At 71.8% G+C, this 44,633-nt stretch carries 41 protein-coding genes and 2 pseudogenes; 22 read left to right on the top strand and 21 right to left on the bottom strand.

Annotated features, from left to right (window positions below; all coding sequences use genetic code 11):
* Positions 1 to 59: 59 nt before the first annotated feature.
* The 5 genes from ACFULQ_RS33495 to ACFULQ_RS33475 form a co-directional block, all read right to left on the bottom strand.
* Entirely contained in the window at positions 60 to 1,295 is a 1,236-nt protein-coding gene (locus ACFULQ_RS33495) for a hypothetical protein (RefSeq protein WP_383551231.1), read from the bottom strand.
* A gap of 1 nt (position 1,296) precedes the next feature.
* Complete coding sequence (locus tag ACFULQ_RS33490; protein ID WP_383551229.1) at positions 1,297 to 2,052, bottom strand: hypothetical protein; 756 nt, start codon at positions 2,050 to 2,052, stop codon at positions 1,297 to 1,299.
* Between the two features lie 13 nt (positions 2,053 to 2,065).
* Positions 2,066 to 2,380 carry a hypothetical protein gene (locus tag ACFULQ_RS33485; RefSeq protein ID WP_383551227.1) on the bottom strand — a complete coding sequence of 105 codons (315 nt, stop codon included), beginning with the start codon at positions 2,378 to 2,380 and terminating at the stop codon, positions 2,066 to 2,068.
* Positions 2,381 to 2,460: 80 nt separating this feature from the next.
* A complete protein-coding gene (locus ACFULQ_RS33480; protein WP_383551225.1) occupies positions 2,461 to 2,745 on the bottom strand; it encodes a hypothetical protein in 285 nt (94 codons plus the stop codon).
* A complete protein-coding gene (locus ACFULQ_RS33475) occupies positions 2,742 to 3,158 on the bottom strand; it encodes a hypothetical protein (RefSeq protein WP_383551223.1) in 417 nt (138 codons plus the stop codon). Before ACFULQ_RS33475 ends, ACFULQ_RS33480 begins: the two co-directional genes overlap by 4 nt.
* A 492-nt stretch (positions 3,159 to 3,650) precedes the next feature.
* Between ACFULQ_RS33475 and ACFULQ_RS33470 the strand changes: the two genes are divergently transcribed.
* From ACFULQ_RS33470 to ACFULQ_RS33460, 3 genes are all read left to right on the top strand, one after another.
* Entirely contained in the window at positions 3,651 to 4,481 is an 831-nt protein-coding gene (locus ACFULQ_RS33470; protein ID WP_383551221.1) for a lytic transglycosylase domain-containing protein, read from the top strand.
* Between the two features lie 44 nt (positions 4,482 to 4,525).
* On the top strand, positions 4,526 to 5,452 hold the full coding sequence (locus ACFULQ_RS33465; protein WP_383551219.1) for a hypothetical protein: 927 nt from the start codon (positions 4,526 to 4,528) through the stop codon (positions 5,450 to 5,452).
* Positions 5,453 to 5,629: 177 nt separating this feature from the next.
* Positions 5,630 to 6,220: a sigma-70 family RNA polymerase sigma factor gene (locus ACFULQ_RS33460; RefSeq protein ID WP_383551217.1), complete on the top strand. Its 591-nt coding sequence runs from the start codon at positions 5,630 to 5,632 to the stop codon at positions 6,218 to 6,220.
* Positions 6,221 to 6,246: 26 nt separating this feature from the next.
* Here the strand turns inward: ACFULQ_RS33460 and ACFULQ_RS33455 are convergent, their stop codons facing one another.
* Entirely contained in the window at positions 6,247 to 9,180 is a 2,934-nt protein-coding gene (locus tag ACFULQ_RS33455; RefSeq protein ID WP_383551215.1) for a BTAD domain-containing putative transcriptional regulator, read from the bottom strand.
* A gap of 232 nt (positions 9,181 to 9,412) precedes the next feature.
* Positions 9,413 to 10,792, bottom strand: coding sequence for a glycoside hydrolase family 43 protein (locus ACFULQ_RS33450; RefSeq protein ID WP_383551213.1), 1,380 nt, complete (start codon positions 10,790 to 10,792; stop codon positions 9,413 to 9,415).
* A gap of 225 nt (positions 10,793 to 11,017) precedes the next feature.
* Here ACFULQ_RS33450 and ACFULQ_RS33445 point away from each other — a divergent pair, with 225 nt between their 5' ends.
* The 5 genes and pseudogenes from ACFULQ_RS33445 (at position 11,018) to ACFULQ_RS33425 (ending at position 15,006) form a co-directional block, all read left to right on the top strand.
* Positions 11,018 to 12,451, top strand: a complete 1,434-nt coding sequence (locus tag ACFULQ_RS33445) for an amidase (protein WP_383551211.1) — start codon at positions 11,018 to 11,020, stop codon at positions 12,449 to 12,451.
* Positions 12,445 to 12,582 (top strand): annotated as a pseudogene (locus tag ACFULQ_RS33440) (SAV2148 family HEPN domain-containing protein); the annotation flags it as partial. The gene ACFULQ_RS33445 and the pseudogene ACFULQ_RS33440, both read left to right, overlap by 7 nt.
* Positions 12,583 to 12,605: 23 nt before the next feature.
* Positions 12,606 to 12,824: a hypothetical protein gene (locus ACFULQ_RS33435; RefSeq protein ID WP_253266726.1), complete on the top strand. Its 219-nt coding sequence runs from the start codon at positions 12,606 to 12,608 to the stop codon at positions 12,822 to 12,824.
* A 132-nt stretch (positions 12,825 to 12,956) separates the two neighbouring features.
* Positions 12,957 to 14,432 (top strand): SPFH domain-containing protein, encoded by a 1,476-nt coding sequence (locus tag ACFULQ_RS33430; protein ID WP_383551209.1) that lies wholly within the window; start codon positions 12,957 to 12,959, stop codon positions 14,430 to 14,432.
* A 127-nt stretch (positions 14,433 to 14,559) separates the two neighbouring features.
* Positions 14,560 to 15,006, top strand: coding sequence for a type II toxin-antitoxin system PemK/MazF family toxin (locus tag ACFULQ_RS33425; protein WP_330262842.1), 447 nt, complete (start codon positions 14,560 to 14,562; stop codon positions 15,004 to 15,006).
* A 263-nt stretch (positions 15,007 to 15,269) separates the two neighbouring features.
* Here the strand turns inward: ACFULQ_RS33425 and ACFULQ_RS33420 are convergent, their stop codons facing one another.
* Complete coding sequence (locus tag ACFULQ_RS33420; protein ID WP_383551206.1) at positions 15,270 to 16,097, bottom strand: TIGR02452 family protein; 828 nt, start codon at positions 16,095 to 16,097, stop codon at positions 15,270 to 15,272.
* A 290-nt stretch (positions 16,098 to 16,387) separates the two neighbouring features.
* Here ACFULQ_RS33420 and egtA point away from each other — a divergent pair, with 290 nt between their 5' ends.
* The 4 genes from egtA to egtD are packed head-to-tail and all read left to right on the top strand — an operon-like array spanning position 16,388 to position 20,737.
* On the top strand, positions 16,388 to 17,677 hold the full coding sequence (gene egtA / locus ACFULQ_RS33415; RefSeq protein ID WP_383551204.1) for an ergothioneine biosynthesis glutamate--cysteine ligase EgtA: 1,290 nt from the start codon (positions 16,388 to 16,390) through the stop codon (positions 17,675 to 17,677).
* Positions 17,674 to 19,005 carry an ergothioneine biosynthesis protein EgtB gene (gene egtB, locus ACFULQ_RS33410; RefSeq protein WP_383551202.1) on the top strand — a complete coding sequence of 444 codons (1,332 nt, stop codon included), beginning with the start codon at positions 17,674 to 17,676 and terminating at the stop codon, positions 19,003 to 19,005. The genes egtA and egtB overlap by 4 nt, the downstream gene beginning before the upstream one ends.
* On the top strand, positions 19,005 to 19,778 hold the full coding sequence (gene egtC / locus ACFULQ_RS33405) for an ergothioneine biosynthesis protein EgtC (RefSeq protein ID WP_383551200.1): 774 nt from the start codon (positions 19,005 to 19,007) through the stop codon (positions 19,776 to 19,778). Before egtB ends, egtC begins: the two co-directional genes overlap by 1 nt.
* Positions 19,775 to 20,737 (top strand): L-histidine N(alpha)-methyltransferase, encoded by a 963-nt coding sequence (egtD, locus tag ACFULQ_RS33400; protein ID WP_383551198.1) that lies wholly within the window; start codon positions 19,775 to 19,777, stop codon positions 20,735 to 20,737. Before egtC ends, egtD begins: the two co-directional genes overlap by 4 nt.
* Positions 20,738 to 20,799: 62 nt before the next feature.
* On the opposite strand, the pseudogene ACFULQ_RS33395 reads toward egtD, so the two are convergent.
* A pseudogene (locus ACFULQ_RS33395) lies at positions 20,800 to 21,681 on the bottom strand (MalY/PatB family protein).
* 279 nt (positions 21,682 to 21,960) lie between these two features.
* On the opposite strand from ACFULQ_RS33395, the gene ACFULQ_RS33390 reads away from it, so the two are divergent.
* Positions 21,961 to 22,176 carry a dodecin gene (locus ACFULQ_RS33390; protein WP_383551196.1) on the top strand — a complete coding sequence of 72 codons (216 nt, stop codon included), beginning with the start codon at positions 21,961 to 21,963 and terminating at the stop codon, positions 22,174 to 22,176.
* Between the two features lie 6 nt (positions 22,177 to 22,182).
* On the opposite strand, the gene ACFULQ_RS33385 is transcribed toward ACFULQ_RS33390, so the two are convergent.
* A complete protein-coding gene (locus ACFULQ_RS33385; RefSeq protein ID WP_383551194.1) occupies positions 22,183 to 22,674 on the bottom strand; it encodes a hypothetical protein in 492 nt (163 codons plus the stop codon).
* A gap of 92 nt (positions 22,675 to 22,766) precedes the next feature.
* Between ACFULQ_RS33385 and ACFULQ_RS33380 the strand changes: the two genes are divergently transcribed.
* From ACFULQ_RS33380 to ACFULQ_RS33370, 3 genes are all read left to right on the top strand, one after another.
* Positions 22,767 to 23,177, top strand: a complete 411-nt coding sequence (locus ACFULQ_RS33380) for a (2Fe-2S) ferredoxin domain-containing protein (protein ID WP_383551192.1) — start codon at positions 22,767 to 22,769, stop codon at positions 23,175 to 23,177.
* 67 nt (positions 23,178 to 23,244) lie between these two features.
* Positions 23,245 to 23,415, top strand: coding sequence for a 50S ribosomal protein L32 (gene rpmF, locus ACFULQ_RS33375; RefSeq protein ID WP_383551190.1), 171 nt, complete (start codon positions 23,245 to 23,247; stop codon positions 23,413 to 23,415).
* A gap of 12 nt (positions 23,416 to 23,427) precedes the next feature.
* Positions 23,428 to 24,612: a GTP-binding protein gene (locus ACFULQ_RS33370; protein ID WP_383551188.1), complete on the top strand. Its 1,185-nt coding sequence runs from the start codon at positions 23,428 to 23,430 to the stop codon at positions 24,610 to 24,612.
* Here ACFULQ_RS33370 and ACFULQ_RS33365 read toward each other — a convergent pair.
* Entirely contained in the window at positions 24,594 to 25,301 is a 708-nt protein-coding gene (locus tag ACFULQ_RS33365) for a DNA polymerase beta superfamily protein (RefSeq protein ID WP_383551186.1), read from the bottom strand. The two genes, ACFULQ_RS33370 and ACFULQ_RS33365, sit on opposite strands and share 19 nt — an antisense overlap.
* Positions 25,302 to 25,359: 58 nt before the next feature.
* Here ACFULQ_RS33365 and ACFULQ_RS33360 point away from each other — a divergent pair, with 58 nt between their 5' ends.
* Positions 25,360 to 26,376, top strand: a complete 1,017-nt coding sequence (locus tag ACFULQ_RS33360) for an LLM class flavin-dependent oxidoreductase (protein WP_383551185.1) — start codon at positions 25,360 to 25,362, stop codon at positions 26,374 to 26,376.
* 18 nt (positions 26,377 to 26,394) lie between these two features.
* On the opposite strand, the gene ACFULQ_RS33355 is transcribed toward ACFULQ_RS33360, so the two are convergent.
* Entirely contained in the window at positions 26,395 to 26,793 is a 399-nt protein-coding gene (locus tag ACFULQ_RS33355) for a hypothetical protein (protein WP_383551183.1), read from the bottom strand.
* Positions 26,790 to 28,310, bottom strand: coding sequence for a hypothetical protein (locus ACFULQ_RS33350; protein WP_383551181.1), 1,521 nt, complete (start codon positions 28,308 to 28,310; stop codon positions 26,790 to 26,792). Before ACFULQ_RS33350 ends, ACFULQ_RS33355 begins: the two co-directional genes overlap by 4 nt.
* 809 nt (positions 28,311 to 29,119) lie before the next feature.
* Between ACFULQ_RS33350 and ACFULQ_RS33345 the strand changes: the two genes are divergently transcribed.
* Both ACFULQ_RS33345 and ACFULQ_RS33340 read left to right on the top strand, forming a co-directional pair.
* Complete coding sequence (locus tag ACFULQ_RS33345; RefSeq protein WP_383551179.1) at positions 29,120 to 29,662, top strand: SUKH-4 family immunity protein; 543 nt, start codon at positions 29,120 to 29,122, stop codon at positions 29,660 to 29,662.
* A 163-nt stretch (positions 29,663 to 29,825) separates the two neighbouring features.
* Positions 29,826 to 32,165: an ATP-binding cassette domain-containing protein gene (locus ACFULQ_RS33340; RefSeq protein ID WP_383551177.1), complete on the top strand. Its 2,340-nt coding sequence runs from the start codon at positions 29,826 to 29,828 to the stop codon at positions 32,163 to 32,165.
* Here the strand turns inward: ACFULQ_RS33340 and ACFULQ_RS33335 are convergent.
* Both ACFULQ_RS33335 and ACFULQ_RS33330 read right to left on the bottom strand, forming a co-directional pair.
* Positions 32,132 to 33,058 (bottom strand): lysophospholipid acyltransferase family protein, encoded by a 927-nt coding sequence (locus ACFULQ_RS33335; RefSeq protein ID WP_383551175.1) that lies wholly within the window; start codon positions 33,056 to 33,058, stop codon positions 32,132 to 32,134. The two genes, ACFULQ_RS33340 and ACFULQ_RS33335, sit on opposite strands and share 34 nt — an antisense overlap.
* Positions 33,058 to 33,828 carry a GNAT family N-acetyltransferase gene (locus tag ACFULQ_RS33330; protein ID WP_383551173.1) on the bottom strand — a complete coding sequence of 257 codons (771 nt, stop codon included), beginning with the start codon at positions 33,826 to 33,828 and terminating at the stop codon, positions 33,058 to 33,060. The genes ACFULQ_RS33335 and ACFULQ_RS33330 overlap by 1 nt, the downstream gene beginning before the upstream one ends.
* Before the next feature lie 70 nt (positions 33,829 to 33,898).
* Between ACFULQ_RS33330 and ACFULQ_RS33325 the strand changes: the two genes are divergently transcribed.
* Entirely contained in the window at positions 33,899 to 34,024 is a 126-nt protein-coding gene (locus ACFULQ_RS33325; protein ID WP_383551171.1) for a hypothetical protein, read from the top strand.
* 62 nt (positions 34,025 to 34,086) lie between these two features.
* Here ACFULQ_RS33325 and ACFULQ_RS33320 read toward each other — a convergent pair whose 3' ends face one another.
* From ACFULQ_RS33320 to ACFULQ_RS33310, 3 genes are read right to left on the bottom strand one after another with little or no spacing between them, the layout of a single operon-like run.
* On the bottom strand, positions 34,087 to 34,836 hold the full coding sequence (locus ACFULQ_RS33320) for a succinate dehydrogenase/fumarate reductase iron-sulfur subunit (RefSeq protein WP_362672877.1): 750 nt from the start codon (positions 34,834 to 34,836) through the stop codon (positions 34,087 to 34,089).
* On the bottom strand, positions 34,833 to 36,779 hold the full coding sequence (locus ACFULQ_RS33315) for a fumarate reductase/succinate dehydrogenase flavoprotein subunit (protein WP_383551169.1): 1,947 nt from the start codon (positions 36,777 to 36,779) through the stop codon (positions 34,833 to 34,835). The genes ACFULQ_RS33320 and ACFULQ_RS33315 overlap by 4 nt, the downstream gene beginning before the upstream one ends.
* 2 nt (positions 36,780 to 36,781) lie before the next feature.
* Positions 36,782 to 37,453, bottom strand: coding sequence for a succinate dehydrogenase (locus ACFULQ_RS33310; RefSeq protein ID WP_383551167.1), 672 nt, complete (start codon positions 37,451 to 37,453; stop codon positions 36,782 to 36,784).
* A 120-nt stretch (positions 37,454 to 37,573) separates the two neighbouring features.
* On the opposite strand from ACFULQ_RS33310, the gene ACFULQ_RS33305 reads away from it, so the two are divergent.
* Positions 37,574 to 38,461, top strand: coding sequence for a LysR family transcriptional regulator (locus ACFULQ_RS33305; protein ID WP_383551165.1), 888 nt, complete (start codon positions 37,574 to 37,576; stop codon positions 38,459 to 38,461).
* Between the two features lie 40 nt (positions 38,462 to 38,501).
* The gene (locus ACFULQ_RS33300; protein WP_383551163.1) at positions 38,502 to 39,731 is read left to right on the top strand and encodes a PQQ-binding-like beta-propeller repeat protein; all 1,230 of its coding nucleotides are present in this window, start codon (positions 38,502 to 38,504) and stop codon (positions 39,729 to 39,731) included.
* 13 nt (positions 39,732 to 39,744) lie between these two features.
* On the opposite strand, the gene ACFULQ_RS33295 is transcribed toward ACFULQ_RS33300, so the two are convergent.
* The 3 genes from ACFULQ_RS33295 to ACFULQ_RS33285 form a co-directional block, all read right to left on the bottom strand.
* Positions 39,745 to 41,889 (bottom strand): putative bifunctional diguanylate cyclase/phosphodiesterase, encoded by a 2,145-nt coding sequence (locus tag ACFULQ_RS33295; RefSeq protein ID WP_383551161.1) that lies wholly within the window; start codon positions 41,887 to 41,889, stop codon positions 39,745 to 39,747.
* Positions 41,886 to 42,707: an SAM-dependent methyltransferase gene (locus ACFULQ_RS33290; RefSeq protein ID WP_383551159.1), complete on the bottom strand. Its 822-nt coding sequence runs from the start codon at positions 42,705 to 42,707 to the stop codon at positions 41,886 to 41,888. The genes ACFULQ_RS33295 and ACFULQ_RS33290 overlap by 4 nt, the downstream gene beginning before the upstream one ends.
* Before the next feature lie 284 nt (positions 42,708 to 42,991).
* Positions 42,992 to 43,963, bottom strand: a complete 972-nt coding sequence (locus tag ACFULQ_RS33285; protein WP_383551157.1) for an SCO0930 family lipoprotein — start codon at positions 43,961 to 43,963, stop codon at positions 42,992 to 42,994.
* Positions 43,964 to 44,633 lie beyond the last annotated feature (670 nt).

Here is a 44,633-nt window from a genome sequence, read left to right as displayed (position 1 = left end):
GGGGAGGCGGTGCCGGGCCGTACGGGCGTACGGCCCGGATGTCGTGGACTCCCCCGGGCTCACTTGTTGTTGCCGAGGTCTCCGTCGCCGCCCTCGACGGCACCGGAGACGGTCGCACCCGCGGTCTGGGCCGCGGCCACGGCCGCGAGGACAGCGATACCGGCGGGGCCGCCCAGCGCCGCTCCGGCCTCCTTGCCGGCACCGCCCGCGGCCTTGCCCGCGCCGCCACCGCCCTTGCTCGCCCCGCTCGGACCGCCCGGGCCGGACGCGCCGCCCGCACCGCTGCCGCCGGACGCCCCGTCCGCACCGGCGCCGCCGGCCGCCCCACCGGTGCCGCTCGCTCCGCTCGGGCCCTTCTGTCCGCTCTCTCCGCCGGCTCCGCCGGACCCGCCGCTCATGGCGCCGACCTGCACGGCACCGGTCGCCAGCTGGTTGCCCGCCTGGCCCATGGCGGCCATCGGGTCACCGGTGCCCATGGCGGCGGTGGCGGGTACGACGAGCTTCAGCAGCGCGGGGAGCGCGATCGCGGACAGCAGCATCACGCCGATGCCGGCGATACGGGTGTTGACGTTGGGGTTCGTACCGGTCTTGCCCTGGCTGATCATCGTCATGCCGGCGTTCAGCACGAGCGCGACCGCGGGCTTGTAGAGCAGCCAGGAGATCATCCAGCCGATGTGCTTGCGCCACCAGCCGGCGCCCCAGTCCGTCATCGAGGCCGCGGCGGCGATCGGGAGGGTACCGAGCATGATCATCATGACGCCGAGCCGGATGTACATCAGGATCGTGTGCAGGATGCCCGCGAGCAGCAGCAGGAAGGCGAGGATCAGCAGCAGGAAGGACTGGATGTCGCTGTTGTCCCCGCAGGCGCCGATGTTGTCGAGCGCGTTCTGCACGGAGTCGTTGAACAGGTAGGTGGAGTAACTGTCCGCGATCCTTGCCGCGGCCAGGCACACGGTGGTGGCCGCGCCTGCGACGAGGACGACGCGCAGGATGCCCTTCAGCGCGGTGACACCGGCGGTGCCCCTGCGCTCGAGGGCCATCTTGCCGGCCGCGAACAGCAGTGAACCGACGGCCAGATAGACCACGATCCACGAGGTCTTGTCACTGAGGTCGTTCGAGGTGGTCGTGTCGTCCAGGGTCGGGACGCTGTCGGCCAGCCCCGCGAACACCGCGATCGCGGCGGCGAGGATCGACTTCGCGATCAGACCGATGACCGTCCCGACCGGGTCGCCGAGAAAGCTGAAGAACCCGGTGATCGCGTCCGCGAGCGGATTCCCGTTGCTGCAGGCCGCCACGTCAGGCCCCCCAGAGTGTGTAGCCGACGGCGCTCTGCTCGGTGGCCAACTGCGAGTACAGGCCTCCGCTTCCGTCGGGCTGGATCTTCCAGTCGCCACCGCTCCAGCGCACGGAGACGCTGGTGGCGGCATAGCCCTGCGCGTTCCTGATCAGCAGCCTGACGGTCGCCGCCTCACGGGTGTACGAGGTCACCTTGAACCCGGCGTAGGACGACGTGGCCGGGGCGCTGTTCGAACCCTCCGTGTCCGGCACGGCGGTGCGCTGGAACACGAACAGGTCGCGTCCCTGCCCGGCGACCACCTGCTGGTCGGTGACAGTGCGCCACTGCGTTCCGCTCATCTGGGTGGGGATGCCGGTGGCGGCCAGCGCGGCACCCATGGGTGTGTGCGCGAAGCACCACCACACGGCGCCCTCGATCCTGGTCGGCCCCGCCGAGGCGGAGACCGGCACCTGCCCGATGCTGACCGGGTGCCAACTGATGTCCTTCGGCACGGACGTGGGGATCGTGTCGCCCGCGCTGTCGTCGGTACGGCAGCCACCGGGACGGCCGTCCTTCCTGGTGGCGGTGCCGGACAGCGGGCCCTTGGACACCGGCGCCTGTGCATGGCCGCCGGAGCCCGAGCCCGAGGTCAGCGTGGTGATCACGCCCAGGACCACGACCAGCGCGAGGAACCCCGCCGATGCCTGCCAACTGCGCTGCTTCCAGTACGGCCCGGACTCCTCGGACCTTTGTCCTCCGCGCTTGAAGATGCCCACTGTCCCGCGCCCTCTAGTTGAAGACGAACTGGACGAGCGGGCCGGCCGTGGCCACCAGGACACAGCCGCCGAGCACCATGCCGAGGCGGCTCATGTGCTCCGAGCTCTCACCCCGCTTGACGGAGATGGCCATCATCGCGCCGGTGACCAGCACGCCGCAGACACCGGCCGCAGTGCCGGCCCAGGCCAGGATGCCGAGGACGAGGTTGACCTTGGAGGTCAGTGGGCCGGGGGCGTTGCTGGTCGGCTGCGGGACGTTGGCGCCGCCCGACGGTGCGGGCACGACGGCGGCAAGGTACTGGGAGGCTTCGTGGAGCATTGCGGACATGAGGATTCTCCGAGGAGTCGGCGCCCGGCCCGAATGGCGGGCGGGGCGGTGAACTGGCGGTACTGGAAGGTCTGTCGGCCTCAGGGGCCTTGAATGGTCAGGTCGCCGAGGAAGGTGACGAGCGGGCCGGCCGTGGTGGCGATCACGCAGCCCAGGACGACGAAGAAGACACCGCGGAAGTGCTCACCGCCCTCGCCCGGGTCGCCCCGGCGCAGCTGGAGCGCCATCTGCATACCGACGATGATCAGTCCGGCGACGCCACAGGCCGAGGCGCACCAGGAGAGCGTGTTGAGGATCAGGTGACCGTCGTCGCCCGGGTCGTACCCGTCGGCCAAGTACTGCGTGGCGGAGGGGAGTTGGATCACGACCGGGCTCCCTCGCCGTAGACGTCGCTGCCCACCAGCCGGGAGAGCGTGACGAGTTGCCTGGGGACGTACTTCATCGGGCTGTCCGTGCGCCACGCCGGGATCCACGGCACACGGTGCACGCGGGCGACGGAGCGCAGGACCCGGATGCGGCGCAGCAGACCGATCGGCAGCCGCCCGGGGGCGTCGGCGACCAGCACCACGGCCAGCAGTTCGAGCCCCTGCGGGGCGTTGCCGTCCTTGAGCGCGCCGAGTGCCCGGGACACGGCCCGCAGTCCGCGCGCGCTGGTCCGGCCGACCAGGACGATCCGGTACGGCTCGCCCCGCGCGGGCTCGGGCCAGCGGTCGCCCACGTCCACGCCGCCGAGGGCCTCGACCAGCGAGGTCGCGCCGGAGCCGCCATGAGCCTTCACCCACCCGACGTCCTCGCGCGACCTGCCGCCCGCCGCTCTCCCGGGTCGCTTCGGCCGGGCCCGGCCCTGTTCCGCCGGGCGGCCCGAAAAGGCTTTGGGAGCCGGGGAGTCGAGCGAGGGCGCGGCTTGCCGTACGGCGGGTGCCCTGGGGGCGGTGGCCTGCCGCACGGCGGGTGCCGGGGGCCGGGAAACGGCTGCCTCCTGCCGCGCAGGGGCGGCCGTGCCGCCGTCCGTCTCGGGCTGTGCCGACTGCGTGGACCTGGGTCCCCGTACCCATGACTGCGGGATCGGTTGTGGTGCCGAAGGAGTGCCCACGATGTTCTTCCCGCCCCCCTCCTGGCTCGTGCTTCCGCTGCTCTGACTCATCCGGTTTCCGCTGTTCTGAACCTTTTTGCCACGGGCCCCGTTTCGGTCTACCGGGTCCGTCGGACAGCACAACGGGCCGTGTGGCCACAGCGGTTCAAGACGAGTCGAAGAAGGCGGAGGACGCGGATGGGTGCCGAAGAGGGCGAGGGTGGCGCAGGCTCGAACGCCGTCATGTACGGCGTGGCCGGCGCCGGCGTGGGCGGCTGCGTGATGATCCCGCTCGCCGTGGCGGGCGCCGTGCCCCTGATCATCATCTTCGGGGGGCTCGGGGTCCTGCTCGCCCCGCTCATCGCACTGATCCTGCTCTTCGGAGGAGGCGGCGGCAGCGCCGACGACTACAGCAGCGACAACGACACCGCGAACCAGATGGTGGCCGTCCTCCAGGGCGACGGGAAGGGCGAGCTGGACACCACCACCGTCCCGTCGGACCTGGTGGACCCCATCCAGAAGGCCGGCGAGGAGTGCGACGCGATCGGCCCGATCGTCATCGCCTCCCAGCTGGAGAAGGCGTCCGGCTTCAACTCGACCCTGGTCGGCCCGCACGGCGAGACGGGCATCTCGCAGCTGACGCCGGACATCTTCAGCAAGTTCGGCAAGGACGACGACGACAACGGCAAGACGCAGGCGACGGACAACAAGGACTCGATCATGGCCCTGGGTCGCTACATGTGCGATCTGGCGGGCCAGGGACAGACGTTGCTCGACAACGGCACGGTCGTGAAGACCACCGACAAGGACGGCAACACCACCAACAGCGTCCTGGACCTCGCCCTGGCCGGCCACGCCGTCGGGATGGACGCCGTGAAGGCGGCCAAGGGCGTCCCGCAGTCGAACGACGCCCTGAGCTACGTCCTCGCCGTCCGCGCCCAGTTCGCCAAGTACCAGGGCATCGCCGCCCCGCCCTCGGGCGCCACCCCCGGGGTCACACCGACCTCGACGCCGACCGGCACGAACTGACACTCCCCCCACCTGACCGGACCCACCGTACGAGGAAGACAGCCATGGACCTGGACCACTTCAAGGTGTACGTCTCCGACGAAGGCCTCGCCGAGATCAACGGCGACCCGCTCGTCCCCGCTCCCGGTCAGTCCGTGCACGAGGCCGTGCTCGACGCGTTGCACCGGTACGCCGAGGAGTCCGGCGCGGCCGTGGACGCCACGGTCGGCGACGGCCCCGGCACGGCCCATTTCGTCCTCCGGGTGCTGCCGGACGGCTCCAGCCACGTCCTCGCGTCCGGATCCGGGGACGCACCGGAACCCGAACCGCGGTCGGCCTCCGAGCCGGAATCCGAGCCCGCCTCCGAGCCGCCCGCCGACGCCCCGTCCCCGCCCACCGTCACCGCGCCCGTCACCCTCAACTCCGCTGCCACCTCCACCTCCGCCATCGCCGGCGCGATCGCCCGCGCCCGCGCCACCGCCGTCACCGCCGTCACCGCCGTCACCGGTCCGACCGTGCGGGAACCCGTCCCCGGGGTCGACACGCCCCCCGCCGCGCTCTCCGAACAGGTCGGCCGCATCAACGAGTTGGGGGTCGCCGGCCGGCTCGACGAGGCGTTCGCCAGGGCGACCGCGCTGCGTGAGCGCCTGACCGGGTCGGTGGGCGCCGAGCATCCGCACGCGCTGGAGGCGCGGGCCCTGGAGGCATACCTCGCGTACCTGCGCGGCGACCACCGCGAGGCCGTCGTACTGGCACTGGCTGTGGCCCGGATCCGGTGCAGGGCCCGCGACGAGAGGGCCCCGATGGACGTGGCGCGGGCGGCGGCGGCCTGGCAGCAACTCGACGACTCCCGGGCCGCCGTCACCCATGGGCGCGAACTGCTGCACATGTGGGACATGTTGAGCCTTCAGGGTCCGCTGCCGCCCGGCCACACCGAAATCGCCGAGATGGTCCACAGGCACGTGCAGACGCTGGAGGGGGCGTACGTCTGACCCCTTGTACGCGACCACGCGCACTCCGGCGCACTCCCCCTGACCGGCTCGTCAATCGACTCGTACACCAGGCGTCAAACAGACGTGGACCGCCCCTCGAAACACTCCGTTCCCCAAGAGCACCGTCCCGGCCCGCAGTCGGCCGGGGCGGTCGACCCGAGGAGCAGGAGCACTTCCATGAACGTGACGGCCATCGGATCGGCCAGCGCGGTCTCGCCCGAGGAACGGGCGCTGCGCGACCTCTATCTGGAACACGGGCCGGCCCTGTACTCGTACGTACTGCGCATGCTGGACTGGGACTCCCACCGTGCGGAGGACATCCTCCAGGAGACGCTGCTGCGCTGCTGGAACACCGGGAACCTGACCGACGCCGAGGGAATGGCCGTCCGCCCCTGGATGTTCCGGGTCGCCCGCAACCTCGTCATCGACGCGCACCGGACCCGGATGGCCCGCCCGCTGGAGATCAGCGGCACCACCTGGTTAGGCGACATGCACTCCGAGGTGGACGACATAGAACGGATGCTGTCGTCCATGGTGCTGCACAAGGCCCTGGAGACGCTCACACCCGCGCACCGTGAGGTGCTCCAGGCGACGTTCTTCGCGGACCGCACCACCCAGCAGGCCGCGCAGGACCTGGGCATTCCGCGCGGCACCGTGAAGTCCCGCGTGTACTACGCCCTGCGCAGCCTGCGCCTCGCCCTGCGGGAACACGGAGTCGTGGTCGAGGAGGCATGGCAGGAGCAGGCGGAGACGGACATGGCCTGCTGAGCGAGCGGCCGGAGCCCATGAAGGCGTCAACGGCCTGACTGTGCCTCCGGCTCGTCGGTGTCCAGTTCGCGCAGGGCCGAGCGGACCTCCTCGGCGTCCGGATGGCCCATCTCCTCCAGCAGCGCGAGAGCCGACCGCAGCGCCTCGCGGGCCGCGTCCCGGTCGCCGGTGGCACGGCGGGCGTCGCCGAGGTGACGCAGGACGTCGGCTTCGAGATAGTGGTCGCCGATCGCGGCGAACAGGCTCACCGACCGCTCGAAATGCTCGATGGCGTCCGCGTACCGGCCGAGGTGGTGGTAGGCGTAGCCGAGGGTGTCCTGTGTCGAGGCCGCTCCGTAAGGGTCGTCCATCTCCTCGTGGAGGGTCAGACCCTCCCGGCAGCAGTCGAGGGCCTTCGTGTGGTCGCCGATCAGGATGTACGTCCAGGCGACCTCGTTGAGCACACCGGCCTCGCCGTTGCGGTCGCCCTCGGCCCGCAGCAGCGCGCGGGCCTGTGCGTAGTGGTCGAGGGCGGCCGGGCGCCGGTCCGTCCGGTTGGCCAGATAGGCGAGGGCACGATGGACGCGGGCCTGACCGAACGGGTCGCCGGCGTCATGGAACAGGTCCAGCGAGCGTTCGAGGCACCTGGACGCGGCCTCCGCGTGGTGGAGCTGTGCGTGGGCCACGCCCAGACCGCACAGGGAGTACGCCTGACCGAGGGGATCGCCGAGCTTCTGTGCCGCCTCCAGCGCCACGCTGTTGATCTTCAGGAGGTCGTGCCAGAACCCGAGCCGGTTGAAGTAGACGTCCAGGGCCGCCGCGGTGCGCCAGGCGTGTTCGTCGTAGCCGTGGGCGGCGGCGTGCTCGACGATCGCGCTCAGGACGTACCGCTCCGTGCGCAGCCAAGTGGTCGCCTGGGCCCGGTCGTTGAACCGAAGGGGCTCGCTGCCCGTTGTGCTCGGCGGCAGGGCGACGGGCTCGCGGAACGGACCGAGGACCGAGGAGGCGTTGTGGGCGGTCCGCAGGAAGTGGTCGTGCATGCGCAGCAGAGCCGCGTCGCGGGTGCTCTCGTCGTCCTCGGCCTCGGCGAGTTCACCGGCGTAGGCGCGCAGCAGGTCGTGGAAGACGAACCGGCCCGGAGCGTGTTCGTTGAGCAGGCTCGCCCCGGTGAGTTCGGTCAGCAGGGCGCGGACTTCACGCGGTGGTGCGCCGGTCAGTGCGGTGGCCGCGACGGTGGTGATGTCGGGGCCCGGATGCAGGGCGAGCCGGCGGAAGAGTGCGGCCGCCGCGGGCGACAGGGCCTGGTACGACCAGGAGAACACGGCTCGGGCGTCGGTGCCGGCGTCGTCGCCGACGAACGCGTCGAGGCTGCCGTGGTGGTCCCGGAGTTCCTGGGCGACGTCGGCGAGCCGGAAGCCGGGACGGTGGGCCGTGCGGGCCGCCACGATGGCCAGGGCGAGCGGCAGCCGGGCGCACAGCTCGGTGATCGCGGCGACGGCCTCCGGTTCGGCGTCCACGCGGGCGCCGCCCAGCCGCCGGGACAGCAGCTCATGCGATTCCTCGGTGCTCAACAGGCCCGTGGTGAGCGGACGGGCACCGTGCCCGGCGACGAGACCGCCGAGCCGCCGGCGACTGGTGACGATGACGAGGCTGCCGGGTGTGCCGGGCAGCAGCGGCCGTACCTGCTCGGCGTCACGGGCGTTGTCCAGCACGATCAGGAAGCGCCGGTCGGCGAGGATGCTGCGGTAGAGGGCGGCCTGCGCGTCGAGTCCCTCCGGGACGGCCTGGGGGGTCATGCCGAGCGCCACGAGGAACATCTCGATCGCGGAGCCCGGAAGCATCCGGGAGCCGTGCGGGTCGTAGCCGCGGAGGTTGACGTAGAGGCTGCCGTCGGGGAAGCGGTGGGCGACCCGGTGGGCCCAGTGCACGGCGAGGGTGGTCTTGCCGGTCCCCGCCATTCCGTCGATGACGCCGATGACCGCGGTGCCGGGCGGGCCGTCTCCCTCGGGCAGCAGGGCGGCGAGGGAGTCGAGCTCGGCGCGGCGACCGGTGAACAAGGGGAGATCGGCGGGGAGTTGGGAGGGACTCACGGCACCGGCGCGGCGGCTGGGCAAGGCGGCGTCCGACTCCGGAGGTGGCACGGGAGCGGGGCTGTGCGGGGCGTGGGTGTCGGCACCCGGTGCGCTGAGCGTCGGCCGGGCAAGCGCGGGGTCTCCGGCGAGAAGCCGTGCGTGCAGGGCACGCAAGGACGGCCCCGGCTCGATGCCCAGTTCCTCGACCAGCACGCGGCGCGTGCTCGCGTAGGCCTCCAGCGCCTCGGCCTGCCGGCCGCACCGGTACAGGGCGGTCAGCAGCAGCTCGACCACCGCCTCTCGCAGCGGATGCGCAGCGCGCAGCGCCAGCAGTGCCGGCACCACCGCCTCGTGCCGGCCCAGCTCCAGCTCCATGGACAGCCGCAACTCCAGGGCGCCCAGCAGGCGTTCAGCCAGTTCGGTCCGCGCGGACTCGGCGTACGGACCGGGCACACCGGCCAGTACCGCACCGCCCCCGGCCGTCGGCACGGCACGCAGCAACCGGACCGCGCCGGTCGTGTCACCGACGGCCCGACGGCGCTCGGCCTGCGTCAACGCCTCCTCGAACTCGGCCAGATCACTGGAGATCCGGTCGTTGCGCAGGGCGTATCCGTCCCCGAGGGAGACCAGCAGCCCGGACGGCCGCCCTGGCGTCCGCTCGGGCTCGAGCAGCTTGCGGAGCCGTGAGACGTAGGTACGCACCATCGCGACAGCACCCGGAGACGGCCGCGCGCCCCAGACGCCGTCCACGAGTTCGGCCACCCCGATCGGGCGCCCCCGGCTGAGCAGCAGCGCCGCGAGCACCGCACGCTGCTGAGGGGACCCAAGCGCCAGTTCGACGGGTCCCCTCCAGGCACGCAGCGGGCCGAACAGGGCGAACCGGAGGCTGTGCGGTCCGTTTTCCTCCACGGTCCAGCACCGTAGCGGCCAGGACGCCGAGGCGATTTGATTCCGGCCACACGTTCGCACGGACGACACACCCCGGGAATCCGCACATGTCCCACCACTGGGGCAGCCTGTGCGGACTCCACCGGGCATCCGGCACCCGTCCGGCCCGGTGCCGACGAGCACGAGCCCGACAAGGGGTCCGGGCTCGACGGAGTCCGAAACACCACGCAACAGCGGCCAGGAGCCGTGCGGCTCAAGCCCAGGCAGTCACCGGCACGAATGAACTGTCCGCACGGAACAGATCCGTCCCATCCGTTCGGGCCACTCGGAGTTGGTAGTTGTAGTGGCGCAGGTAGTAGCCGGGGTAGTTGTACGACTCCCAGCGGATCGAGTCCGACGACGTGCCCGTGCGGGCGATGAACGTCGCGTCCTTGGTGAAGGTCGATGTGCCGTCGTCGGCGTCGAAGCGGGCGCGGAAGTCCCAGTGGCGCAGGTAGTTGCCGGAGGAGTCGCGGAAGGAGAAGCCGGTCGAGTCGGCGAGGCCCGCGACCACCGTGAAGGTCGACGCCGTTTTCTCGGCCGATGTGCTGGAGCCGGTCACCACCGGGAGGTTGAGCAGCGCGGACTGGTTCTGCCAGTACCGCGTGGAGTAGTTGACCGACCGGAAGGAGCGCGTCACGTTCTTCGCGAGCGAAGGGCCGCCGGACACCGTCTCCTTGATGACCGTGAAGTGGCGTGCCGTGCCCGAGACCACCGGCAGCGCCGCCGGGGCCGACCAGGTCGCGAAGGTGTCGTAGCTGTCGCTGTAGTAGTAGGTGCCGTCACCGTAGCCGTCGAAGAAGATCCGCCAGCCGCCGTTGTCGAGCTGGATCACGGACGGGCCCTCGCGGTAGCTGCCCCAGCCCGCCCAGTCGCCCGTCCTGGAGATCGTGTAGGGGCCCGTCAGGGAGGACGCCGTCGCGTACTCGATGTACTTCGTCGTCTCGTTCTTCGTGAACGCGTGGTAGGTGGAGCCGGACTTCACGAGGTACGTGTCGATGTGGTTCGCGCCGATGCCGGACAGGGCCATCGGTGAACTCCACGCCGTCAGCGCCGAGTTCGTCGCCCGCAGCCGGTACGGGGTGAAGATCCACTCGTCGCTGGTGAGCGAGCAGGACACGATGACGTTCACGCTGCCGTCGCTGTCGACGAACCACTCCGGCGCCCACGCGCGGGACAGGTCGGCGATCGGGACCGTGTAGTCGTACAGGAAGGTCCAGTTGGCCCGGTCGGAGCTGCGGGCGAAGCCGATGGTGGTGCTGACGTCCTGCCAGGTGTGGGTGGTGTAGGTGAGGTAGTAGAAGCCGTCGGTGTGCCGGAAGACGCTCGCGTCGCGGATCCTGTTGCTCGGCGGCGTGTAGGCGGAGGACTTGAGCAGCCGGAAGTCCGTGGCGTCGTCGGACTGGTAGACGTTCACCGTGCCGTCGTCGCTGTTGAGGAACGGCACGATCGTGCAGCGGGTGGCGGAGCCGCTGGGCGGGGCGGCGGCCAGGGCCGTGCCGGGCAGCTCGCCGAGCAGTGCGGCCGAGGCGGGCAGGACCGCCAGCGCGCGGAGCAGGGTGCGGCGGGACGGCGTGGGGGGTCGTGTGGTCACGTGCACGTGCGGCTCTCCCTCGAACAAGTGCAGGACGCGGCTCACGTCCGAGACGTCCGACATGCCGAACAAGGTTCGGAAAGTCGGTCAGACCGTAGAGTGGTGACCGGAACACGTCAATCCCTCGCGCACAACCCTCTTGCGCTCAACCGGGTCAACCCGCGTTCCCCCGAAGCGCTTTCCGACGTTACCGTTCAGTAGACGGCGTCGGTCCGCAGCACGGAGGTGTCCCGTATGACGTACGACCGTTCCGCAGGGCTGGTGGAGACCGCGCGGGCGCTGGCCGACGGCGAGATCACCTCCCTGGCCCTCGTCGAGCAGGCCCTGGCGCGGATCGAGGGCGCCCAGGACACGCTCAACGCCTTCCGGATCGTACGGACCGAGGCCGCCCTCGCCGAGGCGGCGGCCGCGGACGCCCGGCTCGCCGCCGGGGAACGCGCGCCGCTGCTCGGGGTACCCGTCGCCGTCAAGGACGACATGGACGTGGCCGGTGAGCCCACCGCGTTCGGCTGCCAGGGCGAGTTCCCCGCGGTCGCCCGGGACGGTGAGGCGGTACGGCGGCTGCGCGCGGCCGGGGCCGTGATCGTCGGCAAGACCAACACCTGTGAGCTCGGGCAGTGGCCGTTCACCGAGGGCCCCGCCTTCGGGGCGACCCGCAACCCGTGGAGCCCGGAGCACACCCCGGGCGGCTCCTCCGGCGGGTCCGCCGCGGCCGTGGCCGCCGGTCTCGTGCCCGCGGCGCTCGGCTCGGACGGGGCCGGTTCGGTGCGGATCCCCGCCTCCTGGACGCACCTCGTCGGCATCAAGCCGCAGCGCGGCCGGATCTCCACCTGGCCGCGCGGCGAGTCCTTCCAGGGCATCACCGTCAACGGCACGCTCGCCCGCACGGTCGCCGACGCGGCCCTGCTGCTCGACGCGGCGAGCGGCAACCACGACCTGGACCCCCATCGCCCGCCCGCCGTCGACGCCTCCGCGGCCGTCGGCCGCGACCCCGGCCGGCTGCGCATCGCGCTCGCCCTCAAGCCGCCGTTCACCGCGCTGCCGGCCCGGCTCCAGCCGGAGGTGCGGGCCCGGGTCGTCGAACTCGCCGAGAAGCTGGGCGCGTTGGGGCACACCGTCGAGGAGGCCGATCCGCCGTACGGCCAGATCGGGCTCACCTTCATCCCGCGCGCCACCGCCGGGCTCGCCGAGCGGGTCCGCGAGGCGCCCTTCCCCGCGCTCCTCGATCGCCGCACCCGGGACGCGGCCCGGCTCGGCGGACTGCTCGGCGGGGTACCGCTCCGGGCGGCGCGGCGCGCGGAGGCGGTCCTGCACCGCCGTATCGGAGGGTTCTTCTCGTCGTACGACGTCGTCCTCGCCCCCACCACGGCCGCTCCCCCGCCGCGCATCGGGGCCATGCTGAAGCTGGGCGGACTGGCCACCGACCGCGCGATGATCGCGGCCTGCCCCTACGCCTGGCCGTGGAACGTGCTGGGGTGGCCCGGGGTCAATGTGCCCGCCGGGTTCGTCGGTGACGGGCTGCCCGTCGGGGCGCAGTTGCTCGGACCCGCGAACAGCGAGCCGCTGCTGCTGTCGCTCGCGGCGCAGTTGGAGGCGGATCTGCGCTGGCACGAGGCCTGGCCGCCGGAACGGGTCGCCCTGGATTCCCCCGCGGCGTGAGCGGTGACGTGCCGTCCGCCCGGCGGCTGCCAGTGGACGCGGTCGAAGAGGTGGTCGAGGACCTGTTCGGTGACCGGTGCGGCGACGTGGTCGACGTCCACCCCGACCGGGTGCGGCCGCTGCGGCAGTTCGTGCCCGCCCGTACCCTGTGACCATGGACGATGCGTCGATGGTCGGGCTCATGGGGCGGGTCACGGGGACGGTCGGGCCGGGGCTCGTCGGTGAGGTGATCGTCCGGGTGCGGGGCGGTGCCGAGCACTTCCTCGCCTACCCCGCCTCCGGCACGGACCGGATCGAGCGGGGCACCGTGGTGATGGTGGTGGAGTACCTGCCGCCGAGGACGGTCTACGTACAGGCGGCGTACGACAGTTGAGCCCGCCAATGCGCAGGTGAGAGCGTTTGTATCAAGGTTTCGACAAGGATTCGCCGGCGTCTTCACCACCGCCTCGAACAGGCGCACACTCCCTTCGTTCGGTGCCGAAAGGGCACCATGCAAAGGGGGCGTATGCCGATGGTCATCGGCGTCGTTGCGGGGGTGGCCGTTGCCGCCATCGCCGCTGTGATCGGTCTGTTCAAGCTGATGTGGCGTGTCGCGGAACCCAACGAGGCACTGATCATCTCGGGCTCGAACCACAAGACCGAGGGTCTCGAGGCGGGCATGGGATTCCGCATCGTCACCGGGCGCGGCACGCTGGTGCTGCCCGGTGTGCAGGCGGTGCGCAAGCTCTCGCTCGACCTGAACGAGACCGAACTGCATGTGGACTGCGTGACCCACCAGGGCATCCCGCTCAAGGTGCGGGGCGTGGTCATCTTCAAGGTGGGCGACGACTTCGTGTCGATCGCCAACGCGGGGCGGCGCTTCCTGGATCAGCAGAAGCTGATGTCGGAGCGGGTGCACAACGTGTTCGCCGGTCATCTCAGGTCCATCGTCGGCGGGTTGACCGTCGAGGACATGATCCGTGACCGGGAGAAGCTCACCGGGCAGACCCGGGCCGCCTGCGGCACGGAGATGGAGAAGCTGGGGCTCATCGTCGACTCCCTCCAGATCCATGAGATCGAGGACCCGACCGGGTACATCCAGAACCTGGCGATGCCGCACGCGGCGGCCGTCCAGCGCGACGCCCGGATCGCCCAGGCGGAGGCGAACCGGCTGGCCACCGAGGCCGAGCAGCAGTCCTTCGCGCGGATGGCGGAGGCCACCCGGGACAGCGAGATCCTCCAGGCCGGCTACCAGGCCGAGCGGGACAAGGCGGCCGCGAAGGCGCGCCAGGCCGGTCCGCTCGCGGACGCCGGGGCCCGGCAGGAGGTCGTCGTCCAGGAGACCCGGGTCGCCGAACTCGAGGCGCACCGGCGCGAGCAGCAGCTCCAGGCCGACGTCCGCAAGCCGGCGGACGCCAAGGCCTACGAGAAGCGGACGCTGGCCGAGGCCGAGCGTGACGCGCGGATCTCCGGGGCCGAGGCCAAGGCGCGGGAGACCGAGCTGGCCGCGGCGGCGGAGGCCACCCGGGTCAAGGCGGCCGCGAGTGCCGAGGCCGAGGCGACCAAGGCGCGCGGTGCGGCCATGGCGGCGTCCACCCGGGCCACGGGTGAGGCGGAGGCCGCGGCGGCTCAGGCCAAAGGGCTGGCCGAGGCGGAGGCCGCGAGGGCGAAGGGGCTCGCGGAGGCGGAGGCCATCAAGGCCCGTGCCGCCGCCCTCGCCGAGAACCAGGAGGCGGTCGTCGCCCAGCAACTCGCCGAGAACTGGCCGGAGATCGTCAAGGCCGGCGCGTCCGCGTTCGGCAACGTCGACAACATGGTGGTGCTCAACGGCGCCGACGGCATGGCGGACATGTTCGCCAAGGCGCTCACCATGGGCGGCACGGGACTGGGTCTCGCGCGTCAGCTGCTGGCATCGATGAACCAGAACGGGCAGCAGGTCAACGGCACTTCGCTGAACGGCGTCGCCGCACCGCCCGTGCAGAAGGTTCCGGTCCAGGAGTAAGGGACAGGCGGTCCGGGGTCTTTGGACAAAAGGGCCCCGGGCCGCCGCGGTTCGCCGCGCGAGCAGTGTGACACCCAGGACCCCAGTCACTCCTCACCCGAACCCGCGGACGCCATAAGGTGCCCCCGTGACTGCCTTTACCGATGAGAACGTCCCCGGCCGCTTCGGCGCCACCGCCACCACCGAGGCCGACCCCCGCGAGGTCGGCAGGGTGCGCACCGAGTACTCCCCCGCGCACGACGGCGACCCGGACCCCGGGGAGATCGTGTGGACCTGGGTGCCCTTCGAGGAGAACGACGGCCGCGGCAAGGACCGGCCCGTGCTCGTGGTCGCCCGCGAGGCGGCCGGTACCGTCCTCGCCGTACAGCTGTCGAGCAAGCGGCACGACGGGGACCGGGAGTGGGTCGCCATCGGCAGCGGCCCCTGGGACCGGACCGGGCGGGACTCCTGGGTGGACGTCGACCGCGTCCTGCGCCTCCACGAGGAGGGCATGCGCCGCGAGGCCTGCGCCCTGGACCGGGGACGCTTCAACCTGGTCAGGCAGCGCCTGCACGAGCGCTACGGCTGGACCTGACAGGCAGCCCTCCCTGCGGCTGACGCCCAGCTCCCGAGCCGCTGACGCTCAGCTCGCGAGCCGCTGACACTCGGCCCCCTGGCCGCTGATGCCCAGCTCCCCAACCCCTGACACTCGGCCCCGGCCGCCACCGCTCAGCTCCTCAACCCCCGACACTCGGCCCCCGGCCGCCAACGCCCAGCTCCCCAGCCCCTGCCATTCGGCCCCCGGCCGCTGACGCCCAGCTCCCCAACCCCCGACACTCGGCCCCCGGCCGCCAACGCTCAGCTCCCCTGCCGCTCACGCTCCGCGAACGCCCGTACGAACGCCTCCCGCACCACCGCGCCCCGAGTACGGTCCAGCACCCCGAACACCACGTGCTCGAAGGCGTCCGCGAACCGTCCGCCGGGGCCGAGCAGGGTTCGGAACGCCCCCGCCACCTGCGCGGGGTCGTTCTGGAAGACCCCGCAGCCCCAGGCGCCCAGCACCAGGCGCCGGTAGCCCTCCGCCACGGCGACCGAGAGCACCCGCTCGGCGCGCACCGCGAGGGCCCGCGGCAGCTCGGCCACCCGATCGGGTGCAGCCCGCCGCACCACTCCGGCGTTGGGCGCGGCCGCCGTCAGGAAGCCCACCAGGTGCGCCGAGTCCAGCAGACGGCCGCTGTCGTCCCGGAACACGGGCACGGACGGTGAGTGGATGACCCGGTCCGTGTAGAACGGGTCGCGACGGGCGCGGTGGTGGTCGTAGAACTCCCGGGCCCGCAACTGGCAGGTGTACAGCGCGGAAGCCCGGCACAGCGCCTCCTCCTGGGCCTGGGCGCCGTTCAGATAGCCGCCGCCCGGATTGCGGGCCGAGGCGAAGTTCAGCACCGCCACCGGCCCTTCGAGCCGGCGGGCCGCCTCCAGACTGCTCTCCCCCGTGACCTCGAAGAACGTGTCCGCGGGAGCGAAGGGCGGCACCTCCACCGGCCCGGGACCGAACATCCGCGTCCCCGCCCGCGCCGCCTCGATCTCCGCGGCCAGCACCACCTCGCGCCCGTCCGGCGCCCGATAGCGCCCCGCGGCGACGATCTGCTCGGTCTCCCGCGCGACACCACGCAGACGCGCGCTCATGGCGCCACCCCCGTGGGCGCCACGACCGCACGTCGCGCGGTCCCCGTCGTCGTGCTCATGCAGAAATCCTGAGCGATGCCCGGGATGCGGTGCAACAGAGTTTCCGGCGCCCGGCACAGCGGGAAAACGCCTCGAGAACCCCGGGAGAACGGAGATCCACGGACCCTAATGCGCGGATGTGCCCCCTTGTGCGGAACGGCATCAGGGTCTTGGGTGGGACGAGCGTTGCCGGTCCGACCCAACCTGATCCCCGGACTGGTGGCATGGTGGAATCTCAGGAGGATCCCGACATGTCCGACTCACTGGGTGACTGTACGAAGCCCCGTACATCGCTCCCCGAAGCAGAGCTCGAGGCCCTGGTCCGCGGCATCTGCTTCAAGACCGGCCCGCCCCGCCGCATCGGGGTGGAACTGGAATGGCTCGTCCACGAGCTGCGCAGCCCGCGGCTCCCCGTGACACCCGAACGACTCGCGGCGGCCTACGCCGCACTGCGGACCGTGCCCCTGAAGTCGGCGCTCACCGTCGAACCGGGCGGCCAGCTGGAGCTGAGTTCCCAGCCCGCCGACTCCCTGACGGAGTGCATCGGTACCGTCTCCGCCGACCTCGCCGCCGTCCGGGCGGCCCTCGCCGAGCAGGGTCTCGGCCTCGTCGGCCTCGGCCACGACCCCTGGCACCCGCCCCGCAGATACCTGCGCGAACCGCGCTACGACGCCATGGAGACCTGCCTGGACCGCACCGGCCCGGCGGGGCGCGCCATGATGTGCACCTCCGCCTCCGTGCAGGTGTGCGTCGACGCCGGTCATGAGGAGCCCGGCCCCCTGGGCCTCGGCCGCCGCTGGTGGCTGGCGCACCAGCTGGGCCCGGTCCTGGTGGCCGCCTTCGCCAACTCGCCCCTCGCCCGCTCCGAGCCCACCGGCTGGCTCTCCACCCGCCAGCTGCTGTGGACGGAGATCGGCAAGGGCCGGGCGGGCGGCCCCGACCTTGACGCCGACCCCCGGGCCGCCTGGGCCCGGCACGTCCTGGACGCGCCGGTGATGTGCATACGGCGGGACAGCGGCCCCTGGGACGTCCCGGAGGGGCTCACCTTCCGGGAATGGGCCAGGTCAGGGGTGCCCCGGCAGCCGACCCGCGAGGATCTCGACTACCACGTCTCGACCCTGTTCCCGCCGGTCAGGCCGCGCGGCCATCTCGAACTGCGCATGATCGACGCGCAGCCCGGCGAGGACGGCTGGATCGTGCCGCTCGCGGTGACGGCCGCGCTGTTCGACGACCCGGAGACCGCCGAGACGGCCTACCGGGTGGTCAAGCCGCTCGCCGAGCGCACCCTCTCCCAGCCCGCCCCGCACAACCCGCTGTGGATCGACGCGGCCCGCCAGGGCCTCGCCGATCCCGAACTGCGGGAAGCGGCCGTCGCGTGCTTCACGGCGGCCCTGGAGGGCCTGCCCCGCCTGGGCGCCGGCCCCGAGGTCACGGGCGCCGTCGAAACGTATCTGCACCGCTATGTGATCCGGGGCCGCTGCCCCGCCGACGACCTGCTGGACCGGACCCACGGTTCGCTCGGGAAGGAAACCCGCACATGACCGACTCCCTCACCGCCCCCTCGGTCGACCCCGAGTCCTTCCGAGAGCGGGCGGTGTCCACCCTGGTCACCGCCCGGGACCGCACGACGCTCCTCACCAGCTGCGTCGAGGACCCCGACCTGACCGCCCAGCACTCGCCCCTGATGTCGCCGCTCGTGTGGGACCTCGCCCACATCGGCAACCAGGAGGAGCAGTGGCTGCTGCGGACCGTCGGCGGGCAGGAGGCGATACGGCCCGAGATCGACGGCATCTACGACGCCTTCGAGCACCCGCGCTCCGAACGCCCCACCCTGCCCCTGCTGACGCCCGCGGAGTCCCGGCGCTACGCGGCCGAGGTGCGCGGCCGGGTCCTCGACATCCTGGAGGGCAGCGCGCTGCACGGGACCCGGCTCACCGAGGCCGGGTTCGCCTTCGGGATGATCGCGCAGCACGAACAGCAGCACGACGAGACCATGCTGATCACCCATCAGCTCCGCAAGGGGCCCGCGGCCCTGACCGCCCCGGACCCGGAACCCGCCCCGCTGTTCACCGGCCCGGCCGAAGTCCTGGTCCCCGGCGGCCCGTTCACCATGGGCACCTCCGACGAGCCCTGGGCGCTCGACAACGAACGCCCCGCGCACCGGCGGCAGGTGGACGCCTTCTACATCGACACCACACCCGTCACCAACGCCGAGTACCAGGCGTTCATCGAGGACGGCGGCTACGACACCGAACGCTGGTGGACCCCGGCGGGCTGGGCCCACATCCGGCAGCACTCCATCCACGCCCCGCTGTTCTGGCGCCGCGACGGCAAGCAGTGGCTGCGCCGGCGCTTCGGCGTCACCGAGGTCGTACCGGCCGACGAGCCGGTGGTCCACGTGTGCTGGTACGAGGCCGACGCCTACGCCCGCTGGGCCGGGCGGCGGCTGCCGACCGAGGCGGAGTGGGAGAAGGCGGCCCGGCACGACCCGGCGGGCAACCGCTCCACGCGCTACCCCTGGGGTGACGCCGACCCGGCGCCCGAGCACGCCAACCTGGGCCAGCGGCACCTGCGCCCCGCCCCCGCCGGAAGCTATCCGGAAGGCGAGTCGCCGCTCGGCGTACGCCAGTTGATCGGGGACGTGTGGGAGTGGACGGCGAGCGACTTCGAGCCCTACCCGGGGTTCCAGGCGTTCCCGTACAAGGAGTACTCGGAGGTGTTCTTCGGCCCCGACCACAAGGTGCTGCGCGGCGGTTCGTTCGCCGTGGACGCGGTGGCCTGCCGGGGCACCTTCCGCAACTGGGACTACCCGATCCGGCGGCAGATCTTCTCCGGCTTCCGCACCGCCCGTTCCGCGGGATCCGCCTGATGTGCCGTCATCTGGCCTACCTGGGACCCGAGGAGCCGCTCGGCAGGCTCCTCGTGGAGCCGGCGCACAGCCTGTACCGGCAGTCCTGGGCACCGCGCCGGCAGCGGTACGGCACCGTCAACGCCGATGGTTTCGGGGTCGGTTGGTACGCCGAGGGCGACCCGGTGCCGGCCCGGTACCGGCGGGCCGGGCCCATCTGGGCCGACCTGTCGTTCGCCGATCTGGCCCGGGTCGTGCGGAGCCAGGCGATCCTGGCCGCCGTACGGGACGCGACGCTGGCGGGAGCCGACGCCGAGGCAGCGGCGGCGCCGTACGCCTCGGGGCCCTGGCTGTTCAGCCACAACGGCGCCGTCAAGGGCTGGCCGGGCTCGCTGGCTCCCCTGACCGGGACCCTGCCCCCGGCGGAGCTGCTGTCGATGGAGGCCCGCAACGACTCGGCGTTCGTGTGGGCCCTGGTCCTGAACCGGCTGCGCGGCGGCGACGAGGAGGGCCAGGCGCTCGCCGACACGGTCCTGGAGGTCGCCGAGGCGGCCCCCGACTCCCGGCTCAACCTCCTGATGACCAACGGCGAGTCCATCGCCGCGACCGCCTGGGGCGACACCCTCTGGTACCTCCAGCGGCCCGGCCTCGGCACGGTCGTGGCCTCCGAGCCGTACGACGACGATCCGCACTGGCAGGAGGTCCCCGACCGCACCCTGCTCGCGGCGAGCCGTACCGACGTCCTGCTGACGCCACTGAAGTCCCCGGAACCACTCGAGGAGCCCCGCACGTGAGTCCGTTCCTGCTGACCCGCACCCTGCCCGAGGACGCCACCGAGGCCGCCCTGCGCGCCGACGTCCTCAGGGGCCTGACGCACACGCCGAAGACCCTGCCGCCGAAGTGGTTCTACGACGCCCACGGCAGCGAACTCTTCGAGCAGATCACCGAGTTGCCCGAGTACTACCCCACCCGCGCCGAACGGGAGATCCTCGTCGCGCGGTCCGGCGAGATCGCCGCGGCGACCGGCGCCCGCACCCTGGTCGAACTGGGCTCCGGCTCCTCGGAGAAGACCCGGTACCTGCTCGACGCGCTCACCGGGCTGCACACGTACGTCCCGGTCGACGTCAGCGAGAGCGCCCTCACCCAGGCCGGACACGCGCTGATCGCGCAGCGGCCCGAGCTGAGCGTGCACGCGCTGATCGCCGACTTCACGGCCGGACTGACCCTGCCGGGCACACCGGGCCCGCGCCTGCTGGCCTTCCTCGGCGGCACGATCGGCAACCTGCTGCCGGCCGAGCGCGCCGCGTTCCTGTCCTCGGTCCGCGCCCTGCTCTCCCCCGGCGACGCGCTGCTGCTCGGCACCGACCTCGTCAAGGACGAGGAGGTGCTGGTCAGGGCGTACGACGACGCGGCCGGGGTGACGGCCGCGTTCAACAAGAACGTCCTGACCGTCGTCAACCGCGAGCTGGACGCCGACTTCGATCCCGGCGCCTTCGACCACGTGGCCCTGTGGGACGCCGAGAACGAGTGGATCGAGATGCGGCTGCGGTCCCGCACGGAACAGACGGTGAAGGTCCCGGCGCTCGACCTGGCCGTGGACTTCGCGGCGGGCGAGGAGCTGCACACCGAGATCTCCGCGAAGTTCCGCAAGGAGGGGGTCCGTGACGAACTCTCCTCCGCAGGGCTGGAGTTGGCGCACTGGTGGACGGACGGCGAGGGCCGGTTCGCGCTGTCGTTGAGCGTGGTGCGGTAGCGGCCGACGACGAAGAGGGCCCAGGTCCACGGGCCCTCTTCGTCGGTCGAGGGCGATGTACGTCAGTCGAGGGCGCTCGCCATCCTCCGGACCGCCTCGGTGATCACCTCGGGAGAGGTCGCCAGGTTCAACCGGACGAAGCCCTCGCCGCCGGTGCCGAACGGGACCCCGGAGTTCAGGGCGACCCGGCCGCGCTCCAGGAACACCTCGGCCGGGTCGCCGTCCGGACGCAGCGCACGGCAGTCCAACCAGGCGAGGTACGTGGCCTCGGCCGGTGCGTACCGTACGGCGGGCAGGTGCTCGGCGAGGAGGCCGGCCAGGAGCCGGCGGTTGTCGTCGAGGCCGGTCAGCAGGGCGTCGAGCCAGGCACCGCCGTCCCTGAGCGCGGCGGTGTGGGCAAGGACGCCGACGTGGCTGGGGCCATGACCGACTTCTTCGGGCAGGCGGGCGAGGTCGTCGGCCGCGTCGGGACCGGCGACGGCCACCGCGGCCTTGAGCCCGGCCAGGTTCCACGCCTTGGAGGCCGACATCAGCGACAGCCCGTTCTCCCCGCCGGGGACGCTCAGATAGGGCACGAAGCTCGCGTCGGCCGCCACGATCGGGGCGTGGATCTCGTCGACCACGACCCGCACGCCATACGTCCGTGCCAGCGCCGCCACGCTCGCCAGTTCCTCGGTGGTGTGCACGGCCCCGGTGGGGTTGTGCGGGCTGCACAGCAGATACGCGGTCCGTCCCGCGCCCCTGCCGGCCCATGTTCCCGACGAACTGGTGAAAGGGCGGGTACACGGGCGAGTTGACGACCACCGCGTCACCCGGTCCGGAGACCGGCTTGAGCATCTCGACGGTGCCCAGCATCACGTCCGGCACGATCGCCGTACGCCCCACCGCGAGCCCGTCCAGGGGGACAGGGGCAGCACGTCCTCGGGGTAGGTCCGCCACTTCATGCTCGTACGCCGTCGGAGCCGCTCCAGGGAGAGTGCCCGCACGGCAGGCGTGCGCGGGCGGCTGACGGTCCGGTCGTGGCGCAGGCCGCCTGCACTCACCCGGGGGCGCGGGGAGCTGCGCGACAAGCCACCACGCACCCGCACCCGCCCGACGACCGAACCCGGCACCCCCGTAGGCGCCCGGCCCAAGCCCAGCGCAGCGGACTCGCGTTCCGCCCCGGGCTGGGGCACGGTGGAGTGACGCGTGACGCCGCTGTCACGGCGGAGAGGAGCATCCGTATGTCGAACCACACCTACCGGGTCACCGAGATCGTGGGCACCTCGCCCGACGGCGTGGACCAGGCGATCCGCAACGGCATCAGCCGCGCCTCGCAGACCTTGCGCAACCTGGACTGGTTCGAGGTGACCCAGGTGCGGGGGCAGATCGAGGACGGGCAGGTGCAGCACTGGCAGGTCGGCCTCAAGGTCGGTTTCCGCCTCGAAGGGTCCGACTGACGGCGCTCAGGTCCGCCCCTCCCGCTCCTGAGCCGCCTTCAGCTCGGCGGAAGGGGCGGTCCAGCGCGCCCGTACGACGGAGAATCCGGCCCGTTCCGCGTCCGCGCAGACCAGTTCGTCGTCGTCCACCAGGAACCGGATCTCCCGGGTGCGGCCGAGGCGCTGGAGGATCTCCAGCTTGGTGCGCCGGGCGGGCCGCCGGTCGTCGTTGCGCCGCATGTGCACGCGCCCTTCGGGCAGCCCCTGCGCGGCGAGCCAGGCGAGAGTGTCGCGCCGGCACCGCTCCGGGCGTCCGGTGAGATAGACGATCTCGCACTCCTCCGCGCTCACCAGCACCAGCGCGATGCCCTCCGGGATCGGCGGGTCCTCGGGCGCGGCCGCGAAGAAGGCGTCCCAGTCGCGCGGCCTGCGCTCCAGGAACCGCTGTCGGTGGGCCGTGTCGGCCAGGGTGTTGTCCAGGTCGAACACGGCGAGCGGGCGCTTGTCACTGTCGGTCACCACCCCACCCTAGACCCGGCACCCCTCCCGCTCCCGGTCATGAGCACCCCCCACCCGCACCTCATGATCAGTGCACCCCGCATGCTTCTCCCATGTCCTCGACACCCCGCTCGTTCCTGGCCGGCTCCGCGTCCTGCACTCTCGTCGTCTGCCGGGGCTGCTGCTGCGGCGACGCCCGCAAGAACCCCGGCACCGACCACGCCTGGCAGTTGGAGCTGCTGCGCGCCGGAGCGGCCGAGCACGGCTTCCAGGTCCGTACGACCGACTGCCTGGGCCCCTGCGACCAGGCGAACGTCATCGTCGTACGGCCCTCGGCGGCCGGGCGCCGGGCGGGCGCCAAGGCCGTGTGGATCGGGTTCGTGACGGACGACGAGGGCACCGAGGAGGTCGTGCGGTGGGCGGCGGCCGGCGGTCCGGGCGTCGCCGAGCCGCCGCTGACGCTGGAGTTGCAGTTCATCGAGCCGCCGCGGGAGGCGAAGGTTCGGTCCCGTCGCCGCCGCTGATTGTTAATGGGATCCATTTTCATGTAGCGTCCTCGGTGCCCACCCCGCCCCCGAGGAGGATCCCGTCATGGCTGTCCCCAAGCGGAAGATGTCCCGCAGCAACACCCGCCACCGCCGCTCGCAGTGGAAGGCCACCACCGCCCAGCTGGTGCCGGTCACCCTCGGCGGCGTCACGCATCTCGTCCCGCAGAACCTGGTCAAGGCGTACGAGCGCGGCCTGCTGCGCCCCGAGGGCTGAGGGCCGCGAGGGATGCCGTACGACCGCCTGCCCGTCACCGTCCTCTCCGGCTTCCTCGGAGCGGGCAAGACGACGCTCCTCAACCATGTCCTCGCCAACCGCGACGGGCTCAGGGTCGCCGTCATCGTCAACGACATGAGCGAGGTCAACATCGACGCGGCGCTGGTGCGCGGCGGTGAGGCCGCGCTGTCGCGGACCGAGGAACGCCTGGTCGAGATGACCAACGGCTGCATCTGCTGCACCCTGCGCGACGACCTCCTCTACGAGGTGGACCGGCTGGCCCGCGAGGGCCGCTTCGACCATCTGCTCATCGAGAGCTCCGGCATCTCGGAACCCCTGCCCGTGGCCGCGACCTTCGCCTTCGCCCGCGACGACGGCGCCACCCTCGGTGACGTGGCCCGGCTCGACACCATGGTCACGGTCGTGGACGCGGCCAACTTCCTGCCCGAGCTGGAGCGGGGCGACGAACTCGCCGAGCGCGGCCTCGCCCCCTTCGAGGACGACGAACGCACGGTCAGCGATCTCCTCGTCGACCAGATCGAGTTCGCGGACGTCCTCGTCCTCAACAAGCTCGACATGGTCGACGCCCGGGCGGCGGCCCGGCTGCGGGCGACTCTCGTACGGCTCAACCCGGCCGCCCGGATCGTCGAGGCCGAGCACTCCCGCGTGGACGTCCGACAGGTCCTCGGCACCGGCCTGTTCGACCTGGAGCGCGCCCAGCAGGCACCGGGCTGGGTCCAGGAACTCAACGGCGAGCACGTGCCCGAGACCGAGGAGTACGGCGTCTCCTCGACCGTCTTCCGCTCCGAACTCCCCTTCCATCCGGGCCGGTTGTGGGATCTCGTCACCGAGGGCCTGGACAGCGGGGCGTACGGGCGCATCCTGCGCTCGAAGGGCTTCTTCACCCTGGCCAGTCGCCCGCGGGTGACGGGCCTGTGGTCACAGGCCGGTGCGGTGGCCCGCTTCGAACCGTCCGCCGCCCGGGACACCGAGGCGCCCTACGCCCAGGAACTCGTCTTCATCGGCACCCGGTTGGAGCCGGACACGCTGCACGCGGCACTCACCGGCTGCCTCATGACCCCGGACGACCGGCGCCACCCGCTCGTGGACCCCTTCCCTGCCTGGGAGACGTACGGCGTCGACGACACCTGCGCCCACGAGGGCGCCGACGCGCACGCTCACGCCGCGGTGGCGTAGAACCGGGCGCGCACGCGCAGCAGCCACGCCTCGGCCGGTGCCTCGTCGGGCCGGTCGGGCAGCGCGCTGCGGGTCCCGGCGAAGGCGCTCTCACAGTGGGCGAGCAGGGACCGCGCCCGGGAGGGGTCGGCAGCGACGGAGTCACCGAAGCGGTGGTACTCCTCCGGGTCCTCGACCCGGATGGTGAGCCGTCCGGTGGAGTACAGCTCCAGGCCCTGGTGGCACAGGCGCTTCAGGTGCCGGGCGTGCTTGGCGGTGCGGTGGTCGCCCGCGCGGCTCTCCAGCTTCCTGAACTGCTGCGTGGCGTACCCCAGATAGGCGTCCCGGACCCGCGGCGCGCTCAGGAACGAGCCCCGGATGCCGATGAGTTCGTCGCCGAGCGGGGTGCGCTTCTCGTACAGCTCGTCCGGCAGCCACACCAGTTCCATCACCGTCGGGTTGCCGCCGAGGGCGAGCCGGCACCACTTCGCCGCCTCGTGCAGGGTGCGGTCCGGGGCCGTGGTGACGTGGGACTCCCTCGGGGCGTGCAGGCCGAGCAGGCTCTCGGTGGGCGCGGCGAACATGCCGAGCCGGTCCACGTCGGAGCCCTCGCGGGCGAGTCCGTACGCGGTCGAGCCGACGACGCCGGAGAGCAGGATGTTCTGGACGGTCACCCGGCCATTGTGCTGACCTGCGCGAATGCCGGTCATCTGATTTTCGCTCGGGGCCCGCCGGGAATGCCCGGCCCGCTCACGCGTTGAACCCGGTGTGAGTTCCCTGATCGCCGCCACCCGCTTCTCCGTCCTGGACCGCTCCCGCACCCGCGAGGGCGGCACGAACGCACAGGCGCTGAAGGACACGGTCCGGCTGGCGCGGGAGCTGGAGGGACTCGGCTACCACCGGTTCTGGGTCTCGGAGCACCACGGGGTGCCGGGAGTGGCGGGCTCCGCGCCGACGGTCCTCGCGGCCGCCGTCGCCTCGGCCACCGACACCATCCGGGTCGGCACCGGCGGTGTGATGCTGCCGAACCACCAACCCCTGGTCGTCGCCGAGCAGTTCGGGGTGCTGGAGTCGCTCTTCCCCGGCCGGATCGACATGGGCCTGGGCCGCTCGGTCGGCTTCACCGACGGCGTGCGCAAGGCGCTGGGGCGCGGCAAGGACGACGCCGACGACTTCGCCGTACAGCTTGAGGAGCTGCTGGGCTGGTTCCGCGGGACCTCCCCGACGGGGGTCCGGGCCCGCCCCGCCGAGGGCCTGACCGTGCCGCCCTTCGTGCTGGCCATGGGCGAGGGCGCCCAGATCGCGGCCCGGGCGGGCCTGCCGATGGTCATCGGCGACCTGCGCAACCGCGAGAAGATGCAGCGCGGCATCGACCACTACCGCGCGCACTTCCGCCCCTCCGCCTGGGCGCAGGAGCCGTACGTGGTCATCTCCGGCACGATCGCGGTCGCCGCCACCCCCGACCGGGCCCGCCGCCTCCTGATCCCGGAGGCGTGGTCGATGGCGTACTCCCGCACCCACGGCACCTTCCCGCCCCTCCCACCCGCCGAGCGCGTCGAGGGCCTCACGATGACACCGAAGGAGCGCGCCTTCTACGAGTCCGGCCTGACCGGCCACATCGCGGGCACCGAGGAGCAGGTGGCCCACGACCTGGAGACCGTCCTGAAGGAGACGGGCGCCCAGGAGGTCCTGGTCACGACCAGCACCTACGACCGCGAGTCCCTGCTGGACTCCTTCCGTCGGCTGGCCCGGGTCACGGGCGGGGCAGGGGCTCCCTCCGCGTAGGGCGCGGAGGGAGGACCATCAGAACAGCGCCGCCACGGCCTGCTGGACCGCGACCGCCGCTCCGGCCAGGGCCGCCACTGTCCGGCCCATGACACCGATCGTGTCGGCCGCGCCCTCGATGGTGTCGCGCTGCTCCTCCGGGTTGCCGAGCGCCCGCTCGATGCGGTCGGCGGCGCGCAGTCCGGCGTCACGGTTCTCGTCGGCGTCGAGCCGGTACAGGGCGTCCCGGAACTCCCTCAGGCTGGCGCGGACTTCGGCCACCGCCGGATCGTTGCGCGAGGCGTTCTGGTTGGCGTAGGCGTCCCGACCCGCGCTCACCGCCTGGATGTTGTTGCCGTCGCGGGCCCTCACCTCGTTGGAGACCTGCTGGCGGCCCTTCCCGCTCCGCCAGCCGCCTTCACGTGGCGTTCGAGTCATTCCTCGTCCCCTTTCTCCGTCGTCGTGCCGCTGCTCGCTTTGTCGCCGTCCTCTCGGTCACCGGTTCGACGCGACTGCTCCTCCTGCCCGTCACCCGACTCGTATTCCTGGGCGACGTGTGCGTCCCGGCCCGCCGTGACCGCCTGGATGATGTTGTTGTCGCCGGCATGGATGACCGTCATGATCTTCTGGACCTGACGCTTGAAGTCCGTGACATCGACGCCCTTGAACTCGAGGAAGTCCTCGACCGTGGAGAACATGGACGACTGAACGATCGTCACATGCCGGACGGCGTCCTCGGCGACGTGCATGTCGCCGGTGTAGATGGGCGAGTAGCGCTCGCGCAGGCTCGTCGGCAGCGGCCGCTTCGGGACGTCCCCCACCAGCTCACCCGCCGACTCCTCGCTCTCCCGCGCGCACCACTTCAGGAGCCGCCACCATCCTTGGCCGAGGGCCAGCAGATCTCCCAGTGCCTGGACGGGCATCTGCGCATACGTGCCGAACCTGCGCAGCACTTCGGGATCGACGGCCTCGTCTATGTCGTCGTGGAGCGGCGGCAGCAGATGGGGGCGCACCACGAAGTGCAGTTCCTGCCCCTCGATCACGGCGGACGCCAGCACAGTGATGACCAGTTGACCGGACCATGTGCGGACCTGCCCGGACAGGTACCGGCGCACGACGATCCCGGAGCCCCGCTCATCCGGCGCCCGGCCCCACAAGGCGTCGTCGGCGTTCCCGTCGCCGTCGGGAACCCTCGGCAGGCGGGCCCACCGACGGGCGGGGCCACCTCGCACATACCGGACGTCGCACTCCAGCGGCTGGAAGGGCGGTTCAGCGATCCGCAGATCGTCGAGGTCCTCACACACCGCGGTGAGCAGTTCGTCGGCGTCGAAGGGCACGAAGTCCTTGCGGACCGTCTCGTCCTCGTCGTCCTTCTCGCCCTGCAGCTTGATACTGATCGTGGACCGCCGCCAGAGAGAGTTGCCGGCACCGATGAAACGCCAGTAGCCCGCGTGGAGTTCGTACGGGAGGGCGTTGTTGGCTTGTGCGCGCTCGATGACGGCGATCCGGCCACGCAGCCGCGGTCCTGACCATGGACGACGGCTGTCCCGGTCACAGGCCAGGGCATAGCCGTGGGCGACGAGCCGGTCCACGATCCGTACTGCCAGGTAGGCGACCGCGGCGTACTCGACCGCCATGAGAGTCTCCTCCCCCACCCGGCTCGTGGGACGGAGCGTCATCACCAGCACGGGGAGCAGGAGCAGCAGGAGCGCACCCGCCCAGGTCCGGCTGAGCCTCGGCAACCACCGCCGGTCACGCCACACCGGACGGCGGGGCGGCCGGGCGGCCACGAGAGAGAGCGCGGCCGCGATGCCCCATACGGCGACACCGAGCGGGAAGCGGAAGGCGATCCAGCCCAGGATGATCGTGAGTGCCGTCCGGCGCACGCGCCACTGCCTGCGCGCGGCGAGGCAGTGCGCGAGGACAGGGGCGAGATCGAATCCATAGGAGGGCACCACGCGTAACCGCGACAGAAGTATCTTGCCTATCGCCCACCTGGCGAGCGGCTCGCCCAGTGGAGGGCAGGTCGCACCCTCGTTGCCCCGCTGGAATCGGTCGTCGGCAAGGAGGGCACGTACCGAGGCGATACCCCAGCCATGCGTCGCCAGGTGTCGTGACGCTCTGCTGACGGCCTCCAGCCGGTCGGGGCGAGCGTGCGCGGCCGCGCACAGCCGTTTGGTGACCTCTGTGGGCGGCGTGCGCCGCTCCTTGTCCTTCCTGACCGATTTCGTCTTGGACGCGACGGTTTTCGTAGCCGATGCTGTCGTCGGATGAGCCGAGATGGCCTGAAAGTAGCGTTCCCGCCGCTCCTGTGTGGAAGTTCCCACCGACGTCCTCCCCCGAGAGGACGCCCTGACCTACGGGCGGTCCTCCGCGACGCTCCCCAGTATCGGATTCCATAGAATCCCCAGAGTTTCCGAGGCACGCACGGCCAAATCCAGCCGTTGTCGTGACGCGGCCGAAAGGTACATACAGGAGCCGGGCAACCGGCCTGTGCGACGTCCCGCGAGTTCTCCTGAGCCCCGCCGGGCGGCCGAGGAGAAGGTCTTCCGTGCGCTCTCCGCCTTCTTGTGCCGGGACTTCGCCATCAGCGTCAGCAGGCTCGCTCTCCCTCGCTGCGGCGGTTCAACCGGGAGTGACGCCGGCGTGGAGCCGATAAGCCCTCCGCGGCCACTGAGACGTGTGTCGCCGCCGATGGGACCACGTGTCTGTCAGTCCTGCTCGGTAGGGTCCGCATCGCAGCCAGCCGCGGAAGGATGCTCACATGACAACCTTTGACGAGCTCACTGCCTGGGCCGGCACCGGGAACGTCACAAGGGCGGACTGGGCAGTCGTGTCGGACTGGCGGATTCCCGAGGACCAGAAGGCACTACTTGTTGATGTCGGAGTCCCTGTCGTCGATCAGTTGATCGAGTACGTATCGTTCCAGGTGGAGGCAGTCCCTGCACTCCAGACGTCAGCTGGCAGATCGCTCTACCTCCTCACCCGGAATCACCATGGCGACCTCGTGCCGGGACTGCAATGGTCGTTCGGCGTCGAACCCGGCACAGGGACGGTCTACTACGTCCTCCCTCAAGGCGAGGCGTGGTTCGCCAACTCCTCCATCGCCCTGTGGCTGCGGACCCTGCACCACTACGGCCTGTACGTCAGCGAGTCCGAGACCCTCAGCGATCCGGATGGCCGCGAGGAGGAGGCACTGGCCCACCTCAGCATGCTCGCTGACGAACTCAAGAAGATCGATCCGCCTGCCTTCGACGGCTACCACGGGTTCATCTGGGCCGAATTCCTTGACCGCTGGCTCTGGTAGTTGCCTGCGGCCGCCACGATCCCCAAGCGATCACTCACCGCGCCCGGCGCGTCGAGCGGCTCCCGCATAACTGCCACCTCAGCATGCGAGCTCACCAGCCCCGACCACCGTCGCACCTTCGCATAGGATCGTGAGGTTTGTCCCCTGTGCCTGGAGCCCCCTCATGTCCAACTCCCACGACCCGTACGTCCGTGTCCGCGGTGCCCGTGAGCACAATCTTCAGGGGGTGGACGTCGACATCCCGCGGGATGTGCTGGTCGTGTTCACTGGGGTGTCCGGGTCGGGGAAGTCGTCGTTGGCGTTCGGGACGATCTACGCGGAGGCCCAGCGGCGGTACTTCGAGTCGGTGGCGCCGTACGCGCGGCGGCTGATCCATCAGGTGGGGGCGCCGAAGGTCGGGGAGATCACCGGGCTGCCGCCGGCGGTCTCGCTCCAGCAGCGGCGGGCGGCGCCGACGTCCCGTTCGTCCGTCGGCACGGTCACCAATCTCTCGAACTCCCTGCGCATGCTGTTCTCCCGGGCCGGCACCTATCCGCCGGGCGCCGAACGGCTCGACTCGGACTCCTTCTCGCCGAACACGGCCGTCGGCGCCTGCCCGGAGTGTCACGGGCTCGGCCGGGTGCACCGGACGACCGAGCGGTCGCTGGTGCCCGATCCCTCGCTGTCGATCCGGGAGGGTGCCATCGCCGCCTGGCCCGGCGCCTGGCAGGGCAAGAACCTGCGGGACATCCTCGACACGCTCGGCTACGACGTGGACCGGCCCTGGCGCGAGCTGCCCGCCGAGCAGCGGGAGTGGATCCTGTTCACGGACGAGCAGCCGGTGGTGACCGTGCACCCGGTGCGGGACGCGGACCGGATCCAACGCCCCTACCAGGGCACGTACATGAGCGCCCGCCGCTATGTGCTGAAGACCTTCGCGGACTCCAGGAGCCAGACGCTCAGGGCGAAGGCCGAGCGGTTCCTCGTCTCCGAGCCCTGCCCGGTGTGCGGCGGCAGCCGACTGCGCCCGGAGGCGATGGCGGTGACGTTCAACGGCCGTACGATCGCCGAGCTGGCGGCGGTGCCGCTGACCGAGCTGGCCGCCTCGCTGACCGCCGACGGCGGGGCCGCGCGGGTCCTCACCGACGACCTCACGTCCCGTATCGCACCCGTCGTCGAGCTCGGCCTCGGCTACCTCAGCCTGGACCGCCCGACCCCCACCCTGTCCGCCGGGGAACTCCAACGCCTGCGGCTCGCCACCCAGTTGCGATCCGGGCTGTTCGGAGTCGTGTACGTCCTCGACGAGCCCTCCGCCGGACTGCACCCCGCGGACACGGAGGCGCTGCTCACCGTGCTCGCGCGGTTGAAGGCGGCCGGCAACTCGGTGTTCGTGGTGGAGCACCACCTGGACGTGATGCGCGGCGCGGACTGGCTGGTGGACGTCGGACCGCTCGCGGGCGAGCACGGCGGGCGGGTGCTGCACAGCGGGCCGGTGGCGGAGCTGGCGGCGGTCGAGGAGTCGGCCACGGCACGGTTCCTGTTCGACCGCTCCCCCGCTCCGGCCCGCCAGGTGCGTGCGCCCCGTGGGCACATGAAGGTCGGTCCGGTCACCCGTCACAACCTGCGCGGGGTCACCGCCGAGTTCCCGCTGGGTGTGTTCACCGCGGTGACGGGGGTGTCGGGGTCCGGCAAGTCCACGCTCGTCGGCGAGATCACCGAGGAGCTGGAGGGGGTGGGCCGGGTGGTCTCCGTCGACCAGAGGCCGATCGGCCGGACCCCGCGCTCCAACCTGGCCACCTACACGGGCCTGTTCGATGTCGTGCGCAAGGTGTTCGCCGCCACCGACGGGGCACGCGAACGCGGGTACGGCGTGGGCCGGTTCTCCTTCAACGTGGCGGGCGGGCGCTGCGAGACCTGCCAGGGCGAGGGGTTCGTCAGCGTGGAGCTGCTCTTCCTGCCGAGCACCTACGCGGCCTGCCCGGACTGCGGCGGGGCCCGCTACAACCCCGAGACGCTCGAAGTGACGTACCGGGGGCGGAACATCGCCCAGGTGCTCGGCCTCACGGTGGAGGCGGCGGCGGACTTCTTCTCCGACTCCCCGCCCGTGGCCCGCAGCCTCGCCACCCTCCTCGACGTCGGCCTCGGCTACCTGCGGCTGGGCCAGCCCGCCACCGAGCTCTCCGGCGGCGAGGCCCAGCGCATCAAGCTCGCGAGCGAACTCCAGAGGGTGCACCGCGCCCACACGGTCTACCTCCTCGACGAACCCACCACCGGTCTCCACCCGGCCGACGTCGAGGTGCTCATGCGCCAACTGCACGGCCTCGTGGACGCCGGGCACACCGTCATCGTCGTCGAGCACGACATGTCGGTCGTGGCGGGCGCGGACTGGGTGATCGACCTGGGTCCGGGCGGCGGGGACGCCGGCGGGCGGATCGTGGCGGCGGGGGTGCCGGACGAGGTGGCGGGGGTCGCCGGGAGCGCTACGGCGCCTTATCTGACACGGGCGCTGACACCGGGCGGCTGAGGAGCGAGCAGGCGCGGGCGGCCCGGACGAGGGGGCCGTACGACGTCCCGGCCCCGCTGTTCACGCAGCGGGTCGACGTCCCGGAACCGGTCGACCGGATGCCGGTCCGCCGTGTGTTCTCCCCACACCCGTGCCTGCGCGGTCGCGGCCAGCGCCCTGCGGTCGGTGCGGCTGCCCGGGGCCACCGGCTCCGTGACCTCCACCTCGGCCACCAGCCCTCGCGCCGACACCACCCGCCACACCGACGACAGCAGCGAGTCGTTCCCGATGAAGGCGGGAGCCGTGCTGGCCCCTCCCCCGCTCACCCGGTACCTGAGCCGCACGGGCTGCACCGGGACGCCCGCATCCAGGGCCGCCTGGAACACCGCGCGGCGGAAGTGGCCCTGGGCGCGGCCGCACCAGGTGCTGCCCTCGGGGAAGACGGCCACCGCGGCGCCCCCGCTCAACGCGACGGCGATGCGGGCGACCGTGTCCGGCAGGGCCCGCAGCCGGTCCCGCTCGATGAACAGCGCCCCGCTGCGGGCGGTGAGCCATCCCGCCACCGGCCACCCGCGGATCTCGGACTTGGCGAGCATCCGGGCGGGGCGTACGGCGGCCAGCAGCGGGATGTCCAGCCAGGAGATGTGGTTGGCGACCAGCAGCACTCCGCCTGCGGGCGCGGTGGCGCCGGAGAGGCGGACCCGGACCCCCGAGGCCCGCACCACCGCCCGGCACCACCACCTGACCGGGCCGGCCGGGATCGACCGGCCGACCGGCAGCAGCGCGATCCCCGCGAGCAGCACCGCCGTGACCGCGAGGAGCCGCAGCACGGCACGGGGTAGGGCCGCGGCGGTCCCCGTCCGCTCCAGGCACGCCCCCGGGGTGCAGGGCGCGCTGGGCAGCCAGATGCTCATCAGGCCGGGACGAGCGAGAGGAAGTGCCGCAGATAGCGGGCGTTGACCCGGCGCATCGACAGCAGCACGTACATGTCGGCGACCCCGAAGTCCGGGTCATGGGCGGGCCGGCCGCACACCCAGGCGCCGAGACGGAGGTAGCCGCGCAGCAGCGGGGGCAGCTCGGTGTGGCCTGCGGGGGCCTCGGCCGTCGGCTCCCAGGGCAGCAGGGGCCGTACCCGGAACTCCTCCGGAGCCAGGTACTTGGTGCGCACCCGGTCCCAGGTGCCGGCCGCGAGGGCGCCGCCGTCGGCGAGCGGGATCGAGCAGCAGCCGGCCAGCCAGTCGTGACCGCGGTCGACCATGTAGCGGGCGATGCCGGCCCAGATGAGGCCGATGACCGCGCCGTCGCGGTGGTCGGGGTGCACGCAGGAGCGGCCGACCTCGACGAGCCCCGGGCGGATCGTGTCGAGCGGGGTGAGGTCGAACTCGCTCTCCGAGTACAGGCGTCCGGCCACCGCGGCCCGCTCCGGGGGCAGCAGCCGGTAGGTGCCGACGACCTGTCCGGTCACGGTGTCGCGGACCAGCAGGTGGTCGCAGTAGGCGTCGAAGCCGTCGATGTCGAGGCCGGGTTGCGGGGTGGCCAGGAGAGCCCCCATCTCGCCGGCGAACACGTCGTGCCGCAGCCGCTGGGCGGCCCGTACGTCCTCCTCGTCCCGGGCCAGGCCGACGGTGTAGCGGACGGGGGCGACGCTCTGCGGGGGACGGTCGAGGGTGGAAACGCCGGTCATGGCACTCTCCAGGTCACGGGCGGAGGCGGCGAGCGGTGCCGCTGTCCCTGTTCTTCCGACGCCGGTTGGCGTGTACGTGACCGCTTCGGAGAGCGCGAATGTGCGGCGGCTGAACGGCTCGGGCAAGGTGTCCGGGACCTCGGACTCCGCCGACCGGACGGTGTCCCGCGGGTGGCCGGAGAGCGGCAAGGCGTGATGGGGCCGGACTTGAGCACCACGTCCGGCCCCACCCGTCCGCACCTTGTCGGCGAACGTCTCTCAGCGCTTGGCGACCTTCCTGGTCGCCCGCAGCCACTCCTTGTTCATGCTCGTGATGGACACCAGGGGGATGCCCTTCGGGCACGCCGTCGCGCACTCCCCGGCCAGCGTGCAGCCGCCGAAGCCCTCGTCGTCCATCTGCGCCACCATGTCCAGCACCCGGGTCTCCCGCTCGGGGGCGCCCTGCGGCAGTACGTTCAGATGGTTGACCTTGGCCGACGTGAACAGCATCGCCGCCCCGTTGGGGCAGGCCGCCACGCACGCCCCGCAGCCGATGCACTCGGCGTGTTCGAAGGCGAAGTCGGCGTCCGGCTTCGGCACCGGCGTGGCGTGGGCCTCCGGTGCGGCGCCGGTGGGCGCGGTGATGTAGCCGCCGGCCTGGATGATCCGGTCGAAGGCGGACCGGTCCACGACCAGGTCCTTGATCACCGGGAAGGCGGAGGCCCGCCACGGCTCGATGTCGATCGTGTCGCCGTCCGAGAAGGACCGCATGTGCAGCTGGCAGGTGGTGGTGCGCTCCGGGCCGTGCGCGTCGCCGTTGATGACGAGCGAGCACGCGCCGCAGATGCCCTCGCGGCAGTCGTGGTCGAAGGCCACCGGGTCCTCACCGCGCAGGATGAGCTCCTCGTTGAGGGTGTCCAGCATCTCCAGGAAGGACATGTCGGACGAGATGCCGTCCACCTCGTACGTGGACATCGCTCCGTCGGCGTCGGCGTTCTTCTGCCGCCAGACGCGCAGGGTGAGCTTCATGCGTAGCTCCGCTGGGTGGGGTGGACGTACTCGAAGACCAGGTCTTCCCTGTGCAGGACGGGAGCCTCGCCGGTGCCGGTGAACTCCCAGGCCGCCGCGTAGGCGAACTCCTCGTCCCGGCGGGCGGCCTCGCCGTCGGGGGTCTGGGACTCCTCGCGGAAGTGGCCGCCGCAGGACTCGGCGCGGTGCAGCGCGTCGAGGCACATCAGCTCGGCGAGCTCCAGGTAGTCGACGATCCGGTTCGCCTTCTCCAGCGACTGGTTGAACTCCTCGCCGGTGCCCGGCACCTTGATGCGGCGCCAGAACTCCTCGCGGATCTGCGGGATGCGCTCCAGCGCCTTGCGCAGACCGGAGTCGCTGCGGGCCATCCCGCAGAACTCCCACATGAGTTCGCCGAGTTCGCGGTGGAAGGAGTCCGGCGTGCGGTCGCCGTCGACGGCGAGGAGCAGGTTGAGCCGGTCCTCGGTCTCCGCCAACACCTCCTGCACGGCCGGGTGTTCGTCGCTCACCGCGTCCTGGTGCGGGTTGCGGGCGAGGTAGTCGTTGATGGTCGCCGGGAGCACGAAGTAGCCGTCGGCGAGACCCTGCATCAGTGCGGAGGCGCCGAGGCGATTCGCGCCGTGGTCCGAGAAGTTGGCCTCGCCGATCGCGAACAGCCCCGGGATCGTGGTCTGGAGGTCGTAGTCGACCCACAGTCCGCCCATCGTGTAGTGCACGGCCGGGTAGATCCGCATCGGCACCTCGTACGGATCCTCGTCGGTGATCCGCTGGTACATGTCGAAGAGGTTGCCGTACTTGGCCTCGACCGCCTTGCGGCCCATCCGCCGGATCGCGTCGGCGAAGTCGAGGTAGACGCCCTGTCCGCCGGGCCCCACGCCCCTGCCCTCGTCGCAGACGTTCTTCGCGGCGCGGGAGGCGATGTCACGCGGGACGAGGTTGCCGAAGGACGGGTAGATGCGCTCCAGGTAGTAGTCGCGCTCGTCCTCGGGGATCCGGTTCGGCGGCCGGTCGTCGCCCTTGGCCTTCGGGACCCAGATCCGGCCGTCGTTGCGCAGCGACTCGCTCATCAGCGTCAGCTTGGACTGGTGGTCGCCGGTGCGCGGGATGCAGGTCGGATGGATCTGGGTGAAGCAGGGGTTGGCGAAGTGGGCGCCGCGCCGGTGGGCCCGCCAGATCGCCGTCGCGTTGGAGTTCATGGCGTTCGTCGACAGGTAGAAGACGTTGCCGTAGCCGCCGGAGGCCAGGACCACGGCGTCCGCGAAGTAGGTGTCGATGCGGCCGGTGACGAGGTCCCTCGCCACGATCCCGCGCGCCCGCCCGTCGACGACGACCAGGTCGAGCATCTCGGTGCGCGGGTGCATCTCGATGTTCCCGGCCGCGATCTGCCGCGACAGGGCCTGGTACGCGCCGAGCAGCAGCTGCTGGCCCGTCTGCCCGCGGGCGTAGAAGGTGCGCGATACCTGCACCCCGCCGAAGGAGCGGGTGTCCAGGAGGCCGCCGTACTCCCGGGCGAAGGGCACGCCCTGCGCCACGCACTGGTCGATGATCTCGACGGAGATCTGCGCCAGGCGGTGCACGTTGGACTCGCGGGCCCGGAAGTCGCCGCCCTTGACGGTGTCGTAGAACAGGCGGTGGATGGAGTCGCCGTCGTTGCGGTAGTTCTTCGCCGCGTTGATACCGCCCTGCGCGGCGATGGAGTGGGCGCGGCGCGGGGAGTCCTGGTAGCAGAACTGGACGACGTGGTAGCCCTGTTCGGCGAGTGTGGCGCCGGCGGAGCCGCCCGCGAGGCCCGTACCGACCACGATGACGGTGTGCTTGCGCCGGTTGGCGGGGTTGACCAGCTTCGCCTCGAAACGGCGCTTGTCCCAGCGCTCGTTGACGGGTCCGGAAGGCGCCTTGCCGTCGGTCAGCGGCGCGCCGGTCGTGTAGTCGACGTAGGTCATGTTCAGCTCACCACTCCGGTCATGACACCCACGGGTACGGCGATGAAGCCGGCCGTGAGCAGCAGTGCGAGGACGTTCGCGACGGCCTTGAGGGCGCGGTCGCGGGTGCGGCTGCCGACGCCGAGGGTCTGGGCGGCACTCCAGAAGCCGTGCCGGACGTGCAGGCCGAGGGCGAGCATCGCGACGATGTAGATGACGTTGCCGTACCAGGTGGAGAAGGTGTCCACGACGTTCTGGTACGGGCGGCCCTCCTGGAAGCCGCCGGAGTGCACGGTGCCGGTGGTCAGGTCGAGGATGTGCCACACGATGAACAGGCCGAGGATGATGCCGCCCCAGCGCATGGTGCGGGTGGCGTAGCTCGCCCGCGCCTTCCTGTGGACGTACTTGCCGGGCCGCGCCCGGAGGTCCCGGCGGCTGAGCTGGTAGGCGGAGGTGGCGTGCGCGACCACGGCGACGACCAGCACCACACGGATCAGCCAGAGCGTCCACTCGTAGTGCATGAACGGCTCGCCGACCGTGCGCAGCCAGTGCGCGTAGTGGTTGAACTCGCCCGCCCCGAAGAAGATCTTCAGGTTGCCGATCATGTGGACGACCAGGTACAGCAGCATGATCAGCCCGCTGACGGCCATCACGGTCTTCTTGCCGACGGAGCTGTCCCACACGGTGCGTGCCATGGACGGCCGTCGGTCCGTCCGCGTTGCCAGAGCCATGGTTCAAGACGTTAGAACCGGGAGCACCGATCGGTCCAAGACATGGTCCGGCTTGATTCCATAGAGAGCGGCTATCGTACGAGGGTGCAGTTCCAGCAGCTCCAGTACTTCGTGGCGGTCGCCGAGACCCGCCACTTCACCCGTGCCGCCGAGGCGGTCCATGTCGCCCAGCCCTCCCTGTCGCAGCAGATCAGGGCGCTGGAGCGGGAGCTCGGGGCGGACCTGTTCCTGCGGGCGCGCGGCAACATCAGCCTCACCGACGCGGGCGAGGCGCTGCTGCCGCTGGCCCGCCGCATCCTGGCCGACGCGGACACGGCCCGGCACGAGGTGCAGGAGCTGGTGCAGCTGCGCAGCGGCCGGGTCCGGCTGGGTGCGACCCCGAGCCTGTGCACGGGTCTGCTGCCGGACGTGCTGCGCGCCTTCCACGACCGCTATCCCGGCATCCGGCTGATGATCGAGGAGGGCGGCTCGCACGATCTCGTACGGCTGCTCGCGCGCGGCGCGCTCGACCTGGCCCTGGTGGTCCTGCCGCTGCCGACGCCGTCCCCGGCGCTGACGACGGTCGAGCTGCTGCGCGAGGACCTGGTCGTCGTCTCCTCGCCGGAGGCACCGGCGCCGGGCGGCCCGGACCGCCGTACCGTGCGCATCGCCGATCTGGAGAACGCGCCCCTGGTGATGTTCCGGCACGGCTACGACCTGCGCGAACTGACGGTCGCCGCATGCCGTGCCGAGGGATTCGAGCCGGACTTCGCGGTGGAGGGCGGGGAGATGGACGCGGTGCTGGGGTTCGTACGGGCGGGGTTGGGCGTGGCCGTCGTACCGCGGATGGTCGCCACCCGGGCGGGGCGTGGGCTGCGGGTCACTCCGCTCGCCCGGCCGGGCCTGCACCGGACGATCGCGCTGGCCCACCGCAGCGACGTGGCTCCGCCGCGCGCGGCACGGGAGTTGCAGCGGATGCTGCTGGAGCGGTGAGCGGTCGTAGCATGGGGACTTCTCGCACGGGGGTGGGCGGATGATAGGGCGGACGGCTGTCGTGGGCGCGGCGCTGCTGGTGCTCGCGGGGTGCTCCGGGAGCACCCCCTCGAAGGGCTCGTCCGCCGCACCGCACTCCGGTGACTCCGGGCCGACCGTGGCCACGCGTTCGATGTCGGTCTCGGGCCCGTGGCGCGCGTGGACCGCGTCCCTCACCCGCCCGGAGGCCCACGGCAGTTGCGGCGCGACCGCGCACCAGGTGGTGTGCGCGACCGACACCGGTGCGCTCGTGGGGCGTTCGCGGGCCGACGGCCGTGTCACCTGGACCGTGCCCGGCGGCGCCCGCGGCAAGAGCGCCGAACTGCTCGTGGACGCGGCCGACGCGCGGGCCGTGTCCGGCGTCGCGGGCGTGCTCCGCGCGGCGGACCTGCGGACGGGTGGGCAGGCGTGGACCCGCCGGCTGCCGACCGGCCGCGCCTACGTCGCCCTCGGCGCCGCGGACGGGATCCTCTACGCCCTGCACGCCCCGGACCCCTTCATCCGCACCGGCGCCGTGCTCGACGCCGTGCGCGCCTCCGACGGCACGCTCCTGTGGCACCGGGCGGTCGCCTGGAGCCCGGGCGAACCCCTGGCCGCGTTCGGGGGCCGCGTCTACACGGCCGACGGCACCACCCGGGTCACCGCCCGCGACTCCCGCACCGGAGACACCGTGGCGACCGGCCCGGCCGGCGTCGAGTGCCCGCACCTCGTCACCGGCGGCCACTACCTGCTCTGCACCGGCAGCCCGTTCTCCGCCGGGGACACCTTCCCGCCCATGCGGCGCCTGGATCCGGCCACGCTGAGGCCGCTGCCGACCCCGCGGAACACGATCAACAAGCCCGTGCAGGGCGTGATCTCCGACGACGGGGTCCTGGTGCTGTACGAGGCCGGCGCCGAGGACACGAGCGCGGGCGACTGGTTCGCGTACGACCTCGAACACGACCGCAGGCTGTGGAGCACGTACGCCACCAGGACGGACGCCGCCGCCGTGGTCGGCGGCCGGTTCGTGACCTTCACCCCCGTCAACGACCCCACGAGGGGCCGCGTGATCACGATCGACCTGCTCGCCGGTCCGCGGGGCACCGGAAGTGCCGCGCCCCGCATGTCCCCGGCGTACGCGCAGACCAGGGACGGCGAACACCCCGTGCTCGTCGTACCGGGCGGGGACACGGGCCACGTCCTCGTCATGGCCCGCACCCACGGTTCGCTGCGCTCGCTGCCGCTGCCGTAGGACCGGGCGGCACTCAGGCCGTCGCGTCCACCAGCGCCAGCTCGTGCAGTCGCTCCGGCGGGCCCGGGCGGGCGTAGTACCAGCCCTGGGCGGTGTCGCAGCCCAGTATCCGCAACTGCTCGGCCTGGGCCCCGGTTTCGACGCCCTCGACCGTCACCGCGAGGTTCAGTCCGTGGGCGAGCGAAACGATCCCCTCGACGATCTTGAGGTCGACGGGGTCGGCGGGGAACCGCTGCATGCTCTGTGTGAAGGAGCGGTCCAGCTTGAGGACGCTGACCGGGAGCCGGCGCAGGTTCGCCAGGTTCGAGTAGCCGGTGCCGAAGTCGTCCAGGGCGATGTCGACGCCCATCTCGGCGAGTCGGCGCAGCGGCTTGAGCAGGTCGTCGTCGGCGCCGATGAGGGCGGACTCGGTGACTTCGAGGCAGAGGGCGTTCGGCTCGACGCCGGCGCGCTCCAGGATGTCCACGGTGTCCTGGACCAGACCGGGGTGGGTGAGCTGGCACGGCGACAGGTTGACGTTGATGCGGAGCGGGCCGCCCGCCGTGTCCTCCCCGTAGCGTTCTCGCCACTCCCGGGCCTGGCGCACCGACTGCTCCAGGACCCAGCGGCCGAGCGGCACGATCAGCCCGGTGTGCTCGGCGAGCGGGATGAAGCGGTCCGGGCCGAGGACGCCGTGCTGCGGGTGCAGCCAGCGCACCAGCGCCTCGGCGCCCCGCACGCTGCCGTCGCCGAGGTGGACCAGCGGCTGGTACTCGATGAAGAACTCGCCGCGCTCCAGGGCCGCGGGCAGCTGGGTGGTCAGGCCGTGCCGGGTGATGGCGCGGGCGTCGGCCTCCGGGTCCGCGAGCTCGAAGCGGTTGCCGCCCGCCGACTTGGCCCGGTACATCGTGATGTCGGCGCTGCGCAGCACCTCCGCCGGGCCCCGCTCCCCCGCCGGGCCCTCGACGATGCCGATGCTGCCGCGCACGGTCAGCTCCCGGCCCTCGATGCGCACCGGGGCGAGCAGGACGTTCATGATGCGCGCGGCGAGCTCGTCGACCTCGCTCTCGGTGTCGGGGCCGGTGGTCAGCGCCACGAACTCGTCGCCGCCGAGCCGGGCCACCATCTCGCCCGGCGCGGTCGCGCAGGACTGGAGCCGGTCGGCGACCTCGACGAGCAGCCGGTCGCCGGCCGCGTGGCCGAGGCTGTCGTTGATGGTCTTGAAGCCGTCGAGGTCGAGGTAGCACAGCCCGAACCGCTGGCCCTCGCCTGCGCTGAGCACCTTCTCCAGGCGCTCGAAGAACAGCGTGCGGTTGGGCAGTCCGGTGAGGGCGTCGTGGGTGGCCTCGTAGCGCAGCCGGAGGTTGAGCAGCCGGCGCTCGGTGGTGTCCTCCATGAGGGCGAGCTGGTACTGCGGGGTGCCGTCGGCGTCCCGGAGCAGGGAGACCGTCAGGTTGGTCCACAGGACCGTGCCGTCCGGGCGGTAGAAGGCCTTTTCGAGGTGGTAGTGCTCGCGCTCGCCCCTCACGAGTTCGTCGTAGAGCGTCCAGGTCTGGGGTGCGTCGTCGGGGTGGGTCCACTCCCGGACGTTGCGGCCGCGCATCGTCTGGTCGGTGATGCCGAACATGCGCAGCAGCGCGCCGTTGACCTGGAGGACGTTGCCGTCGAGGTCCGCGATGCCGATCCCTATGGCCGCGCCCTCGAACACCGCGCGGAACCGGGCCTCGGTCGCGTGCAGGGCCTGCGCCACCACGCCCTGCGCCTCCAGGGCGGCCTGCGCGATGGCCTCCTGCTCGGCCAGCGTGCGCTCGCGCAGGGCCTGCGCGAACCCGGCGGCCATCGCGTGCTGGAGGCGGGCGGACCGGCTGCGCAGGTCCTCCCGGTCGCCCTCGCCGCCGCAGTAGAGGACCAGATAGGCGTCGACGCAGTCCAGGGAGCGGGTCAGCGCGTCGGGGTCGGTGCAGTGCGCGGCCACCAGGGCGGCGCCCACCGCCCGGCCCTCGTCCGTGTCGACGGTCCTGGCCAGCAGCGCCTGGCTCAACCGGCGGGCCAGCGGGAGCAGTTGCTCCTCGAACTCGGCCCGGGTCAGGGACGTCGAGGTCACCGGGTACACGGCCCGGCTCCAGATCGTCGCGAACCGGCGCAGTCTGTCCTCCGGGCCGTCCGGCTCCGCGCTCACGCCGCCCGCCCCACGCCGCCGAACTGGGAGAAGGCCCAGGGATCCTCCGCGTCGGGGTCCCAGTTCTCCGACTCCGGCCGCCACCGCGGCATCGGCACCAGTCCGGGTTCCACCATGTCGTACCCCTCGAAGAACCGTGCGATCTCGGCGTGCGAGCGCATGATCAGCGGGTTGCGGATGTCCTCGTACACGTCCATCGCACCCTGCACCTGCTCCTGGGACAGCGGGATCCCCTCGTACGCGGCGTGCGTCAGCACCAGCAGGCTGCCGGGCGCGAGCGCGTCGCGCAGCTCGGCCACCGCCTTGTAGGGGTCGTCCGCGTCTTCCACGAAGTGCAGTATGGCAACGAGGAGCAGTGCCACCGGACGGTTCAGGTCGATCAGCCGCTGGACCTCGGGGCTCTGCAGGATCTCCTGGGGCTTGCGGAGGTCGGCCGCGACGACGTCCGCGTCCGGGTTGTCCGCGATGACCGCCCGGCTGTGCGCGACGGCCACCGGATCGTGGTCGACGTAGACGACGCGGGCGCCGGGGCTGGCGCTCTGGGCGACCTCGTGGACATTGCCGAAGGTCGGGATGCCGGAGCCGATGTCCAGGAACTGGGTGATGCCCTGGTCGACCGCGAAGCGCACCGCCCGCCGCATGAACGCCCGGTTCGCCTGCATGATCTTCGGCAGTCCCGGGACGTGCTCCATGGCCTTGCGGGCCGCCGCCCGGTCGGCCTCGAAGTTGTGCGAACCGCCCAGGTAGAAGTCGTAGATACGCGCGACGCTCGGCACCGAGATGTCGATGCTCCGGGGAGCCCAGGCGGGACGCTCCATGTATCTCTCCAAGGCGTAGACGATCCGGTGTTCGAGCTGAGGCTACTGATCGCCCGCCAATGGAGCGAGTGGAAACGGAAATTGACCATCCGTTCCCGGTCACTGCCTGCGGCACGTGCCGCTGAGCCACGGAAGCCCCGTCGCTACGAGACGTAGGCGCCGCACTCCGGAGAGTTCCGGAACGGGCGCCGAATCGCGGGGATTTGGGGGAAATGACGGCGAACCGGTCCGACTTCTCCGTGCGGCGCGGAGAGGTCGGACCGGTGGTCCTTACGAGAGGGGCGTCACTTGTCGGAGACGCCGACCATCTCACCGTTGGGGCGGACGGCGTACCAAGTGCCACCGACACCCTGGCCGTTGGTGTCGCCGGGCTCCTTGTCGCCCGAGAAGGTGTAGATGGGCGAGCAGTTGACCGTCTGCTGCCGCACACCGTCACCGCGGGTGAAGCTCATGAGGCCCTTCTTCTGGACGCCCTTGGTGTCGTTCGACGACACCGGGGCCACGGCCGGCCACTTCTCCAGGCAGGCGCCGTTGCAGTTCGAGACCGGCTTGGGCCAGGCCTTGTCCTTGGCGAAGCGGTAGACCGTCATGCCGTTCTTGTCGACGACGATCTCACCCAGGTTGGGGTCGTTGCGCGTGGACAGTCCGGGAAGGCTCGCGACCGACGCCTTCTTGCCGGTGGGCGCCAGCGCGTACCACTTGCCGCCCACGCCCTGACCGGTCAGGTCACCGGCCTTGGTGTCCTTGGCGTAGCGGTAGGCCGGCCAGCCGCCGATGGTCAGCTGCTTGCTGCCGTCGGCCCGGGTCACCTCACCGAGCAGTGCCTTGTCGATGCCGGCCCCGGCCGAGGCGTCGTCCGCGGGCACCGGCGGCCAGGCGGTCGCGCAGTCGCCGTTGCAGTTCGACTTCGGCGGTTCGGCGGTGTCCTCGTCGAAGCGGTAGAGGCTGAGACCGGCGCCGTCGGTCAGCACGTCACCGAGCTCGGCGTTGGCGGAAACCTGCAACTTGCCGGCGGAGGCCGACTGGGCGCCCAGGTTGCCCTGACCGACCGCGGAGGTCGAACTGGCGCTGGGGCTGGTACCGGTGCCGGTCCCGATGCCGGAACCCACCCCGCCGTAACCGCCCGCGGCCGCGGTGGCCCCGACGTTCTGGCTGCCCACGGACGAGCTGCCGCTGTCCTGACCGCACGCCGTCGTCAGCGCGAGCACCGCCGCGGCGCTTGCCACGAGTGAGGCGTTCCGCCAGGAGGTCTTCATCGTCAACTCCCCATAATTCAAAAGGGTGTTGCAGCGCCCTGCTGCGCCGCCGCACGACCATGGGTACGCACCGGAGCAGGGGTTGTGTTCAACCGTCCCGAAAATTTCTTTCTGGCCGCTGTGACCACACCCGCCTCAGAGCGCACAGATGTACGCCTGATCGGACGCGCGAACGCCCGGGATTCAAACATCGGGTGGCCCCGTTCCCTCCTTCGGAGCAATCTCTTCGCGCCCGCGCGTGGGACAGCGCGACAGGCCTCATGATCTCCGTCGTGCATCGACCCGAATCGCCCCAATCCGCCTCCGCCATACGGGTGTTGGCCCTGCTGGCATTGACGTGGGCGCTCGTCGGCCCGACGGCCGGGGTGGCCGAGGCGGATGCCTGCGCCTACGCCTCCGTCGGCCCCGACGGCACCGAGGCCGTGGCGGTCGCCGGGAGCCTCAGCCGGCCCACGCTCCCGCCGTGCCCGAAGCCGGAGCCTCCGCCCCCGCCCACCCCGACCCCGACTCCCCCCGAGCCCCCTTGTACTCCGACGCCCTCCCCCGATCCGACGCCGACGCCGCCTCCGACCCGCAAGCCGCCCGAGCCGACCCCCCCCCCCCCCCCCCCCCCCCCCCCCCCCGCCCCCCCCCCCCCCGCCCCCCCCCCCCCCCCCCCCCCCCCCCCCCC

The sequence above is a fragment of the Streptomyces sp. NPDC057253 genome (genome assembly GCF_042669125.1).
Classification (GTDB): domain Bacteria; phylum Actinomycetota; class Actinomycetes; order Streptomycetales; family Streptomycetaceae; genus Streptomyces.
This window is presented reverse-complemented; position numbering and strand designations above follow the sequence as displayed.

What these genes read in the sequence shown, in the direction of transcription:
- ACFULQ_RS33485 (WP_383551227.1), bottom strand. Translation starts at nt 2,380, where the DNA reads ATGTCCGCAATGCTCCACGAAGCCTCCCAGTACCTTGCCGCCGTCGTG.
- ACFULQ_RS33470 (WP_383551221.1), top strand. Translation starts at nt 3,651, where the DNA reads ATGGGTGCCGAAGAGGGCGAGGGTGGCGCAGGCTCGAACGCCGTCATG.
- ACFULQ_RS33465 (WP_383551219.1), top strand. Translation starts at nt 4,526, where the DNA reads ATGGACCTGGACCACTTCAAGGTGTACGTCTCCGACGAAGGCCTCGCC.
- ACFULQ_RS33460 (WP_383551217.1), top strand. Translation starts at nt 5,630, where the DNA reads ATGAACGTGACGGCCATCGGATCGGCCAGCGCGGTCTCGCCCGAGGAA.
- ACFULQ_RS33435 (WP_253266726.1), top strand. Translation starts at nt 12,606, where the DNA reads ATGGACGATGCGTCGATGGTCGGGCTCATGGGGCGGGTCACGGGGACG.
- ACFULQ_RS33430 (WP_383551209.1), top strand. Translation starts at nt 12,957, where the DNA reads ATGCCGATGGTCATCGGCGTCGTTGCGGGGGTGGCCGTTGCCGCCATC.
- ACFULQ_RS33420 (WP_383551206.1), bottom strand. Translation starts at nt 16,097, where the DNA reads ATGAGCGCGCGTCTGCGTGGTGTCGCGCGGGAGACCGAGCAGATCGTC.
- egtA (WP_383551204.1), top strand. Translation starts at nt 16,388, where the DNA reads ATGTCCGACTCACTGGGTGACTGTACGAAGCCCCGTACATCGCTCCCC.
- egtB (WP_383551202.1), top strand. Translation starts at nt 17,674, where the DNA reads ATGACCGACTCCCTCACCGCCCCCTCGGTCGACCCCGAGTCCTTCCGA.
- egtC (WP_383551200.1), top strand. Translation starts at nt 19,005, where the DNA reads ATGTGCCGTCATCTGGCCTACCTGGGACCCGAGGAGCCGCTCGGCAGG.
- ACFULQ_RS33390 (WP_383551196.1), top strand. Translation starts at nt 21,961, where the DNA reads ATGTCGAACCACACCTACCGGGTCACCGAGATCGTGGGCACCTCGCCC.
- ACFULQ_RS33380 (WP_383551192.1), top strand. Translation starts at nt 22,767, where the DNA reads ATGTCCTCGACACCCCGCTCGTTCCTGGCCGGCTCCGCGTCCTGCACT.
- rpmF (WP_383551190.1), top strand. Translation starts at nt 23,245, where the DNA reads ATGGCTGTCCCCAAGCGGAAGATGTCCCGCAGCAACACCCGCCACCGC.
- ACFULQ_RS33370 (WP_383551188.1), top strand. Translation starts at nt 23,428, where the DNA reads ATGCCGTACGACCGCCTGCCCGTCACCGTCCTCTCCGGCTTCCTCGGA.
- ACFULQ_RS33365 (WP_383551186.1), bottom strand. Translation starts at nt 25,301, where the DNA reads ATGACCGGCATTCGCGCAGGTCAGCACAATGGCCGGGTGACCGTCCAG.
- ACFULQ_RS33355 (WP_383551183.1), bottom strand. Translation starts at nt 26,793, where the DNA reads ATGACTCGAACGCCACGTGAAGGCGGCTGGCGGAGCGGGAAGGGCCGC.
- ACFULQ_RS33345 (WP_383551179.1), top strand. Translation starts at nt 29,120, where the DNA reads ATGACAACCTTTGACGAGCTCACTGCCTGGGCCGGCACCGGGAACGTC.
- ACFULQ_RS33340 (WP_383551177.1), top strand. Translation starts at nt 29,826, where the DNA reads ATGTCCAACTCCCACGACCCGTACGTCCGTGTCCGCGGTGCCCGTGAG.
- ACFULQ_RS33335 (WP_383551175.1), bottom strand. Translation starts at nt 33,058, where the DNA reads ATGAGCATCTGGCTGCCCAGCGCGCCCTGCACCCCGGGGGCGTGCCTG.
- ACFULQ_RS33330 (WP_383551173.1), bottom strand. Translation starts at nt 33,828, where the DNA reads ATGACCGGCGTTTCCACCCTCGACCGTCCCCCGCAGAGCGTCGCCCCC.
- ACFULQ_RS33320 (WP_362672877.1), bottom strand. Translation starts at nt 34,836, where the DNA reads ATGAAGCTCACCCTGCGCGTCTGGCGGCAGAAGAACGCCGACGCCGAC.
- ACFULQ_RS33315 (WP_383551169.1), bottom strand. Translation starts at nt 36,779, where the DNA reads ATGACCTACGTCGACTACACGACCGGCGCGCCGCTGACCGACGGCAAG.
- ACFULQ_RS33310 (WP_383551167.1), bottom strand. Translation starts at nt 37,453, where the DNA reads ATGGCACGCACCGTGTGGGACAGCTCCGTCGGCAAGAAGACCGTGATG.
- ACFULQ_RS33300 (WP_383551163.1), top strand. Translation starts at nt 38,502, where the DNA reads ATGATAGGGCGGACGGCTGTCGTGGGCGCGGCGCTGCTGGTGCTCGCG.
- ACFULQ_RS33290 (WP_383551159.1), bottom strand. Translation starts at nt 42,707, where the DNA reads ATGGAGCGTCCCGCCTGGGCTCCCCGGAGCATCGACATCTCGGTGCCG.
- ACFULQ_RS33285 (WP_383551157.1), bottom strand. Translation starts at nt 43,963, where the DNA reads ATGAAGACCTCCTGGCGGAACGCCTCACTCGTGGCAAGCGCCGCGGCG.